The sequence below is a fragment of the Pseudomonas sp. PB103 genome, assembly GCF_009764635.1.
Classification (GTDB): domain Bacteria; phylum Pseudomonadota; class Gammaproteobacteria; order Pseudomonadales; family Pseudomonadaceae; genus Aquipseudomonas.
Map to the genome: position 1 here is coordinate 1 of NZ_RWIL01000102.1, position 54,809 is coordinate 54,809.

At 56.4% G+C, this 54,809-nt stretch carries 63 protein-coding genes, 2 tRNA genes and 5 pseudogenes (1 of these 70 running past the window's edge); 18 read left to right on the forward strand and 52 right to left on the reverse strand.

Annotated elements, in window-relative coordinates; genetic code table 11:
* The 5 genes and pseudogenes from EJA70_RS18390 to gspG form a co-directional block, all read right to left on the reverse strand.
* Positions 1-250, reverse strand: a pseudogene (locus EJA70_RS18390) (type II secretion system protein GspD); the annotation flags it as partial.
* Positions 247-789 carry a type II secretion system protein GspM gene (gene gspM, locus EJA70_RS18395; protein ID WP_158832561.1) on the reverse strand — a complete coding sequence of 181 codons (543 nt, stop codon included), beginning with the start codon at positions 787-789 and terminating at the stop codon, positions 247-249. The pseudogene EJA70_RS18390 and the gene gspM, both read right to left, overlap by 4 nt.
* A complete protein-coding gene (gene gspL, locus EJA70_RS18400; RefSeq protein WP_158832563.1) occupies positions 782-1,960 on the reverse strand; it encodes a type II secretion system protein GspL in 1,179 nt (392 codons plus the stop codon). Before gspL ends, gspM begins: the two co-directional genes overlap by 8 nt.
* Positions 1,957-2,943: a type II secretion system minor pseudopilin GspK gene (gene gspK / locus EJA70_RS18405; protein WP_158832565.1), complete on the reverse strand. Its 987-nt coding sequence runs from the start codon at positions 2,941-2,943 to the stop codon at positions 1,957-1,959. Before gspK ends, gspL begins: the two co-directional genes overlap by 4 nt.
* 8 nt (positions 2,944-2,951) lie before the next feature.
* The gene (gene gspG / locus EJA70_RS18410; protein ID WP_158832567.1) at positions 2,952-3,401 is read right to left on the reverse strand and encodes a type II secretion system major pseudopilin GspG; all 450 of its coding nucleotides are present in this window, start codon (positions 3,399-3,401) and stop codon (positions 2,952-2,954) included.
* A 147-nt stretch (positions 3,402-3,548) separates the two neighbouring features.
* Here gspG and gspI point away from each other — a divergent pair, with 147 nt between their 5' ends.
* On the forward strand, positions 3,549-3,935 hold the full coding sequence (gspI, locus tag EJA70_RS18415) for a type II secretion system minor pseudopilin GspI (protein ID WP_158832569.1): 387 nt from the start codon (positions 3,549-3,551) through the stop codon (positions 3,933-3,935).
* Between the two features lie 6 nt (positions 3,936-3,941).
* Here gspI and EJA70_RS18420 read toward each other — a convergent pair whose 3' ends face one another.
* Complete coding sequence (locus EJA70_RS18420) at positions 3,942-4,373, reverse strand: general secretion pathway protein GspC (protein WP_158832571.1); 432 nt, start codon at positions 4,371-4,373, stop codon at positions 3,942-3,944.
* A 111-nt stretch (positions 4,374-4,484) separates the two neighbouring features.
* On the opposite strand from EJA70_RS18420, the gene gspH reads away from it, so the two are divergent.
* Both gspH and EJA70_RS18430 read left to right on the forward strand, forming a co-directional pair.
* Positions 4,485-4,946: a type II secretion system minor pseudopilin GspH gene (gspH, locus tag EJA70_RS18425; protein ID WP_158832573.1), complete on the forward strand. Its 462-nt coding sequence runs from the start codon at positions 4,485-4,487 to the stop codon at positions 4,944-4,946.
* Positions 4,943-5,554 carry a type II secretion system protein GspJ gene (locus EJA70_RS18430; protein WP_158832575.1) on the forward strand — a complete coding sequence of 204 codons (612 nt, stop codon included), beginning with the start codon at positions 4,943-4,945 and terminating at the stop codon, positions 5,552-5,554. Before gspH ends, EJA70_RS18430 begins: the two co-directional genes overlap by 4 nt.
* Positions 5,555-5,716: 162 nt before the next feature.
* Here EJA70_RS18430 and EJA70_RS18435 read toward each other — a convergent pair whose 3' ends face one another.
* Positions 5,717-6,031, reverse strand: a complete 315-nt coding sequence (locus tag EJA70_RS18435; protein ID WP_158832577.1) for a hypothetical protein — start codon at positions 6,029-6,031, stop codon at positions 5,717-5,719.
* On the opposite strand from EJA70_RS18435, the gene EJA70_RS18440 reads away from it, so the two are divergent.
* The gene (locus EJA70_RS18440) at positions 6,030-6,707 is read left to right on the forward strand and encodes a WbqC family protein (protein ID WP_158832579.1); all 678 of its coding nucleotides are present in this window, start codon (positions 6,030-6,032) and stop codon (positions 6,705-6,707) included. The two genes, EJA70_RS18435 and EJA70_RS18440, sit on opposite strands and share 2 nt — an antisense overlap.
* Before the next feature lie 385 nt (positions 6,708-7,092).
* Entirely contained in the window at positions 7,093-7,413 is a 321-nt protein-coding gene (locus EJA70_RS18445; RefSeq protein ID WP_158832581.1) for a hypothetical protein, read from the forward strand.
* 83 nt (positions 7,414-7,496) lie between these two features.
* On the opposite strand, the gene EJA70_RS18450 is transcribed toward EJA70_RS18445, so the two are convergent.
* The 3 genes and pseudogenes from EJA70_RS18450 to EJA70_RS18460 form a co-directional block, all read right to left on the reverse strand.
* On the reverse strand, positions 7,497-9,434 hold the full coding sequence (locus EJA70_RS18450; protein WP_158832583.1) for an acyltransferase family protein: 1,938 nt from the start codon (positions 9,432-9,434) through the stop codon (positions 7,497-7,499).
* 32 nt (positions 9,435-9,466) lie between these two features.
* A complete protein-coding gene (locus tag EJA70_RS18455) occupies positions 9,467-9,985 on the reverse strand; it encodes a lysis system i-spanin subunit Rz (protein WP_158832689.1) in 519 nt (172 codons plus the stop codon).
* Positions 9,985-10,411 (reverse strand): annotated as a pseudogene (locus EJA70_RS18460) (cell wall hydrolase). The gene EJA70_RS18455 and the pseudogene EJA70_RS18460 overlap by 1 nt, the downstream one beginning before the upstream one ends.
* A gap of 223 nt (positions 10,412-10,634) precedes the next feature.
* Here EJA70_RS18460 and EJA70_RS18465 point away from each other — a divergent pair.
* Positions 10,635-11,591, forward strand: coding sequence for an acyltransferase (locus tag EJA70_RS18465; protein ID WP_158832585.1), 957 nt, complete (start codon positions 10,635-10,637; stop codon positions 11,589-11,591).
* Positions 11,592-11,937: 346 nt separating this feature from the next.
* Positions 11,938-12,078 (forward strand): hypothetical protein, encoded by a 141-nt coding sequence (locus tag EJA70_RS18470; RefSeq protein ID WP_158832587.1) that lies wholly within the window; start codon positions 11,938-11,940, stop codon positions 12,076-12,078.
* A gap of 212 nt (positions 12,079-12,290) precedes the next feature.
* On the opposite strand, the pseudogene EJA70_RS30855 reads toward EJA70_RS18470, so the two are convergent.
* Both EJA70_RS30855 and EJA70_RS31140 read right to left on the reverse strand, forming a co-directional pair.
* Positions 12,291-12,596, reverse strand: a pseudogene (locus tag EJA70_RS30855) (cell wall hydrolase); the annotation flags it as partial.
* Positions 12,579-13,034 (reverse strand): annotated as a pseudogene (locus tag EJA70_RS31140) (phage minor tail protein L); the annotation flags it as partial. The pseudogenes EJA70_RS30855 and EJA70_RS31140, both read right to left, overlap by 18 nt.
* 1 nt (position 13,035) lies before the next feature.
* On the opposite strand from EJA70_RS31140, the pseudogene EJA70_RS18480 reads away from it, so the two are divergent.
* Positions 13,036-14,071, forward strand: a pseudogene (locus EJA70_RS18480) (tyrosine-type recombinase/integrase); the annotation flags it as partial.
* Positions 14,072-14,150: 79 nt separating this feature from the next.
* Here the strand turns inward: EJA70_RS18480 and EJA70_RS18485 are convergent.
* The 9 genes from EJA70_RS18485 to thrS form a co-directional block, all read right to left on the reverse strand.
* Positions 14,151-14,227: transfer RNA gene (locus EJA70_RS18485), tRNA-Pro, on the reverse strand.
* An 87-nt stretch (positions 14,228-14,314) separates the two neighbouring features.
* Entirely contained in the window at positions 14,315-14,671 is a 357-nt protein-coding gene (locus EJA70_RS18490) for a MerR family transcriptional regulator (protein ID WP_003179985.1), read from the reverse strand.
* The gene (ihfA, locus tag EJA70_RS18495; RefSeq protein WP_002553164.1) at positions 14,652-14,954 is read right to left on the reverse strand and encodes an integration host factor subunit alpha; all 303 of its coding nucleotides are present in this window, start codon (positions 14,952-14,954) and stop codon (positions 14,652-14,654) included. The genes EJA70_RS18490 and ihfA overlap by 20 nt, the downstream gene beginning before the upstream one ends.
* A gap of 3 nt (positions 14,955-14,957) precedes the next feature.
* Entirely contained in the window at positions 14,958-17,336 is a 2,379-nt protein-coding gene (gene pheT / locus EJA70_RS18500) for a phenylalanine--tRNA ligase subunit beta (protein ID WP_158832590.1), read from the reverse strand.
* 26 nt (positions 17,337-17,362) lie between these two features.
* Positions 17,363-18,379, reverse strand: a complete 1,017-nt coding sequence (gene pheS, locus EJA70_RS18505) for a phenylalanine--tRNA ligase subunit alpha (protein ID WP_003226365.1) — start codon at positions 18,377-18,379, stop codon at positions 17,363-17,365.
* A gap of 109 nt (positions 18,380-18,488) precedes the next feature.
* Entirely contained in the window at positions 18,489-18,845 is a 357-nt protein-coding gene (gene rplT, locus EJA70_RS18510; RefSeq protein WP_007913489.1) for a 50S ribosomal protein L20, read from the reverse strand.
* Between the two features lie 28 nt (positions 18,846-18,873).
* Complete coding sequence (gene rpmI, locus EJA70_RS18515; protein ID WP_002553160.1) at positions 18,874-19,068, reverse strand: 50S ribosomal protein L35; 195 nt, start codon at positions 19,066-19,068, stop codon at positions 18,874-18,876.
* A 60-nt stretch (positions 19,069-19,128) separates the two neighbouring features.
* On the reverse strand, positions 19,129-19,680 hold the full coding sequence (infC, locus tag EJA70_RS18520) for a translation initiation factor IF-3 (protein ID WP_170947229.1): 552 nt from the start codon (positions 19,678-19,680) through the stop codon (positions 19,129-19,131).
* On the reverse strand, positions 19,680-21,602 hold the full coding sequence (gene thrS / locus EJA70_RS18525; RefSeq protein WP_007913488.1) for a threonine--tRNA ligase: 1,923 nt from the start codon (positions 21,600-21,602) through the stop codon (positions 19,680-19,682). The genes infC and thrS overlap by 1 nt, the downstream gene beginning before the upstream one ends.
* 371 nt (positions 21,603-21,973) lie before the next feature.
* On the opposite strand from thrS, the gene EJA70_RS18530 reads away from it, so the two are divergent.
* Both EJA70_RS18530 and EJA70_RS18535 read left to right on the forward strand, forming a co-directional pair.
* Entirely contained in the window at positions 21,974-22,276 is a 303-nt protein-coding gene (locus tag EJA70_RS18530; protein WP_158832592.1) for a hypothetical protein, read from the forward strand.
* Positions 22,277-22,566: 290 nt separating this feature from the next.
* Positions 22,567-22,779 carry a cold-shock protein gene (locus EJA70_RS18535; RefSeq protein ID WP_003179963.1) on the forward strand — a complete coding sequence of 71 codons (213 nt, stop codon included), beginning with the start codon at positions 22,567-22,569 and terminating at the stop codon, positions 22,777-22,779.
* Positions 22,780-22,851: 72 nt separating this feature from the next.
* Here the strand turns inward: EJA70_RS18535 and EJA70_RS18540 are convergent, their stop codons facing one another.
* Both EJA70_RS18540 and EJA70_RS18545 read right to left on the reverse strand, forming a co-directional pair.
* Positions 22,852-23,169, reverse strand: coding sequence for an I78 family peptidase inhibitor (locus EJA70_RS18540; RefSeq protein ID WP_008083276.1), 318 nt, complete (start codon positions 23,167-23,169; stop codon positions 22,852-22,854).
* A gap of 167 nt (positions 23,170-23,336) precedes the next feature.
* Positions 23,337-23,642, reverse strand: a complete 306-nt coding sequence (locus tag EJA70_RS18545) for a hypothetical protein (RefSeq protein ID WP_007913485.1) — start codon at positions 23,640-23,642, stop codon at positions 23,337-23,339.
* 132 nt (positions 23,643-23,774) lie between these two features.
* On the opposite strand from EJA70_RS18545, the gene EJA70_RS18550 reads away from it, so the two are divergent.
* Entirely contained in the window at positions 23,775-23,981 is a 207-nt protein-coding gene (locus tag EJA70_RS18550; protein WP_008083273.1) for a hypothetical protein, read from the forward strand.
* A 148-nt stretch (positions 23,982-24,129) separates the two neighbouring features.
* On the opposite strand, the gene EJA70_RS18555 is transcribed toward EJA70_RS18550, so the two are convergent.
* The 9 genes from EJA70_RS18555 to EJA70_RS18595 form a co-directional block, all read right to left on the reverse strand.
* Positions 24,130-25,158, reverse strand: coding sequence for a nucleoside hydrolase (locus EJA70_RS18555; protein WP_008083271.1), 1,029 nt, complete (start codon positions 25,156-25,158; stop codon positions 24,130-24,132).
* Positions 25,159-25,189: 31 nt separating this feature from the next.
* Positions 25,190-25,594, reverse strand: a complete 405-nt coding sequence (gene rbsD, locus EJA70_RS18560; RefSeq protein WP_158832594.1) for a D-ribose pyranase — start codon at positions 25,592-25,594, stop codon at positions 25,190-25,192.
* Entirely contained in the window at positions 25,591-26,508 is a 918-nt protein-coding gene (rbsK, locus tag EJA70_RS18565; protein WP_158832596.1) for a ribokinase, read from the reverse strand. Before rbsK ends, rbsD begins: the two co-directional genes overlap by 4 nt.
* A gap of 24 nt (positions 26,509-26,532) precedes the next feature.
* Positions 26,533-27,552: a LacI family DNA-binding transcriptional regulator gene (locus EJA70_RS18570; protein ID WP_158832598.1), complete on the reverse strand. Its 1,020-nt coding sequence runs from the start codon at positions 27,550-27,552 to the stop codon at positions 26,533-26,535.
* A gap of 9 nt (positions 27,553-27,561) precedes the next feature.
* A complete protein-coding gene (locus tag EJA70_RS18575; RefSeq protein ID WP_008083263.1) occupies positions 27,562-28,539 on the reverse strand; it encodes an ABC transporter permease in 978 nt (325 codons plus the stop codon).
* Positions 28,536-30,089, reverse strand: coding sequence for a sugar ABC transporter ATP-binding protein (locus EJA70_RS18580; protein ID WP_158832600.1), 1,554 nt, complete (start codon positions 30,087-30,089; stop codon positions 28,536-28,538). The genes EJA70_RS18575 and EJA70_RS18580 overlap by 4 nt, the downstream gene beginning before the upstream one ends.
* A gap of 56 nt (positions 30,090-30,145) precedes the next feature.
* Complete coding sequence (locus EJA70_RS18585; RefSeq protein WP_007913476.1) at positions 30,146-31,102, reverse strand: sugar ABC transporter substrate-binding protein; 957 nt, start codon at positions 31,100-31,102, stop codon at positions 30,146-30,148.
* Positions 31,103-31,300: 198 nt separating this feature from the next.
* The gene (locus EJA70_RS18590) at positions 31,301-31,753 is read right to left on the reverse strand and encodes a hypothetical protein (RefSeq protein ID WP_158832602.1); all 453 of its coding nucleotides are present in this window, start codon (positions 31,751-31,753) and stop codon (positions 31,301-31,303) included.
* 108 nt (positions 31,754-31,861) lie between these two features.
* Positions 31,862-32,110: a hypothetical protein gene (locus EJA70_RS18595; RefSeq protein ID WP_158832603.1), complete on the reverse strand. Its 249-nt coding sequence runs from the start codon at positions 32,108-32,110 to the stop codon at positions 31,862-31,864.
* On the opposite strand from EJA70_RS18595, the gene EJA70_RS18600 reads away from it, so the two are divergent.
* The 3 genes from EJA70_RS18600 to EJA70_RS18610 all read left to right on the forward strand — a co-directional run bounded on the left by EJA70_RS18600 (position 32,094) and on the right by EJA70_RS18610 (position 34,347).
* The gene (locus EJA70_RS18600) at positions 32,094-33,182 is read left to right on the forward strand and encodes an asparaginase (RefSeq protein ID WP_158832605.1); all 1,089 of its coding nucleotides are present in this window, start codon (positions 32,094-32,096) and stop codon (positions 33,180-33,182) included. The genes EJA70_RS18595 and EJA70_RS18600 overlap by 17 nt on opposite strands.
* Before the next feature lie 198 nt (positions 33,183-33,380).
* Complete coding sequence (locus EJA70_RS18605; protein WP_371924610.1) at positions 33,381-33,650, forward strand: DUF1654 domain-containing protein; 270 nt, start codon at positions 33,381-33,383, stop codon at positions 33,648-33,650.
* A 4-nt stretch (positions 33,651-33,654) separates the two neighbouring features.
* Positions 33,655-34,347, forward strand: coding sequence for an endonuclease (locus EJA70_RS18610; protein ID WP_008083251.1), 693 nt, complete (start codon positions 33,655-33,657; stop codon positions 34,345-34,347).
* 58 nt (positions 34,348-34,405) lie between these two features.
* Here EJA70_RS18610 and EJA70_RS18615 read toward each other — a convergent pair whose 3' ends face one another.
* Positions 34,406-35,317: a siderophore-interacting protein gene (locus tag EJA70_RS18615; protein WP_158832607.1), complete on the reverse strand. Its 912-nt coding sequence runs from the start codon at positions 35,315-35,317 to the stop codon at positions 34,406-34,408.
* Positions 35,318-35,404: 87 nt separating this feature from the next.
* Entirely contained in the window at positions 35,405-35,773 is a 369-nt protein-coding gene (locus EJA70_RS18620) for an SPOR domain-containing protein (protein WP_158832609.1), read from the reverse strand.
* 250 nt (positions 35,774-36,023) lie between these two features.
* Between EJA70_RS18620 and csrA the strand changes: the two genes are divergently transcribed.
* Positions 36,024-36,218, forward strand: coding sequence for a carbon storage regulator CsrA (csrA, locus tag EJA70_RS18625; protein WP_003179932.1), 195 nt, complete (start codon positions 36,024-36,026; stop codon positions 36,216-36,218).
* Between the two features lie 213 nt (positions 36,219-36,431).
* Here csrA and EJA70_RS18630 read toward each other — a convergent pair whose 3' ends face one another.
* Positions 36,432-36,887 (reverse strand): DUF2214 family protein, encoded by a 456-nt coding sequence (locus EJA70_RS18630; RefSeq protein WP_158832611.1) that lies wholly within the window; start codon positions 36,885-36,887, stop codon positions 36,432-36,434.
* Positions 36,888-37,281: 394 nt separating this feature from the next.
* Between EJA70_RS18630 and EJA70_RS18635 the strand changes: the two genes are divergently transcribed.
* Positions 37,282-37,755, forward strand: coding sequence for a hypothetical protein (locus tag EJA70_RS18635; RefSeq protein ID WP_256677702.1), 474 nt, complete (start codon positions 37,282-37,284; stop codon positions 37,753-37,755).
* Entirely contained in the window at positions 37,752-38,087 is a 336-nt protein-coding gene (locus EJA70_RS18640) for a hypothetical protein (RefSeq protein ID WP_256677703.1), read from the forward strand. The genes EJA70_RS18635 and EJA70_RS18640 overlap by 4 nt, the downstream gene beginning before the upstream one ends.
* A gap of 51 nt (positions 38,088-38,138) precedes the next feature.
* On the opposite strand, the gene EJA70_RS18645 is transcribed toward EJA70_RS18640, so the two are convergent.
* Both EJA70_RS18645 and EJA70_RS18650 read right to left on the reverse strand, forming a co-directional pair.
* Positions 38,139-38,615 carry a hypothetical protein gene (locus EJA70_RS18645; protein ID WP_158832613.1) on the reverse strand — a complete coding sequence of 159 codons (477 nt, stop codon included), beginning with the start codon at positions 38,613-38,615 and terminating at the stop codon, positions 38,139-38,141.
* Positions 38,616-38,783: 168 nt separating this feature from the next.
* Positions 38,784-38,879: transfer RNA gene (locus tag EJA70_RS18650), tRNA-Val, on the reverse strand.
* A gap of 199 nt (positions 38,880-39,078) precedes the next feature.
* Between EJA70_RS18650 and EJA70_RS18655 the strand changes: the two genes are divergently transcribed.
* Positions 39,079-39,408 (forward strand): hypothetical protein, encoded by a 330-nt coding sequence (locus EJA70_RS18655; RefSeq protein WP_158832614.1) that lies wholly within the window; start codon positions 39,079-39,081, stop codon positions 39,406-39,408.
* 13 nt (positions 39,409-39,421) lie between these two features.
* Here the strand turns inward: EJA70_RS18655 and EJA70_RS18660 are convergent, their stop codons facing one another.
* The 15 genes from EJA70_RS18660 to EJA70_RS18730 form a co-directional block, all read right to left on the reverse strand.
* Positions 39,422-39,847 (reverse strand): cell wall hydrolase, encoded by a 426-nt coding sequence (locus EJA70_RS18660; RefSeq protein WP_158832616.1) that lies wholly within the window; start codon positions 39,845-39,847, stop codon positions 39,422-39,424.
* A gap of 75 nt (positions 39,848-39,922) precedes the next feature.
* Positions 39,923-40,342 carry a hypothetical protein gene (locus EJA70_RS18665; RefSeq protein ID WP_158832618.1) on the reverse strand — a complete coding sequence of 140 codons (420 nt, stop codon included), beginning with the start codon at positions 40,340-40,342 and terminating at the stop codon, positions 39,923-39,925.
* A 2-nt stretch (positions 40,343-40,344) separates the two neighbouring features.
* A complete protein-coding gene (locus tag EJA70_RS31145; protein WP_256677704.1) occupies positions 40,345-41,574 on the reverse strand; it encodes a hypothetical protein in 1,230 nt (409 codons plus the stop codon).
* A 25-nt stretch (positions 41,575-41,599) separates the two neighbouring features.
* Positions 41,600-42,262: a hypothetical protein gene (locus EJA70_RS18675; protein WP_158832620.1), complete on the reverse strand. Its 663-nt coding sequence runs from the start codon at positions 42,260-42,262 to the stop codon at positions 41,600-41,602.
* Positions 42,263-42,608: 346 nt separating this feature from the next.
* Complete coding sequence (locus EJA70_RS18680; protein WP_158832622.1) at positions 42,609-45,671, reverse strand: DUF1983 domain-containing protein; 3,063 nt, start codon at positions 45,669-45,671, stop codon at positions 42,609-42,611.
* The gene (locus tag EJA70_RS18685) at positions 45,668-46,066 is read right to left on the reverse strand and encodes a hypothetical protein (protein WP_158832624.1); all 399 of its coding nucleotides are present in this window, start codon (positions 46,064-46,066) and stop codon (positions 45,668-45,670) included. The genes EJA70_RS18680 and EJA70_RS18685 overlap by 4 nt, the downstream gene beginning before the upstream one ends.
* Positions 46,067-46,068: 2 nt before the next feature.
* Positions 46,069-46,671 (reverse strand): hypothetical protein, encoded by a 603-nt coding sequence (locus EJA70_RS18690; RefSeq protein ID WP_158832626.1) that lies wholly within the window; start codon positions 46,669-46,671, stop codon positions 46,069-46,071.
* Positions 46,671-47,255 (reverse strand): hypothetical protein, encoded by a 585-nt coding sequence (locus EJA70_RS18695; RefSeq protein ID WP_158832628.1) that lies wholly within the window; start codon positions 47,253-47,255, stop codon positions 46,671-46,673. Before EJA70_RS18695 ends, EJA70_RS18690 begins: the two co-directional genes overlap by 1 nt.
* A gap of 18 nt (positions 47,256-47,273) precedes the next feature.
* Entirely contained in the window at positions 47,274-51,212 is a 3,939-nt protein-coding gene (locus EJA70_RS18700; RefSeq protein ID WP_158832630.1) for a phage tail tape measure protein, read from the reverse strand.
* A gap of 85 nt (positions 51,213-51,297) precedes the next feature.
* Entirely contained in the window at positions 51,298-51,774 is a 477-nt protein-coding gene (locus EJA70_RS18705; protein ID WP_158832632.1) for a hypothetical protein, read from the reverse strand.
* 354 nt (positions 51,775-52,128) lie between these two features.
* The gene (locus EJA70_RS18710) at positions 52,129-52,644 is read right to left on the reverse strand and encodes a hypothetical protein (RefSeq protein WP_158832634.1); all 516 of its coding nucleotides are present in this window, start codon (positions 52,642-52,644) and stop codon (positions 52,129-52,131) included.
* Positions 52,645-52,692: 48 nt separating this feature from the next.
* A complete protein-coding gene (locus EJA70_RS18715) occupies positions 52,693-53,622 on the reverse strand; it encodes a phage tail tube protein (protein ID WP_158832636.1) in 930 nt (309 codons plus the stop codon).
* 105 nt (positions 53,623-53,727) lie between these two features.
* Positions 53,728-54,126: a phage tail terminator-like protein gene (locus EJA70_RS18720; protein ID WP_158832638.1), complete on the reverse strand. Its 399-nt coding sequence runs from the start codon at positions 54,124-54,126 to the stop codon at positions 53,728-53,730.
* Positions 54,123-54,512: an HK97 gp10 family phage protein gene (locus EJA70_RS18725; RefSeq protein WP_158832639.1), complete on the reverse strand. Its 390-nt coding sequence runs from the start codon at positions 54,510-54,512 to the stop codon at positions 54,123-54,125. Before EJA70_RS18725 ends, EJA70_RS18720 begins: the two co-directional genes overlap by 4 nt.
* Before the next feature lies 1 nt (position 54,513).
* Positions 54,514-54,809, reverse strand: the 3' portion of a protein-coding gene (locus EJA70_RS18730) for a glutamate 5-kinase (protein WP_158832642.1). It continues 85 nt past the right edge of the window; only the last 296 of its 381 coding nucleotides appear in the window; the start codon falls outside the window, past its right edge; it ends in the stop codon at positions 54,514-54,516.

Sequence of the window (54,809 nt, forward strand, 5' to 3'; positions counted from 1 at the left end):
CCGCCCCACTGCGCGCACTTTTGGATATGTTGTGCAATTGCTTCGGCGCCGGTCGCGCCTGCGCCTGCGCACGTTCGCGGTCAAGCACCGCGTCGCCGCTGCGCTGGGTGTTGGCCAGCGGCCGACCGAGTTCACTGTCGACCAGCAATGGCGGCTGGTTCTGTGGTGTGGTGGTGTTGCTGCATGCGCTCAGTGCCAACAACAGAAACGGCGCGGCCGTACGTACATAATTGGAACCTGACCACTTCATGAAGCTTCCTTAGCGCCCTGCGCCTGATCCATGCGAACGGTTCCCGACAGAGTGCCTGCCGTATCATCGACCTTGACCTCACTTGCACGCTGCAAACGAGCCTCGACCACTTCCAGTGAAAACTGCACCGGACTGCTCAACAACCAACTGATCGCCGCATCAGCCGCAGCCTCCTCGAACGTCAACTGCCACGCGCCAGCCACGGCCTGCAATCGGTAGTGCCCAGCCAGCCCGCTGGCGTCGAGCGACTGTTGCAACGACTGTTCGAGGCTCTGCCCGGCGGGCGGGCTCGCCACCTCGCGCAACAGCAACTCCAGCGCTGCCGCCTGGGAGCGTAATTTCGGCGTTTCGGTCTGCCAGAAATCGAGCTTTTTCAGCGGCGGCTCGATCAGCAACAACCAGATCAACACGCCGCCCAGTATCAGCGCAGTACTCGCCACCATACGTTTCTCACGCAACGTGAGTGATCGCCAATGCCGCTCAATCTGCTGACGCAATTGCACCCAACGGCCTCGAGACAGCGCCAACCATTCACTCATCGTCGTTATCCATAATGGCGCCGCTGTCAGCAGACTCGGGCTCAACTTGCGCGCTCAACGTCCAGACGTTGTCATCACGCACAGCCGCCAGCCCTGCCTGACTGAGCGCCCCCGTCACCGAGCCCTCGGCGCTTGAGTGCGGCGTATCAGCGGCCAGTTCCACCTGCAAACGGCCTTGATCGAAAGTCAGCCGCTGAACACTGCCCGCCATAAAAGGCATCGCACTGGCAGCGTTTTGCACCAGATAGGAAAAACCATGATCGGCGTCCGTCGCCGCTCCACTCTGACGCGTCGCCAACTGCTGACGCGCCTGTTGCAATGGGTTGAGAATGACCGGCAACTCAGGGAACGCCTGCTTCACTCGCTGACTCATCTGCGCCTTGAGTTGCTGGCCTTGGCTGGCTTCGCGAGCCGCGTAAAGGTTCAGACCGACAACCCATACAGCCACCGCCAAGGCACAGCAAAACACTGTCCGCCCCCCGACCGGCGTGGGCTCTGCGGTTTTTTCGATGCCGCCGTGCAGCCCCCATCCGGGTGCGGCGCCAGCCCAGCGCTGATTCGCAGGTTTGTGCTCAAGCACAGCCGCAGGCATGTCGTCACCGATCCACTGCACGGCACTGCCACCGGCTAAAAGCGCCTGCAGTCGCTCGTCAACCATCGGTTCCACCGAGGCTTGCTCAGTGCTGAGGCGCAGCAACAACTGCCCGTCCAGCACGCACGCGCTGATCTGCCCGGCCAGTGGCACCGGCAACGCATAAGGCGCGGGGTAAAGACCTCGCAGCTTCAGTCGATGCCGTCTCAACAACTCACCCAATCGCTGAAGCTCAGCCTTCGCAAGCCACGCCAGATAAACATCTCCACTGCCCTCTCGAGCGCTGTGGGCGACGTGCATCTGTTCACTGCCACCGAGTATCAGCGCCTGCGCCGCACAGGCCACCGCAGCCGCTATTTTCGTCGCCGACAGCGGTGGCAGTTGCAGGCGAGTGAGCACGCTGTCTGCGGGATGAAGAAAACATTCCACAGCCTGCGCTCGAGATTCCTGCTCCAACAGCGACAACGTACTGACACCGGTCTGAATGACGCGCCCTGCCTGATCCAGGCATGCCCATTCAAACTCTGTGTGCGAGGTCAATTGATGCAGCGGCGGCAAGGCAATTCGCAAGCGACTCATGCACCGAACCTCGACCAGATCACTTTGGGCATGCCGTCCTGTGGGCGATGCAGCAACGCCTCCAGGCTCACACGGCGTTGCTCATCCCGCGCTTGTCCGCGCAGCTGGAACCACTGGCTGCTGATACCGACGTTGAGGCCGTCCACCGTCAGGTGCGGCAAATGCAGGCGATTGACGAAGTCTCCACGGTTGATAAACCACTGACCGTGATCACGCTCGACCACTAATGCCCTGGCCTGTGACAGCGACAGCCCAGGCACCACCGCCGCCAGAACCTCGGCGCTGGCCGTGTTGCCATTGACCCAGGTTCTGGCCGGAACAATGCTCACGTATTGACCCAGCCGAGCCATCGCCTGATCGCTCATACCGTCGAGATCCCGCAACTCTTGAAGACTGCGCAGCATCGGCCGGGTCGCAGGCAACGGCCTGCGACTGGCGTTCGGCGAAGTCAATCGACCACTGTCAAAACCGATTTGGGCAGTGCTTTGCCCGACGTCTGGCGAACTCATGACTCGCGGGTACGCGGCAATGACTCGTTCACTGATGCGCTGACTGAGGCCGGCGTCGATGCCAATCATTTCGCAGAGCCTTTCGAAGCTGCGCACCTGACCGAGATCAACCCGTTCGTTGCTGATCAAGTTGCGCAGATTGAACTTGCCTTGTTGGTCTTCCAGACGCCCTTCAAAAGCACCATTCGGCGAGTTCACCAGGTTGCTCTTAAGAGGTTGCGCCCATGGCTGATCGAGCCGGGTCAGGCTGTCTTGCAGGCGGGCATCGTTCAGCAATTGCCGACCCACTTCCAGGCCAGCCAACAGCACCGCGCCACCCTGCACGCGAGACTGTTCAGATTCAAGGGAACGGGTGAAAACGCTCTGTCGGGTGAGCATGCCACCGGCAATCACTGCCACCACGGCGGCGATCAGCAAGGCGCTGATAATTGCCATGCCACGCTGTTTCGTCGCTGTCGACGAAGTCGATTTCATCGCGACGCTTAGAGCTGCCAGGAACCGATATCGGCATTGACGCCGTCGCCGTCTGGCTGCCCGTCCGCACCGAGGGAGAAGATGTCGACTTCGCCGTTCGCGCCAGGATTCAAATAGTTGTAAGGACGACCCCAAGGGTCATTGGGCAAGCGCTCCAGATAAGAACGCCAGTTGCTGTTTTTAGCGTCAGCCGGACGCTCCACCAACACCTTGAGCCCTTGGTTGAGGCTTGGGTAAATGCCGTGGTCGAGGCGGTAGAGCTTGAGTGCCTGCATCAGGCCGGCGATGTCTTGTCTGGCCGCCGTCGCCCTGGCTTGATCAGGGCGATCAAGCACTTTGGGCACGACCATCGCGGCGAGAATGCCGAGGATGACCACCACCACCATGATCTCGATCAGGGTGAAACCCGCCTGGCCGAGTCGGCCCGCGGACTGAGATTTGACGCGCGCGAAATCCATTTCAACCTTCCTTGGCTTGATTACAATTCGGCGCGCAGTGTAACAAAAGCCAGTCATCGTACAACACTCATTAACGCCGTGTTTTTTCTGCACATCGGTCGAGAATCGGGTGCTATTCTGCCGACCTGATTCACCCCAGAGCCGGCTATGGAAGCGATGCGCAAGGAGCGAGGTTTTACCCTGATCGAGGTGTTGGTGGCGTTGGCGATCATCGCCGTGGCCATGTCCGCGGCGGTACGCGTTGCCGGTCTGATGACTCAAAGTAATGGTTTGTTGCGTGATCGCTCGATCGCTTTACTGGCCGCGCAAAGCCGACTCGCCGAACTGCGTCTGGAAGGACGCTTTCCTTCCGGACTGAGAACGTTCGAGTGCGATCAAGGACGTTTGCAACTGCGCTGCGAGCAATCCATCACAGCGCGCAGTGATGGCCGACTGGTGCGCGTCAAGGTGTTGGTAACCGATCGCGAGCGTGAAGCGCCGCCCTTGGCGCAACTGGAAACACTGCTCAGCCAACCGCTTGAACAGCGTCAATGACGTGGCTCAGGGGCGAGTCAATCGAGGCAGTGACGGGATGTCGGGCAACGTGCTGACCTTTAATCGACGCTGCTGCGCACCTTGCTCAATCACCACAGCATCTTTTTCAATAGCCACCACACGCATGTCCTGGGTCAGACGATCACCCACCAGAAAACTGCGTGCAGGCCCATCGTTGAGTGTGAGGATCGCTACCGCACCCTGCACTCCCGCCATCAGCCCGGAGACCTTGATCTCCACGGGGGCAGACTGGTTGGAAAACCACTGTAAGGCAGCAGTGTCGGCGCGTGCAGCCAAGACCTGCGGCTCCACCTCCGGGACGTGGGACTGTGCCGACGTCAACAACAACGATGACCAGAACAGCCCCCCTGCCACTGCTGCGACCAGCGCTGCCGACTGCAGCAGTTGTGCTGCCGATAAACGAAAAGTAAATGCCAAGACCCAACCTCCCTGTTGTCTTGCAGCGCAGTCTACAGGACAACCGGCGGTTTTTTATCCGGGCTGATCATTCGAATCCAGGACGGATTCACGACGAAGGAACGTTGCAGCATGACCAAGGACAGACAAAAGGGTTTCACCCTCATCGAGTTGATGGTGGTGCTGATCATCATCGGCATCGCCAGTGCCGCCGTCAGCCTGAGCATCAAGCCCGACCCGGCGCAACAGTTGCGCAAGGACGCCAATCGCTTGATCCAATTGCTGCAAATCGCCCAGGCCGAAGCGCTGGCAGACGGGCGCCCGATCACGTGGCTGACGGATAAGAAAGGCTTTCACTTTAGTCGTCGTGATGAACAGGGCGTGGGCCGCGATCACTTTCTGGCCGACCCGCAACTGCATCCGCGCAGGTGGGAAACACCTTCGCTGACCATACGAGTCACGCCTCAACGGCCGGTCGTGCTGCAAGCCGAATGGTTTGACTCTCCCTTGCAACTGCAACTCTCGGACGGTCAGCACACACTCATCGTGCAACGCACGGCGGCGGGCAAAATACATTTGGCAAACCGGCCATGAGTGCCCGTCAAGACGGTTTCACGCTGATCGAAGTCATGGTCGCGATCATGCTGATGGCCATCGTCAGCCTGATCGCCTGGCGCGGTCTGGACAGCGTGACTCGCGCCGACAGTCACTTGCAGGCCAGCACCGAGCAAACCGAAGCGCTATTGCGCACATTGCACCAACTGGAACGCGATGTGGCGTTGCGCGCCAGCATCGAACTGCGCGAGCCGAACCTGACCAACAACGACGATGACCCACCTCAAGGTCCCGCCGCGATCAGCGTGCGCAGCACGGATAACCAGAGTTTTCGTCTCGACGTGATCCGCAGCGCCGCAGACCCGCAGGACGGTTTACAGCGCGTGCGCTGGTGGCTGAAAAATCAAACCCTGTACCGCGCCGCTGCTCCAGCCCGCAATCGATATCCCCTGCCCGCCCCCAAAGAAGCCGTGGCCGTTCTCGACAGCATCAGCGACCTGCAAGTGCGCGTCTGGGAGGCAGACATGGGCTGGCGCCAACTCAGTGGTAACCGCAAAGAAAACCCACAAGGTCTGGAGATTCGCCTGACCCGAGAGACGCCGCAGGGCGAGGAGCATTATCGGCAAGTAATGGGGCCACTGGACTAAGGGGAAGAATGAAACGCCTTCCCCCTTCAAGCATCGAAACAGCTGCGCACATTGGCCTTGGTCAAGCCGGGCTTTCAGTTGACTGGCCAGCCCCTCAAAGCGGTTCGGAGATCAGAGCCTGCTGGCTGGCCTTTGCCGTGGTCAGGTATACAAGCGATCAGTTCAGACCCCGAAAAGGTTGCCCTGTGATTGCGACCAGTCATCTGCCAGACCGCGTTTGAGCGTGCGCACGCGGTCTTTGAAATCGACCGCGCATAAAGGTTTGATCAGTCTACCGAGCGCCCAAGGCAGCGCTGAGACGCTCAGGCCATCGAAGCCAGGTTTACCTTTGAGGTCCAGCGTAAGCCTGGCGTAACACGTGAAGCCGGCCGAAGCCATCTCACTGTCACGCACGCGGTTGATTTCGTTGAATAGGTGACTGGATAGTGATCTGGTAGCATTCTGAAAATTATTGATCGTTAGAAGTGAATCAAGCATGAAGCGAGTGGCAATCCTCCAATCGAACTACATACCCTGGAAGGGTTATTTCGACATGATTGCAGCCGTTGATGAATTCATCATTTACGATGACATGCAATACACGAAAAATGACTGGCGAAACAGAAACCAGATAAAAACTCCGCAAGGCGTTAAATGGCTGACCGTCCCCGCCGGCTCCAACCTGAACAGAAGAATCAGAGACGTTGAGCTCGACCCAAGGTGGCAGATCAAGCACTGGAGCAGCATCGAAGCCAACTATGCCAAGGCAGAATATTTCGGCGAAATTGCTCAACTGCTCAAACCACTGTATCTGGAGCGACAATTCACAACCCTTTCAGAACTCAATAGAACGCTGATTGAAACGATCTGCACCTACCTCGAGATAACCACCACAATAAAAAACTCTTGGGACTATTCACTCTGCGAAGGCAAAACGGAAAGAATCGTTGATCTTTGCCGGCAAGCGGGGGCGACAGAATACGTTTCCGGCCCTGCGGCTGAAAACTACCTAGAGGAAGTTATGTTCGCCGAATCCGGAATCAAACTGACGTGGTTTGATTACTCTGGATACCGTGAATACCCGCAACTGTGGGGCGAGTTCACGCATGGCGTGAGTATTCTGGATGTGCTGTTCAACTGCGGAAAAACCTCCAGAGATTTTCTGAGGTACTAGCGCCAACCGCAGGTTAGTTTTGCGCGGGTTTTGCGCAGACACAAAAAAGCCGATCTGGCTGATCGGCTTAACTGTCTGATTTTACTAAGGAATTATGGTCGGGACGGAGTGATTCGAACACTCGACCCCTAGCACCCCATGCTTGAAAATGGGATGAAACCACAGTATTTGTTGAGTCTTCTATTGGCGCTCGCCGTAAACGGTGCCGCACTGACCTTCACTAACATTTACGAATCCCCGAAAAAGTCCCCACGCCTTTCTGGCGCCATCCACGGCGTTCTGCCGAATCCCACCAATCCAAAATCCTACAGCTCGTCGCCTCACCCTCGCTCACCGGTTGCGCCTCGATTACTGTATATCCAAACAGTATCAACAAGGCGCATCCGTGGATCCCCTCTATATAGAAGACACCGACGATTGGCTCGGCTGCCCGACGCCGCTCGAAACCTGCCGGCATCAGCTCAGCATGTGCGAGAACGAAATTCAGGAACTGACAACTCAACTGCGTCAGGAGCGTGAAAGGATATTCAAGCTGGTCGAGATGCATTCCGAAGCGGTTCTTCAGAGGGATGAGGCTATGTCGACCCTACGTGAAAAGGCAGCGGAAACTGCCAAAATTCGCAGGCAGATGTGCGACCTTCGCACATCTGCGAACGCATACAAGAAGGAAATTGAAACTCTTCGCAAAATGCTCAAGAGCTTTTAAAAACAACACAATTCTCGAGTAGGCATTTGATGCGCTAGCTTGCAAACGCGCCTCTGCGCGTCGGCATGCATGACCAGGCAACGTCAAAAAAGAAAACTGTATTTTTCCTTGAGACTTTCCCCAAAGCGTTTAGACCCAGCCAAGGTAAAATGCCCATAATCAAAGTACAGATATTCACCGTTCTCAGACAAAATATCGCATTTGCGCTCTTTCCCGCATTGCACATCGAGAGCGCTGACATAATACACGTTTTTAAAATCCTCCGAATTGAAGAACCCCTTTAACTCTTCATCATACTCAAACTTATCCGAAATCTCATATTTCCGAGCAAAGTCATTGATGCTCGCCGCCGTAACGTGACGCTCTAACTGGGCCTCTTTCGAAATTTTAGGAACGGTATCTGAGAAGACCATCTTCGGACCGATAACGTAGATTGGAGCAGAACTAATGCCACGAATTTTAGTGATCATGTCCTTTAAGCCTGCAAAGCTTTTACCATCCCAGTTGTCGTGCAAGTAGATTGCATCTGCAACGCGCAATTCTGGAGAATCAAGAACCCGAACAAAAGCTTTCCTGCACTCTTCTGGCTTATTCTCTAAAACAGAGTAGTCATGAGAAAAATTAAAACAAAAGAAAGGTGTATCTATCAGTTTTAGCTGACCCTTAAAATTGTTTTCCGTAAGGGCGTAAGAAAAATCATAAGCATGGGAGTTACCAACTAGTACAACCTTTTTAAGATCGCTTGAGCTATTAAATTTTGTAGATAGAGTCGGAATCCCGCTCCAATATCTATTGAGTTCAGCAGCCAACTGGTCCTGTGTAAGCATGGCAAATGGAAAACGCGAAGGTATACCATCCTTCACGTAAACAACAATTGGAGCGAATACGACCAGCAAGCCCGCAATAATCATAACAGCCGCTGTCTTTTGCCCCAATGGGTCGTTATTGTGGCGAAATTTTTGCTCCACAAATCGCCAGCTCAAATAACCCAGAACAATTGATGCAACAACCAACCCAATCGAGATTTCTACCGTTATTTCTATCCTAGAATAATGCAGAAAACTGATAAGCGGCCAATGCCACAGATAAAGGGAATAGGATATAAGACCGACAAAAACAAACGGGCGGCTTTCTAGAACCCAAGATATCAAGCTTTTACCAAACACTCTCGCGATGATAATTAGCCCGGCTCCAGCGCACGGAACGAGAGCATTTAGCCCCGGAAACCCGGATGCTTTATCAAGTAAAAGAGCCGGTACAAGAACCATTGCCAAACCCAAGATAGATATGGCATTAGCTTTGACACTTAATTTGTCCGCTGGTGTCTTTTTTGCTAGCCAAAAGGCCAGTATTGCACCGACCAGAAGCTCTCCCGCTCGTGAGGGCAGTAAGAAATATGCGCTTGACCATTCATGCTGAACCCCAAATTCAGCGAACACGAATGAGAAAACGAGTAATGCTGAAACCAAAACCAGACGCGGGCCGATACCTTGCTGCTTTAATATAAGAAAAAGCGCAAGCGGCCAAATAAAATAAAATTGCTCCTCCACTGATAGAGACCAAATATGTAACAGAGGCATTTCTTCTGAGCTGGAAGAAAAATAACCGCCGGAGTTTTTCCAAAAAAAGATATTTGATGCAAAGAAAATAGCACTCAAGGTGCTTTGTGACAAGAAACTGTAATCGCTCGGCAGAAATAGATAGTAGCCCGCAACCATCACACACAACAACACAACGTATAGAGCTGGTAGTATTCTTCGAGCACGGCGAAGATAGAAGTCAGCAAATGAAAATGTCCCTTTATTAATCTGACCTAAAATAATTCCAGTAATCAAATAACCTGAAATTACAAAGAAGACATCCACACCAACAAACCCGCCAGAAAACAGACTAAAACCTACATGATTCAGCACCACAAGCATTACGGCTATAGCCCTTAGCCCATCGATGTCCGCTCGATAGCTCAAATTTTTTTTATGCATGCAAGCCCTTTTTACTAGAAAAATGATATCGGCGCGCATTCTACAAACTTATGTATGTGACTCGATACAGTTTATCTACCATTTGTGAATTTTGTGATCGCCCTGACATACTCTTGGCAGGCCTCCAGTGCGATCAGTCCTCGTTCACCGGTGTCGGTGATGGCGATAATTCTTTGAGCATGCGCCGGGTCAAGTCGGGCGCGTACGGCTGCATGATCCAAGCCGCCGGCGCCGGGGGCGGCAGACACTGAACAGCCACCGGCTGAGTCCGCGTCGAGGAGGACTGACAGCCGGACATCAGCAGTGGCAAGGCGATCGCGCAGGCGAGCCTGATCGTTTTGTGCATTGGCCATTTTCTCAAAGTGAGTTTTCTCGCTCGCCACCAGCTTTTGCTCGAGCGCCAGGCGCTTGTCCTGCTCCGCTTGTTGCGCGGCGGCGCCGACCATGGCCAGTTTATTGAGAGTTTCGGCGCTCAGCCGGGCCTGATCAGCGAACTGCTTGTCGTAGCGCCAACCCTGGAACTGCCAGGCGCTGCCCGCGCCGATCAGTACCAGCGCCAGCGCGCCTATCAGGCGCCACGGCACGGTAATCACGGCACATCCTTGAAGAAGACGTGCCCGCCAAGCTTCAGCGTCTGCTTTGCCTTCGCTGCCCACGCCGGCGGCGTCTTCATGCTGAGCGCGTAGTAGTGCGTCGCGCCGGCGGTTGGATCAGGCACCTTGCCGTCAATCACCTGGTCGGCTGCAATCCGCGCCTTTACCAGTTCGCGAAACGGGATTTGCTTCGCGCCGATCAGGTAGGAGAAGTTCGGATCGCTCTTCTTCCAGCAGCTGAACTGGTACGGCTTCTGGCACACACTGGCGTATCCCTCCCCCACCACGAATTGGTCTTGCCATCGAAAACACCCTGTTACGGATCGTCCAGGCCACAGCCACCTGCCCAGCTGTTGATTCACCACGGGCTTCACCCCACAGCGTGCGAGCGAGGATGTCGCAATCTTCATCGTTTTGGATCATCAAGTTCTCCGGGCGAAAAAAAACCGCCGGACTGGCGGTTGTTGATGTGCAAAAAATCATGTGAAGTACTTTCATTTGCAACCAATTTAAGTGGTGGAGTAGTCCCGTTTCAGGTAGCATGCCGGCGTTTTGATACCGCGTGTAACATTTTTTATACATATCCATCTAGACGCTGCAGCCCATCATGCAGCGAAGCTTATGGATCAAACTGGCATGGAATGGCATGACTAAAACGGAATCGTCCCCTTCGGAATACTTTCCTAATTTTGATATCTTACGGTTACTTCTAGCTCTAGAGGTGGTTGTCGCGCATCTATATTTATTCTCAACCCCCAACACCGCTTGGAATGCTTGGGTTATGGCGGTACCGTCATTTCTTGCCATCAGCGGCGTGGTCGTGTTGAAAAGTTACAGCGAGAAAGTCTCACTAAAGGATTTTGCAAAAAGGCGAGCACTTAGAATACTACCAGCTCTAAGCGCATCTGTTTTATTGATATTTATTTTGTTTGATTCGCAAGTAGCTTTAAATGCTATAACCACTTGGCTTTCAGGCGGTATTTACATACCTGAAAAAGGCTACACTAACCAAGCACTATGGTCGCTCGCATGGGAGGAACTTGCGTATCTAATTTTAGCTGGGCTATGGGCCGTGGGCGCATACCAAAAACCTCGCTTTATATGGCTTGCCCTCGTTGCATCTGCTGTTACCGTCTATGTTTTTTCAGCTTCTAGATTTGACCCCTTAACGATTACACTCGCTATGCTAGCCCAAGCATTCTTTGCGGGAAATCTGGCGTTTATATACAGAAAAAAACTTCATGTTTTCGGGCGCTTCGCACCTTGGGCATTCCTCGCATTTACTATCTTGGCACCGCATCTTCCAGTACGCCAGTTGCTTCAAGCAATGGCGATAGTTTGGGTAGGCATTGCGGGATTCAGGATAATAGGCTTTCGCACACCTGACATCAGTTACGGTGTATATATTTATCATGTTCCAATTTTATTGTTCATCACTGAGAAGTGCCAAATCACGGATATTCAGAGTGCAAGTTGGATACTGATGTCTGTACTCATACCCACTTGCCTAGCGAGCTGGTATTTCATTGAACGGCCTTGCATTCGTTACAAGCGCAGAAAAAAAATCAACGAAGCAAACGCAGTAGCTCAGCCATTCGCTTAGGATGTGAGCGGTTCAGTTAAGCTGAAGTTACTCTAGCCAAGGAAGGCTTAATTTAATCTCCGCGTATCGCAAGGCTAGCCTGTAGCACAGCTTGAATCTTTTCTTATGGCGCGCCCATCATTTTGATAGTGTGCCGCGTCCACGGGGCGGCCAGCCATCGCTAAACTGACGATTACCACTCGCCCGCTATAGATACACTTCGCAATTGCTTACTGAATTGCGAGGCGAGTCTGTTCGCCCGAATGACCGGTATCCGCATGCTAATGCGGCTCTTGGAAAATTTATCGAGCAGAATCTACATCGATGAGGCTTTCCACGGGACAGACAGATCTTCTGGTCAGATTCAATGGCTCGTCTGGGCAATGAATGGTGCGACCTGCAAGCTCCCAGCGATCTGGTGCAGGATCAAGCCCAAAGGAAAAAACGCCGCCTTTCATGCCTGGATTTGGAAGGATCTGCCAAAAAAATCGATGATTGGCAGGTCTGATCGGTGGATCTGGCGTGGATTCAGCCCGGTTTACGCACGGGCGACAGTGGTCTCGTAGTTGTAGGGTTCACTGTCAAACAAGTGAGCAGGCTGGCCAGCTCAGTAGATTTGCCAACATCGCCCATCAGGCCGACGTCTTGTTTCAGGAAAATCAACGCCTGCTCAGGGAGCGGCGCGATAGCGAGGAAAAATGATCGCCCTTACGGGACATCCTAGAAGAAGATGTGGTGCCCAAGCTTCAAGGTGTGCTTGGCCTTCGCCGACCACGCCGGCGCCTAGATGCTGGTGGCGTAATAGTGCGTGGCGCCACCGGCTGGGTCTGCGACCTTGCCGTCGATCACCTGGTCAGCAGCGATCCGGCATTGAGCCAGTTCGCGGAAAGGGATCTGCCTCACGCCAATCAGGAATTTGTAGTTTGGGTCGGTCTTGTTCCAGCAGCTGAACTGGTAGGGTTTCTGGCACACGCCAGCATATCCCTCTCCCCACCACGACTTAACTTTGCCGTCGAACACTCGGTTCGGCCCGCGGTACCCGCCGGTGAGACACCAGTGGCACAGGGTCGTGGCCTGTCGGCCGATGGATTCATTGCCGACGTCGCCCGGGCTGGCCAACTCCTAACTGACCGTCTCCCCTTCCTCGTTTGTCTTCTGGTCGATGTACCAGACTTCAATCGTCTCTTGGGTCGGATCGGCCGTCGGATTGCCGGCGGGAAAATTCGCCGCGTCGAGGTAAGTGCCGAGCGTGTGGCGCATCGTCAGCTTGAACTCGAGCAGATCGGCGAACGCCAAGCAGAGCGCAGTGATGCGTCCATTGACGTTGCCAACCGATAACGTCGGGCGCACAGCCGTGCCGTCGCCGTTCGCCTCGATGCCGTCGATCTGCATTGGCTAGGCGCTGTATTCATTGCCCTGCCAGTAAATCGCTTTCGCCGGCAATTGATCGGCATTAGCACCGGCGGAGCTTCGGCAGCAAAAGGTATACGGCGTACGCCGAACCAGAACATGGGAAGAAGCAGCAACAAAGTTTCTGATTGAGAGCAAGGATCAGCCATCAATCAAACTGACAGCGCACCACTTGAAGCACTTGCACCCTTATCTCAAAGACCTGCCGTTGACGCATATCGATGACCAGACACTTGAGCCGTTCATTAAGGATCGTTTGAAGGGAATGGTGTTGCCTTGCGGGAAACAGTTGAAGCCGGTAGCGCCGCGCACGATCAATATTTCAATCGAGCGGGTGATTCGGGTTCTTTCGCTTTGCGCAAGGAAGTGGCGGGATGAGGAGCGCAGGCCCTGGCTTGATTCGGTGCCAATGCTGGCCAAGCTGGACTTGAAGAAAAAGGTTCGCGAACCCTACCCAATGACATGGGAAGAGCAGTCGATCCTTTTTGGAGAGTTGCCGGCGCACCTGCAGACGATGGCCCTGTTCAAAGTGAACACGGGTTGTCGCGAGCAAGAGGTCTGCAAGTTGAGGTGGCGACTGGGAGATTTCGGTGCCGGAGCTTGGCACCAGCGTGTTCCTGATTCCGTCAGACTTCGGCGGCCGTAACGAGCGGTCAGGGGTAAAAAACGGTGACGAGCGATTGGTGGTGCTCAACTCCGTAGCGAAGTCGATCATCGACAAACAGCGAGGCCTGAGCAAGGAATGGGTTTTTTCTTACAACGGCAACGCAATGCATCGGATGAACGACTCGGCTTGGAAGAAGGCGCGAGTGAGAGCCGCGAAACTCTGGCAGGAGGAAAACCTTCGCCTCGCTCACCCTGGCTATCTGTCGATCAGGATTCACGATTTGAAGCACACGTTTGGCCGTCGCCTTCGAGCGGCGGGAGTAACCGAAGAAGACCGAAAGGCTCTTTTGGGTCACAAGAACGGCAGCATCACTAGTCACTATTCGGCCGCTGAGCTCGGGCATCTGATTGAAGCTGCGAACATGGCATCAGCAACCGATTCGCGTGGGCCGGTGCTGACAATCTTGAAGAGGAGGCAGGCGTGAGAAATGGAGAAGTCACGCAAATGTCACGCGCTTGAAAAAGGCCAATGCTGTGAACATTGGCCTAAGTCATTGAATTATATGGTCGGGACGGAGTGATTCGAACACTCGACCCCTAGCACCCCATGCTAGTGCGCTACCGGACTGCGCTACGCCCCGACTGATTTACAACCGCCCTTCACCTCGAAGAGCGCTCAAGAATATAGCGCAAGCTTTTGAAAACTGGAAGTATTCAAAAGCAGCTTTTTATTTCTTGAGAACCACCAGCACATCTTCCAACTCGGCAATCATCTGCCGAATCATCTGCTTGTACTGAGTAGTGTCGTCTTTGGCCTCATCGCCGGACAGGCGCAAGCGTGCGCCGCCGATGGTGAAACCTTGATCGTAAAGGAGCGCGCGGATCTGCCGGATCATCAGCACATCCTGGCGCTGATAATACCGGCGGTTTCCGCGGCGTTTGACGGGGTTGAGTTGAGGAAACTCCTGCTCCCAGTAGCGAAGCACGTGTGGCTTTACGGCACACAGCTCGCTGACTTCACCAATGGTGAAGTAGCGTTTGCCCGGGATGACGGGTAGTTCGTCGTTATGACTTGGTTCCAGCATAAGCCTCAACTCGGGCCTTCAACTTCTGCCCTGGACGAAAGGTGACCACACGGCGAGCCGTGATCGGGATTTCTTCCCCCGTTTTCGGGTTGCGGCCAGGCCGCTGGCGTTTGTCCCGAAGGTCGAAATTGCCGAAACCGGACAATTTGACCTGCTCGTTGTCTTCAAGAGCGTGCCTGATTTCCTCGAAAAACAGTTCGACCAATTCCTTGGCTTCCCGCTTGTTCAGGCCCAGCTCTTCATACAGACGTTCCGCCATCTCAGCTTTCGTCAAAGCCCCCATACGTCACTTCCTTAACGTGGCGTTCAACCTTTGTTCGAGCGAGGTGAGGATATTTTGCGTCGTCGAATTCACCTCATCGTCATTAAGAGTGCGCGATGGATGCTGCCAGGTCAAGCCAACTGCAAGGCTTTTTCTATCAGGATCAATGCCTTTACCCTGATATACGTCAAACAGCCTGAGATCTGTGAGCCATTCGCCTGCATTTTCACGGATTACGTCCAGTACTGCCGACGCGGCGACGTCTTTGTGCGCAATCAGTGCAAGGTCACGACGCACTTCAGGAAAGCGCGACAACTCATGGAATTTCGGCATTTTACCGAGCGCCACTTCAGCCAGAACCAGTTCGAAAACGAAGACCGGACGATCCAGACCCAGAGCTTTCGACAGTTCAGGGTGAATGGCACCGATGAAACCGACTTCCCGCCCTTCTCGCTCGATGCGCGCGGTTTGACCCGGGTGCAGCGCCGGGTGTTTGCCCGGAGCGAAAGTGAACGAATCCAGCGCACCGGCGAAGCCCAGCACCGCTTCCACGTCAGCTTTGACGTCGAAGAAGTCGACGGTGTCGCGACCTTGCGCCCAGCCTTCCGGCAGACGGCTACCGCAAACCACACCGGACAGCATCGGCTCTTGCTTCAGGCCTTCCAGCTGACCAACAAAGCGCAGACCGCTCTCGAACAGACGCACGCGATCTTGCTGACGGTTGAGGTTGTGCTGCAGCGCTTTGACCAGACCTGGCCACAACGAAGAGCGCATTGCCGCCATGTCATTGGAGATCGGATTGGCCAGCAACAACGGCTCGACGCCCGGGTTGAACAGTTCGAACTGACGCGGATCGATGAAGCTGTAAGTGATCGCTTCCTGATAACCACGCGCCACCAGCAGACGGCGCAGTTCCGGCAGATCGCTACGCGCTTCAGCTTTGGCTTGCGGCGCCAGACGCGCTTGCGGGTAACGCACCGGCAGACGGTTGTAACCGTACAGACGAGCCAGTTCTTCGATCAGATCGACTTCCAGGCTGATGTCGAAGCGATGGCTTGGCACTTCTACTCGCCACTGGCCTTCACCATCGGCAGTAATGCCAAGACCCAAACCGCTGAGCAGACGCTCGACCTGTGCCGAATCCATTTCCATGCCCAGCATCTGAGCGATGCGCTGGGAACGCAGAGTGATCGGCGCGATTGATGGCAGGTGCTGTTCGCTGACGGTCTCGATGATCGGGCCAGCTTCACCGCCAGTGATTTCCAGCAGCAGGCCAGTGGCGCGCTCCATGGCTTCACGGGCCAGTTGCCAGTCAACGCCACGCTCGTAGCGGTGCGACGCATCGGTGTGCAGGCCGTAGGAACGAGCCTTGCCAGCGACAGCGATCTGGTCGAAGAATGCGGATTCCAGGAATACGTCGCGAGTGGTCGCGGACACACCGCTGTGCTCGCCACCCATCACACCGGCAATCGCCAGAGCGCGAGTGTGGTCGGCGATGACCAGCGTATCGCTACGCAGGCTGACTTCCTGACCGTCGAGCAATACCAGCTTCTCGCCCTCTTCCGCCATGCGTACACGGATGCCGCCATTGATTTCGGCGAGATCGAAAGCGTGCAGTGGCTGACCCAGTTCGAGCATCACGTAGTTGGTGATGTCGACGGCAGCATCGATGCTGCGCACGTCGGCGCGACGCAGGCGCTCAACCATCCACAGCGGGGTTGGCTTGGACAGATCAACGTTACGGATCACACGACCCAGGTAACGTGGGCATGCAGCAGGGGCCAGTACTTCTACCGAACGCACTTCGTCGTGCACGGCAGGAATGGCCATGACCACCGGACGGGTAACCGGTGCGTCGTACAGCGCGCCGACTTCACGGGCCAGGCCGGCCAGGGACAGGCAGTCGCCACGGTTCGGGGTCAGGTCGACCTCGATGCTGGCGTCTTCAAGATCCAGATACACACGGAAATCTTCGCCCACCGGCGCATCGGCCGGCAGCTCCATCAGGCCGTCATTGCCTTCACCGACTTGCAGCTCGGCTTGCGAGCACAGCATGCCGTTGGACTCGACGCCACGCAGCTTGGCTTTCTTGATTTTGAAGTCGCCCGGCAGCTCGGCACCGATCATGGCGAACGGAATCTTCAGGCCCGGACGCACGTTTGGCGCACCGCACACGACCTGGAAGGTTTCCGCGCCATTGCTCACCTGGCAAACGCGCAACTTGTCGGCATCCGGGTGTTGCTCGGTGCTCAGCACCTCGCCCACGACCACGCCGCTGAAAACACCGGCGGCCGGCGTAACGCTATCGACCTCAAGACCGGCCATCGACAGACGAGCAACCAGCTCATCGCGATCTACCTGCGGGCTAACCCAGCCACGCAGCCATTGTTCACTGAATTTCATCCTGCTCTCCTAAGAATTCGTTACGACTAGCGAAATTGCGCGAGGAACCGCAAGTCGTTGTCGAAGAACAGACGCAAGTCGTTCACGCCGTAACGGAGCATGGCCAGACGCTCGACGCCCATGCCAAAGGCAAAGCCGGAGAACTCTTCCGGATCGATGCCGGACATGCGCAGCACGTTCGGGTGAACCATGCCGCAGCCCATCACTTCCAGCCAGCCAGTCTGCTTGCAGACGCGGCAGCCTTTACCGCTGCACATCACGCATTCCATATCGACTTCGGCGGATGGCTCGGTGAACGGGAAGTACGAAGGACGGAAACGTACGGCCAGTTCTTTCTCGAAGAACACCCGCAGGAATTCTTCGATGGTGCCTTTGAGATCGGCAAAATTGATGTCGCGATCAACCAGCAGGCCTTCGACCTGGTGGAACATCGGCGAGTGGGTGATATCGGAGTCGCTGCGATACACACGGCCTGGGCAGACGATGCGGATCGGCGGCTGCTTCGATTCCATGGTGCGGACCTGTACCGGCGAGGTATGGGTGCGCAGCAGCATGTTGGCATTGAAATAGAAAGTGTCATGCATCGACCGGGCCGGGTGATGGCCTGGGATGTTGAGCGCTTCAAAGTTGTGATAGTCGTCTTCAACCTCAGGGCCCTCGGCAATGCCGTAGCCGATGCGAGTGAAGAACTGTTCAACACGTTCCAGAGTACGGGTCACCGGATGCAGACCACCGGAGGTCTGACCACGGCCCGGCAACGTTACGTCAATGGATTCGGCGGACAGTTTGGCAGCCAGTTCGGCTTCTTCAAACAGGGCCATGCGCGCATTGAGAACGCCTGTAACACGCTCCTTGGCAACGTTGATCAGGGCGCCGACTTGCGGACGCTCTTCTGCCGGCAAATTCCCCAGGGTCTTCATCACCTGAGTCAATTCACCCTTTTTGCCAAGGTATTGAACCCGGATTTGCTCCAGGGCATTGATATCTTCAGCGCTTTGCACAGCCTCTAGTGCTTGAGAGACCAGCGCATCCAGGTTTTCCATGTACAGACTCCAGATACAAAATAGGGGAAGAGCTTGAAGGCTCTTCCCCTATTTAAGACGTTTACCACCTGGCCCCACGGAAGTGAGGCCGGGTGATTGTCGGGGGTACTTAAGCCAAGGTGGCTTTAGCTTTCTCGACAATCGCAGCAAACACCGCTTTTTCGTTCACTGCCAGATCAGCCAGAACCTTACGGTCGATCTCGATGGACGCTTTTTTCAGGCCAGCGATGAAACGGCTGTAGGACAGACCGTTAACACGAGCACCAGCGTTGATACGAGCGATCCACAGAGCGCGGAACTGACGTTTTTTCTGACGACGGTCACGGTAGGCGTATTGGCCTGCCTTGATTACCGCTTGCTTGGCAACACGGAATACGCGCGAACGTGCACCGTAGTAGCCTTTAGCAAGTTTCAGAATTTTTTTGTGACGCTTACGGGCAATGACGCCACGCTTTACACGAGCCATGAGTTACTTCCTCTATTCTTGACTAAAATTAACGAAGGCGCAGCATGCGCTCGACTTTTGCCACGTCAGACGGATGCAGCAAGCTGCTACCGCGCAGTTGACGCTTACGCTTGGTCGACATTTTAGTCAGGATGTGGCTCTTGAAAGCGTGCTTGTGCTTGATACCGTTAGCAGTTTTCAGAAACCGCTTAGCAGCACCACTTTTGGTTTTCATTTTTGGCATGTTCGGATACTCCGCATTCAGTTGATAAACATAATCAGAAGGCCTGCCGTGCCCTGTTGATTACTTCTTCTTTTTCGGGGCGATGACCATGATCAGTTGGCGTCCTTCCATCTTAGGATGCTGTTCGACCGAACCGTACTCGAGCAGGTCAGCTTCAACCCGCTTGAGGAGTTCCATCCCCAGCTCCTGGTGGGCCATCTCACGGCCGCGGAATCGCAAGGATACCTTGGCCCTGTCCCCATCACTCAGGAAACGTACCAGGTTGCGCAGTTTTACCTGGTAATCCCCTTCCTCCGTCCCTGGACGAAACTTGATTTCTTTAACCTGAATCTGCTTCTGGTTTTTCTTGGCCGCGGCAACCTGCTTCTTCTTCTCGAAGATCGATTTGCCGTAGTCCATCAGTTTGCAAACAGGGGGTACTGCATCGGCGGAAATTTCCACCAAATCCAGTTTGGCCTCTTCAGCCTTAAGAAGCGCGTCTTCAATTGACACAATCCCAAGCTGTTCACCTTCAGCCCCAATTAACCGAACCTCGCGTGCCGAGATATTCTCGTTGATCGGGGCTTTCGGTGCAGCTCGTTTATCTTGTCTCATTTCACGCTTAATAATAATTACTCCGAATCTGGGCGACCACGCCGGGAAACCGCTTGCGCGAGAAACTCAGCGAACTGGGCGACGGGCATCGAGCCCAGGTCAGCACCTTCACGAGTACGCACAGCGACAGTCTGCATCTCGACTTCCTTATCTCCGATTACCAAGAGATAGGGAACCTTGAGCAAAGTATGCTCGCGGATTTTAAAGCCGATCTTTTCATTTCTCAAGTCGGACTTGGCACGAAATCCGCTTTCGTTGAGAGTTTTTTCAACTTCTGCAACAAAATCTGCCTGTTTATCAGTGATATTCATGATCACCGCCTGGGTCGGCGCGAGCCACGCAGGGAATGCACCTTCATAGTGCTCGATCAAAATACCGACGAAACGTTCGAAGGAACCGAGGATCGCGCGGTGCAACATCACAGGGTGTTTGCGGCTGTTGTCTTCGGAGACGTATTCAGCGCCCAAACGGACAGGCAGGTTAAAATCGAGCTGCAAGGTACCACATTGCCAGACGCGACCGAGGCAATCTTTTAGCGAGAACTCGATCTTCGGACCGTAGAACGCACCCTCACCCGGCTGCAGATCGTACGGCAGACCCGCAGAATCAAGGGCTGCAGCCAGTGCAGCTTCAGCGCGATCCCACAACTCGTCAGAACCGACGCGTTTTTCCGGACGAGTGGACAGTTTCATTTCGACGTCGGTGAAGCCGAAGTCGCGATAAACGTCCATGGTCAGCTTGATGAACGCGGCGGATTCAGCCTGCATCTGCTCTTCGGTGCAGAAGATGTGAGCGTCGTCCTGAGTGAACGCACGTACACGCATGATGCCGTGCAGCGCACCCGACGGCTCGTTACGGTGGCAGGCACCGAATTCGGCCAGACGCATCGGCAACTCGCGGTAGCTTTTCAGGCCCTGGTTGAACACCTGCACGTGGCATGGGCAGTTCATCGGCTTGATGGCGTAGTCGCGGTTTTCCGACTGCGTGGTGAACATGTTGTCGGCGTAGTTGGCCCAGTGCCCGGATTTCTCCCACAGACTGCGGTCAACGACTTGAGGGGTCTTGATCTCAAGGTAGCCGTTGTCGCGCTGGATCTTGCGCATGTACTGCTCGAGTACCTGGTACAGAGTCCAGCCGTTCGGGTGCCAGAACACCATGCCCGGGGATTCTTCCTGGGTATGGAACAGGCCCAGACGCTTGCCGATCTTGCGGTGATCGCGCTTTTCAGCTTCTTCGATGCGCTGGATGTAAGCCGCCAGCTGCTTCTTGTCTGCCCAGGCGGTGCCGTAAACGCGCTGCAACTGCTCGTTTTTGGCGTCGCCGCGCCAGTAGGCACCGGACAGCTTGGTCAACTTGAAGGATTTCAGGAAACGCGTGTTCGGCACGTGCGGGCCGCGGCACATGTCGACGTATTCTTCGTGATAGTACAGACCCATGGCCTGTTCATTCGGCATGTCCTCGACCAGGCGCAGTTTGTAGTCTTCGCCACGGGCCTTGAACACTTCAATCACTTCGGCGCGCGGAGTGACTTTCTTGATCACGTCGTAATCTTTCTCGATCAACTGCTGCATACGCTGTTCGATGGCAGCCATGTCGTCCGGGGTGAAAGGACGTTCGAAGGCGATGTCGTAATAGAAGCCTTCGTCGATGACCGGACCGATGACCATTTTCGCGGTCGGGTACAGCTGTTTGACCGCATGACCCACCAGGTGAGCGCAAGAGTGGCGAATGATCTCCAGCCCCTCTTCATCCTTTGGCGTGATGATTTGCAGGGTCGCGTCGCTGCTGATGATGTCGCTGGCGTCGACCAGTTGACCATTGACCTTGCCGGCCAGGGTGGCTTTGGCCAAGCCAGCACCAATGGATGCGGCGACCTCGGCTACGGAAACCGGGTGATCGAATGAACGTTGACTGCCGTCGGGAAGAGTAATAGTTGGCATGGCGCCTCCTCTCCTAGTGGTGACCCCTACCAAAGGTCACGTGGGTTGGGATGAGCCAGTACAAGATCCGATCCAGGCCATTCAATGACGAACGCCTGCCTTACAGCGGCAGGAGCCTTGCGGCCAACCGGAAAATCGAACCAGAGTGACTGGGATTCAAATCGAAGTATTCGCACGCTAACCGCTGCCGGGGCTGAAGGCCATCCGGCGCCTGAGAACGCTTGAGCCCGGCATGCTAGCACAGATGAGCGGTCACTTATGCCTCTGTTTGATCAGAAGGCAAATCGTCCGTTTTTATGCCAGAGTGCTGAACTTGATCGGCCTTCAAGCCCTCAGATAACAAGACATTGACCCACAAGGAGCATCCTCGCATGCGTCTGAATACCCTGTTCGCCGTAGTCGCCCCCATTGTTCTGCTGCTGCCGCTGAGCGCCCACGCCGATTGGCCGAAGGGTGAACGCGAGAAGTACATGGCGCAGTGCACCCAGGCGGCGACCCCACAGATTGGCGCTGCGGCGGCCAAATCTCATTGCGCCTGTGGCGCTGACGCCATCAAATCCTATCCAGCGAGCGACATTCAGGCACTGATGGACAATAAGGCCACCCCTGAACTGCAGCAGGAAGCGCTGGGCCAAATCGCCAAATGCAAGGCCAACACCCCGGCGAAAAAGTGATCAAAAAAGCGTTCTGAATCGGCTCAGCGCCCCTGAAAAGGGCTGAATTTGCGTCTTTTCAGACGATTTATGCAGGTTTTACAGGTTTTTTTATCGTCTTTACGTTCCGCTGAAAGCCTTGTAAACCGGGGCTTTCAGCCGATAAAGGCAGTAAAGAAAACACGACTGATTGGCAAACAGCACGTCCGGGGGGCTACCAAAGCGAACATTTCGACTATGATACTCCGGTGTGCCCAGTTGGCCTGAGCAGCACAGTACTACTGAAAATATATGTTTCTTGGAGATACACCATGTCTAATCGCCAAACCGGCACCGTTAAATGGTTCAACGATGAAAAAGGCTTCGGCTTCATCACTCCTCAAGGTGGCGGTGACGACCTGTTCGTACACTTCAAAGCTATCGAATCCGACGGTTTCAAAAGCCTGAAAGAAGGCCAGACCGTCTCCTTCGTGGCTGAGAAAGGCCAAAAGGGTATGCAAGCTGCACAGGTTCGCCCAGAGTAATTTCTCGGCGCACTAAAAAAACCCCGTCCATGTGACGGGGTTTTTTATGCCTGCAACAAACGCGCCCTGCAGTCAGCCGCAGTTGACGCGATTGATCACCAGATTGTTGTCGGTGTTCAGGTTCAGGCGATCAGAACGGTATTCCAGCGTGATCATATCGGTCGGCTTGAGGAACCGTGCATTCTGCGCCCCCGCCTTGGCCCGCGCCTGCTCCAGCAGTTCTGGCGAAGCTTTCTTGCCGATGGCGAATTGCGCCGCCGATGCTTCACAACGGCTGTGACCGGCTTCGGTCGCCACCGGATCCTTTGCCGACTCGCTGGAGGTCGTACTGCAACCGGCCAACATGGCAACGGCCATAAGTGCACCCAGTGTCGCGAACTTCAAAGGCATGAAGCCTCCTTGTTTTCAAAAGTTAAGCTGAGATCGTGCGACCGCCATTCCGGCGTTTGGTTTCACGGCAAATGCCATCACCCTGCCCCACTATCGGAAAAACGCCGAGTGTGCCTGAGCGATACCCGGCTCTTCATCAATCAATCGTGACTGAATATTAACGGTGCTCAGTAGACGTCGATGTAGTCGTACGGCGGATTCGGCCAATTGTCCTTTAGCGCATTGAAAATCTGCATCACCCACACCTCATCGCTGGCCGCGACATTGCCCACATAACCGGAGCCCTTGGCCCAGGTTTCGAGTCGGAACAGCAGGCCGTCGATATCCTGACCACCGGTCACGCCTGAGGAAATGTAAGCAATACCGCCCTTCGTCACACGCAATTGAGTGTGTTCGTCGTCACTGGCCGAGGCGAGCAGTTGGCGCACGGCATCAAGCGTGAGGCCGTCAGGGGTATTCAAATCGATCTGCACAGCACGATCCTTGGAAAGCCGTAAAAGACCAAGTGTCGCATAGCACTCCGCTCATGCCTAAGTCGCAGTGCCAAATGCCCGACAAAATGGTTAACTCGACGCACAGACTTCGCGACTTCTCGAGCGTACCTCATGACCACCATCAGCATCGACGCCGACATTAAAGCCAAGTGGGCAGACGGACACAGCTCCTATAGTCCGGGGACTACGGAAGAACTGGCACTGATCGGGATCGATCTATTGGTCAAAGAGCTGGGCACGGAAGCGGCCCAGCAATTCATCAAGCAGATTTTCGAGCGTTACCCGACTGAAAAAGTCGAACACGTGGAAAAGGCATGAAGGTTTGCAGGATCGAAAGTTCGGGGTGTCTGTGCGGGCCTCTTCGCGAGCAAGCTCGGCTCTTACAGGGTCGCGTTAATTTGTAGGAGCCGAGCTTGCTCGCGAAGGCGGCCTTCCTGGCGACGCACCTTCTGCGAGTGCGAATGCTTTATTTCAAACGCTTCAGACGCTCGGTGAGCAAGTCAAAGAAGCCCTGAGCATCGCCATTTTCCACCCAGAACGCATTCTTCGGCGCCTTCAGGCCGTCATACCAGTCAACAATGGTCTGACCGAAAGTCGGCCCTTCACGGCTATCAACCACGACATTCACCGAACGACCGGTGAACAGCTCAGGCTTGAGCAGGTAGGCGACAACGGTAGCGTCATGCACCGGACCACCCGGAATACCGTAGTGCTCCATATCGCCCTTGATGTACTCGTTGAGAATGTCGCCGACAATTTTGCTCGCATTGTTGTTCAGCGCGGCGATCTGCTTCAGGCGCGCGTCACTGGTGAGAATCTTGTGGGTCACGTCCAGCGGCAGATAGGTCAGTTTCACGCCACTCTTGAGCACCACTTCGGCCGCTTGCGGGTCAGCAAACAGGTTGAATTCGGCAACCGGGGTGATATTGCCGCCATTGAAGTGCGCGCCACCCATGACCACCACTTCCTTGATGCCCTGAACAATTTCCGGCTCTTGGATCAGCGCCAGCGCCAGGTTGGTCTGCGGACCGAGCATGGCGATGGTGATGCTGTGCGGCTTGGCTGTTTTCAGGGTATCGATCAAGTAATTGACCGCATTGCCTTCAGCCAGGCCTTTTTTCGGCTCGTGCACGGCGACACCCGACAGGCCTTCCTTGCCATGGATGTTTTCGGCGTAGATCGGCGTGCGCATCAGCGGCTTCGGCGCTCCGGCGTAAACCGGTACGTCTTCGCGCCCTGCCCACTCGCGGGCCAGGCGGGCGTTACGCGATGTCTTGTCCAGACGCACGTTGCCGGCCACGGTAGTCAACGCGCGAATATTCAGCTCGTCCGGCGAGGCCAGGGCGAACAGCAAGGCGACGACATCGTCAGCGCCTGGATCGGTGTCGATGATCAGATCGATTTTTTCCGCCGCGTGAGCGCCGGTTGCAGAGATAACGGACAAGAGCAGCAGACTCCGGAGCAGTTGGTGCAGTTTCAGAGCATAGCGTTGCATGGCGCATTCCTTGTGCTGGTGAAATCAAAAATTAAAAGGTGACCCCGGCGACCAGCACGATGTTGCAGTACGGCTGGCATTCGCCGGTACGAACAATCGCTCGCGCCTGTCGGCTGAGAACCTTGAATTGCTCGTGACTGAGCAGATCGCGACGCCCCAAGGCGCCCTCTTCATTCAACGCGTCCAGCGTATTCAGCGCCGTTGGTTGCTTGTCGAAGATCTCTTTGGCCAGTGCATGACTTTCCACCTGCATCTCGCTGAGCACGACGGTCAAGGTGCTGACGAAATCCGGCACGCCGTGGGTCAGCGCCAGATCAATCAGCTCGACACCTGGCGGCACCGGCAGCCCGGCGTCACCGATGACCACCATGTCGCCATGGCCCAGGGAGGCAATCAGCCGCGACAACGCGACGTTGAGCAGAGGAGTTTTTTTCATGCGGGTTTAAAGGCCTGTACGTCAGATAGGGTTGGAATGGACGGCTGCGCGCCGGCGCAAGTGACCGACAGTGCCGCAGCGATCTGCCCGTAGCGAATCGCCTCGGCTTCGGATTTGCCAGCGGCCAGTGCAGCGGCGAAACCACCGACGAAGGTGTCCCCCGCCGCTGTAGTGTCGACGGCCTTCACTTTCGGCGCCGGGAAATGCTCGAAACCCTGACCGTTGGCAAACAAAGAGCCTTGAGCACCGAGGGTAATGATGACTTTGCCCGCGCCCATGGCGATCAGGTGACTGGCCGCGTTTTCAGCGGATTTCAGCGAATCCACCGGCAACCCGCTCAACGCGCTCGCCTCGCTTTCGTTGGGGATCAGATAATCGATCGCGGCAAACCAGTCGGCGGGCAGTGGACGGCTGGCCGGCGCCGGGTTGAGGATCACGGTTTTGCCAAGCGCACGCGCACGCTTCAATGCATGACCCACGGTCGCGTCGGGAATTTCCAGCTGGCAGATGACGACGTCAGCCGCTTGCAACACGGCATCAAAACGGTCGATCACTGCCGGTGTCATGGCGCCATTGGCCCCAGCGACAATGACAATCGCGTTCTGGCTGTTGTCATCGACCACGATCAGCGCCACGCCACTGGAATCCTCGACAATGCTCACCGCCTGGCAATCAATCCGCTCAGCCAGCAAGGCGTCGCGCAATTGCACGCCGTAGTCGTCATTGCCGACGCAACCGACCATCGCCACTTGCGCCCCCAGTCGCGCAGCGGCGACGGCCTGATTGGCACCCTTGCCGCCGGACACCGTGGCAAAGGAATGACCGATCAGCGTTTCACCGCCTACAGGGAGGCGTGGCGCCCGGGTCACCAGATCCATGTTCAGGCTGCCTATTACCACTACATTTGCTGGCATACATCATTACTCGTCAATTCGGTTTCAGCGGTATTCGGTGAACACGCCGGACAGCGGCGCGGTCGATTCGCGCAGGACAATACTCGGGGTCACGATGCGTTGATCGGTGCCCAGATTCGGGGTGGCAATCCTTCGCAACAATACTTCAGCCGCCATTTCGCCCAGTTGCAGGATCGACTGGCCGACGGTGGTCAGCGCCGGGTACACGTAGCGGCTCATCTGGATATCGTCGAAGCCGATTACCGACAACTCGCTCGGTACGCGCACGTTGCGCTCAGCCGCCGCACGCAGCACGCCGATACCGATCATGTCGTTACCGGCAAAGATCGCGCTGGGCGGGTTGTCTTCGAGCAGGATCGCTGCCGCGTTGTAACCGCCGGTGCTGGTGAAATCACTTTCCAGCATGCGCGCCTGGCGCACTTCGATACCAGCCTCTTTCAGCGCCCGGCAATAACCGGCCTGACGCATCTGCGCCACGCTGGTACTCGCCGGGCCGCCGATGGTGGCGATGTCGCGATGCCCCAATTCCAACAGGTGGCGAGTCGCCAGGTAGGCACCGTACTCGTGGTCGATGCGCACCAGATCGGCATCGACGCCGTCCAGGCTTCGGTCGACGATGACCATTGGCGTTTTAACACCCGCCAGCCCTTGCGCCAGACCACTGTCACCGCCGGCGGAGGCAACAATCAAACCGTCGATGCGTTTTTCCAGCAGCACACGTAAATAGCTGCGCTGCTTTTCCGGGTTGTCGTCGGAGTTGCAGAGGATCACGCAATAGCCGTTACGCTCACAGTAATCCTCGATGCCCCGCGCCAACTCGGCGAAGTACGGGTTCAGACTGTTGGGCACCAGCAGGCCGATGGTCGCGGTGGTCTTGGCTTTGAGTGAGCGCGCCACCGCACTCGGCACATAGTCGAGGCTCTTGATCGCCGCCTCGACTTTCAGCCGCACTTGCTGGCTGACCGGCCGGGTGTTGTTCACCACGTGGGACACGGTCGTGTAGGAAATCCCCGCGAGCGCCGCCACATCCTTGATCGTTGCCATATCGGTTTCCTAGCCCCGTCGACTGGCGCGCTGACTGCGATAAGTATCGAGCACCACGGCGATGACGATCACCGCACCGGTGATGATGCGCTTGGTCGGCTCAGTCGCACCGATTTGCGCCAGACCGGCCGCCAGTACGGAAATGATCAACACGCCAAAGAAGGTGCTGATCACCGAACCGCGCCCGCCCATCAGGCTGGTGCCGCCGATGACCACGGCCGCGATCACTTGCAGTTCCAGACCGGAGCCGGCATTCGGATCCGCTGCTTCCAGACGGGAAATCTGGAACAGCGCCGCGATACCGGCAAGCAACCCCATCAGGCTGAACACCAGAATCTTGTAGGGCTTCGGATTGATCCCAGCCAGCCGCACGGCCTCTTCGTTGGTGCCGATGCCGATCAAGTAGCGACCGAACACGGTGCGGGTCAGAACCGCCTGAGCAATGATGATGACCAGGAAGGCAATGATGAACGACGGCGAGATACCGAACGCGATGGGGTTCGACAGCCAGGCAAACGAGTCGCCGATGTAGGCAGTGCGCGACCCGGTCATCTGATAGGCCAGGCCACGGGCCATTTCCAGCACGCCGAGAGAGACGATAAACGATGGAATCCGCCACGCGACAGTGATCGACCCGGTGACTGTGCCGGCCAGTGCCGCCACCGCCATGCCGAGCAACGCCGAGGGCAACACGCCCCAGCCCCAGCCGAGAATCGCCACACTGACCGTAGATGCCGCCAGCGCCAATACCGAACCGACCGAAAGGTCGATGCCGCCGATGATCAATACGAACGTCATGCCGACCGCCAGCACCATCAAATCGGGGATCTGGTTGGCCAGGGTGCTGAAGGTGTTATAGGACAGAAAGTGGCTGCTCAAGACCGAGAACAGCGCAATCATCGCCAGCAAGGCCCCGGCCAGGCCGAGATAAGTGCCCAGGCCGTAGAAATTGCCACTACGTTTGCCGGCAGGAGATGCAGTTTTCATGGGAGATCCCTAGGCGCCGCTTCGTTGAGCAACGCATCACGTTTTTGGTAGCCGGCGAACGCGGCGGCAAGCAAATCATCCTGAGTCCAGCTGTCGCGTTCGAACGTGTCGATCAGACGCCCGGCCGACAACACGCCGATGCGGTCGCAGATCAGCATCAGTTCGCGCAGGTCACTGGACACCACCACCAGCGCTTTGCCCTGGCGCGTCAATTCGCCGAGCAAGGCATAAATGTCGAACTTGGCGCCGACGTCGATGCCACGGGTGGGCTCATCGAACAGCAGTACCGAACAATCACGCTCCAGCCAGCGGCCGATCACCACCTTCTGCTGGTTACCACCGGACAACTCTGAAACAAGCTGTGTCGGGCTCGAACTGCGGATGCGCATGGCGTCGATCTGACGCTTGGCAAGGGCGATTTCATCGCCGTTATTGACGACACCGCCGCTGGAAATTTCCGGCATGTTGCCCAGCGCAATGTTCGCGCTGATCGACTGACTGAGCAGCAAACCTTCGCCCTTGCGGTCTTCAGTGATCAGCGCGATGCCATTGCGCACCGCATCGACCGGCGAGCGCACACTGACCACTTTCGCTGGCGAACCGAGGGCGATGGTGCCGCTGTCGGCGGTGTCTGCACCGAAGATCAAGCGCAACAACTCTGTGCGCCCTGCCCCGATCAGTCCGGAAATCCCGAAAATCTCGCCGGCACGCACTTCGAAGGAAACATCGCGAACCTTGTCGGAGCGAGTCAGGCCTTTGACCGTCAACGCTGGGGCGCCAATATTGCGCGCGCCCATATCAATGTGCTCGCCCAGTTCGCGGCCCACCATCAAGGTGACCAATTGCTCACTGTTGTAGTTGGCCATTGGCTCGACGCAGACCAGATGACCGTCACGCAGCACGGCAATGCGCTGCGCCACGCGGGCCAGCTCTTCGAGACGGTGGGAAATGTAGATGATCGAAACGCCGCGCGCCTGCAAGCGGGTGATTTGCTCAAAGAGCATTTCGACTTCGCGCGCGGTGAGCATCGCGGTTGGCTCATCGAGAATCAGCACATGGCAATCGCCGATCAGGTTGCGGGCGATTTCAACCATCTGCTGATGGCCGATACCCAATTCGCCGACCAGTGTGTCCGGATCGATTGCGTCGAGGCCGACTTGCGCCATGGCTTCGATGGCAGCTTTGCGCAGTTGCTTGCGGCTGATCCAGCCACCGTTGCTCGGCAGGTTGTCGAGAAACAGGTTCTCCGCCACCGACAGGGTCGGCAACAGATTGAGTTCTTGCATGACCATGCGCACGCCGAGGTCTTCGGCCTGGGTACGGCTGCCCGGGCGATAATCCTTGCCCTGAAACTGCATCTGGCCGCTGGTCGGGGTGACCAGTCCGCCAATGATTTTCGACAAGGTGCTTTTACCGGCGCCATTCTCGCCGGTCAGCGCCAGTACTTCACCGCGCATCAGCGTCAACTCGATGCCGGTCAGCACCGGTTGCGCATAGGTCTTACCGATACCGCTGACCGAGAGGACAGCGTTCGGGGCGGAAACTGACATAAAAACTCTCCATGCGCTCGCCCGGACGGACGAGCGCCGTTGTGTCGCCAGAAGACTTACTGGGTGACCAGCTCGACCGGTGTTTCGATCACGCCGTTGGCGCCGCTGTCGACTTTCTCGCCCTTGATGATTTTCAGCGCGGTTTCGATGCCGAATACGGCTTGCTTGGCAGCGAACTGGTCAGCAGTGGCCAACACACGGCCGTCTTTCAACATTGGCTTGATCGCATTGATGTTGTCGTAACCGACGACCTTCACCTGACCAGCCTTGCCGGCGGCTCGTACGGCGGAAACGGCACCGACGGCCATGCTGTCGTTACCGGCCAGCAGCGCTTTGACGTCCGGGTATTCGCTGAGGATCGACGCAGCAACCTTGTTGCCCTTGTCGATTTCCCAGTCACCGGACTGCAGGGAAACGATCTTGATCTGCGCGGCGTCCATCGCATCTTTGAAGCCCGCGGTGCGCTGCTGCGCGTTGGTCGTCGTCGAAACGCCTTCAATGATGCCGACTTCGTCACCGGCCTTGAGCTGCTTGGCCAAATATTCACCGACCAGACGCGCGCCTTTACGGTTGTCCGGGCCTACGAAAGGCACGCTGATGTTTTTGCTTTTGACGATGGCCGGATCGAGCTGGTTGTCGATGTTGATCACGGTGATGCCGGCGTCGACGGCTTTCTTGATCACCGGCACCATGGCCTTGGAATCAGAAGGCGCGATCACCAGAGCGTTGACCTTGGCCAGAATCATCTGCTCGACGATACGGGTCTGGCCAGCGGTGTCGGTTTCATCCTTGATGCCGTTGGAGATCAGGTCGAAATCGGCGGAGTGTTCTTTCTGGTAGGCCTTGGCGCCGTCTTCCATGGTCAGGAAGAATTCGTTGGCCAGGGATTTCATGACCAGCGCGACTTTGGGTTTTTCAGCAGATTCGGCGAACGCCGAGGAGACAGGTAGTGCGGCGGCTGTGGCAGCCAGCATAGCGACAGCAAGAAGGCGTCCAGCGAATGGCAGCTTCATGGGTTCACTCCGATCTTATGATTATTGTGAGCAACGCTTGCGCTGGCGTAAGCTACTTTGGCTTGTTCAACGGAATACTCCACCGAGAAAGCCGCGCAAACGTTTGCGTAGACCAGACTATGCGAATCCCGCCGACATTTGTCAACATTCAGAAATAGTATTTATTACGGGGGCGAATCGCATGATTCGCCCCGGCGATCAGGCTGTTGTGCTGACCAGGCCACCGCTGCTACTGCTGGCGTCCTTGGCCAATTCCTTGATCAGATTCCCGGAGACCTCCGAGAGCGCACCGTTGGTTTGCGCGATCTGCCCCTGAATGGACATGACAGCGGCTGCCTTGGCGTCTGCGGTTGGATAGTTGGCGGCCTGCGCGGCAGCCAGTTGCTGCTGTTGTTCCTGTAACTGCTTTTGCAGTTCCTGCATGCGTTTGAGCAGCATCTTTACCGCAATGCTCTGGTTGCCGCCGCTCTCGGCCTTGCTGTCTTCCTGCGCAGGAGCACCGGTTCTGACCTTGGTGGAATCGCCGCCTTCCTTGCCCGTCAACGGGGTGGAAGTTTGGGCAGTGGCTTCGTTCAGGGCATCAATCGTGGCAGTGGATTTACCACCGATGGTGATGGCGCTGGCATTGGGAAAACCGACCGACAGTGACATGTTAACTCCTCAAAAATAAACATTCCTTGAACACGCATCGGCCTGCACGCGGGTTTCTTTAGCCAAGAGCGGGAAACAGCCGCCACGATCATCGGTTGTACCTTTCGGTCAGCCGAACACGCACACCGCCGATGTTCGGAAACCCGGATGAGCGCTTCGCGCCAACGATTCCACCATCAACAAAATCTTGATGCAAATCATCAGGTTAAACATTTTTCTCAAGCACAGTACGTCTGGTACAGATCCTGCTCCCTCCCCTGCACCCCGGACATCCAGATCGGTTTGGGGTGTATCTAGATGAACCTGCACCAGCACCGTCTCACTACTAGAGAGAAAAATAATGAAATCTGCTTTCAACACCTTGGTTCCGGGCGCTTTGGCCCTCCTCCTGCTCCTGCCTACCGCCCTTCAGGCAAAAGAAGTCGAAACCCAGACCAAACTCGCCAATGTCGTGGTACTTGCCACCGGCGGCACCATCGCCGGCGCAGGCGCCAGCGCTGCCAACAGTGCGACCTATCAAGCGGCCAAGATCGGCGTCGAGCAACTGATCGCCGGCATTCCCGAGCTGAGCAAACTGGCAAATGTGCGTGGCGAACAAGTCATGCAGATCGCTTCCGAAAGCATCACCAACGACAACCTGCTGCAACTGGGACGTCGCGTCGCCGAACTGGCTGACAGCAAAGACGTCGACGGCATCGTCATCACCCACGGCACCGACACCCTCGAAGAAACCGCGTACTTCCTCAACCTGGTGGAAAAAACCGACAAGCCGATCATCGTTGTCGGCTCGATGCGCCCGGGCACCGCGATGTCCGCCGACGGCATGCTCAACCTGTACAACGCCGTGGCCGTCGCCAGCAGCAAAGAAGCTCACGGCAAAGGCGTACTGGTGACCATGAACGACGAGATCCAGTCGGGTCGCGATGTCAGCAAAATGATCAACATCAAGACCGAAGCGTTCAAAAGCGCCTGGGGCCCACTGGGCATGGTGGTTGAAGGCAAATCCTACTGGTTCCGCTTGCCTGCCAAGCGCCACACCATGGATTCGGAATTCGACATCAAGAACATCAAGAGCCTGCCTGACGTAGAGATCGCCTATTCCTACGGCAACGTCAGCGACACTGCCTACAAAGCACTGGCCCAATCCGGCGCCAAGGCAATCATCCATGCCGGTACTGGCAACGGCTCGGTGTCATCGCGCGTAGTGCCAACCCTGCAAGCACTGCGCAAGGACGGCGTGCAAATCATTCGCTCGTCCCACGTCAATGCCGGCGGTTTCGTTCTACGTAACGCCGAACAGCCTGACGACAAGTATGACTGGGTTGTCGCGCACGACTTGAACCCACAGAAAGCCCGCATCCTGGCCATGGTCGCGCTGACCAAAACCAATGACAGCAAAGAGCTGCAGCGGATGTTCTGGGAATACTGATTGACCTTCGCCCGATCTTTTCCTGATCGGGCACTCTTCACGCCACTCGTTTACCGGGCGAGTGGTGTGTCGCCCACATCCCTCATGCATTTTTCCTACAAAAAACACGACGCGCCTTACACCAAATTCGGAAAACCGCTGTCAGAGGATTTTCTTGAATTTTAAGCAGTTGCGAAAATGCTTACAGTTAAATACTGTATGCACGTACAGCTTAATAAGGATAACCTCGTGGCCACCTCCCCTGATGCTCCTGACGCTTTCGAACGCATGGGTCTGCGCGTTCAAAAAATCATCAACTCCCCTACCGCACAAAAAGCCAAAGCGGCGCTGATCTTCCGTCTGCCGGACGAGCCGATGGATGAGTGGGAGCGCCTGCTCGAGGAAATCGACGAGAACGACAACGTTACCCTTGCCTACCGCGACGACGGTGGCGTGCAGATTTTTTGGGTTGTGCCGAAGGAAGATTGATTCAATGAGTGTCCGCTGTTTTGCTTTGCTGTTGTTATCGTTCATCGCTTTTGGCGCCCAAGCTGGGGCGCCACGCACTTTTTCTGAAGCCAAGAAGGTTGCGTGGAAGCTCTATGCACCGCAGTCCACCGAGTTTTATTGCGGGTGCAAATACACTGGCAACAAGGTCGATCTGAAGGCGTGTGGTTACGTCCCGCGCAAGAATGCCAAGCGCGCGTCGCGCATCGAGTGGGAACACATTGTGCCGGCCTGGCAATTTGGCCATCAGCGCCAATGCTGGCAAGAAGGTGGGCGCAAGAACTGCACGCGTTACGACCCGACCTATCAAAAAGCCGAAGCCGATCTGCATAACCTGGTGCCAAGCATTGGCGAGGTCAATGGCGACCGCAGCAACTTCAGCTACGGCTGGCTGCCAGTGCAATCCGGGCAGTACGGTTCATGCTTGACCCAGGTCGATTTCAAGGCGAAGAAGGTCATGCCTCGCCCGTCGATTCGCGGCATGATTGCCCGCACCTATTTCTACATGAGCAAGCAATATGGCTTGCGCCTGTCGAAACAGGATCGGCAATTGTATGAAGCCTGGGACAAGACTTACCCGGTGCAGGATTGGGAGCGCCAGCGCAATCAGAGCGTAGCGTGCGTGATGGGACGCGGTAACGAATTTGTCGGCCCGGTGAATCTGAAAACCTGCGGCTGAACAGACGCGTAAAAACAAAAGGCCCCGAGTGTGATGCTCGGGGCCTTTTCGTTTGTGACTAGCTGCCGGCCTTGTTGTAGCGCCAATAGCCCATCAGGTTAAGCGACTCGCGCGGGATGCCGCATTCCTTGATCAGGTACCGGCGCAAACTCATCACCGCTGCCGACTCACCAGCGATCCAGCCGTAAAATCCTTCAGGGGCGGTATCGGCAATTTCCCAGAGAATGTCTTTGTCGATATCGACATCGGCCAACTCAATTGCACGCCCCGCTGGCGATACATGGACGGGCAAGGTCGCCTCACGCACGGCTTCCACTATCAGTGTTCCGGCGGCCGTTTCATTTGCCTGATCGCGAATCAACCACTGCACCGACAACCCCGGCCAGTCCGGCACGGCAAGCATGTCCTGAGCGCTGTCCACCTCGAAAAAGGCCTGCACCTGCGGCGGCTCGGCAAGCGCCGCCAACTCATCAAGAATGCCCATGGCCGCTGGCAGCGCCGTGGCGTCGGCAACCAACAGTAATTGTTTGAGAGTGTGCGGTGGCTTCCATTCGAATCCGCCGGCTTCCTGCGCTGAAAAATGCTGGTCAGGGGCAAGAATCTGCATCGAATCGCCTGGCTGCGCACGCAATGCCCAACGTGAAGCCGGACCGGTTTCACCGTGCAGGACAAAATCGATATCAACTTCACCCTGTTCGGCGCGCAGATGACGGATGGTGTAGGTGCGCATCGCGGGACGTCGATCGGCCAGCATCGACTTGAATCGAGCGTACCAGCCCTCTTCCTGGGCGAGACTTGATTGCGAACCATCAGCGGCCGGAAAAAACAGCTTCACCCGCTGATCCGGTGCCCAAGTGGCCATTTCATTGACAGGTGAACCGGCGAGAGTGATCCGCATCATGTGCGGGCTCAGCCGGGTTTTACGGTGCAGGACAACATCGAACAATTTGTACGGATTGGCGGAGGCCATGGGGAGCTCCTTGTGGAAATCATCAGCGATTCCAATAGGAACGAATCGCGTTTGATTGCCTTTAGGCAGCTCCGCCGAACGGACCGCTTACGGGGTGAGTGGATGCTCGACCAGCACCGATTCAACGTTCTGCTTTTTCGCCTTCACCAAGGCTGCGTCCACTTGCACCTTTCGTGCTTCAGCTTCGGCCTGGGAGTTGAACGGGCCAATCAGAATGCGCGTTTTGCCACTGCTGTCCTTGATGACTGTGGGCACGAAAGCATGCTCGATCAGCCAGCCGCTCAAATCGCTGACCGCTTGAGGCGTTTCACCGCGCACCTCAAGATCCCACTGCGGAGCAGAGACCACCGCAGGCGCTGCTGTCACTGCCGTTTTCGGCTTCGGCACGTCTACACTCTTGCCTTCACCACAACCGGCCAAAACCAGTGCCGCGACTACCCAGACCAATTTGCGCACAACGCTTTCCTCGAAATTCTCAAAGCGGCGATCTTAACATTCAAAAATACTTCGCGAGCCCCGCAAAATGGGCACAAAACAACGAGATTGATGATTGCAGCCTCTGTATAGTTACGCCCTGGGAATTAATGCCGCATCTGCGCGTCAGAAAGAGGCACCCAAACCGTGAGACTTCGCACTAATCTATACGTACCACCGACCTCTGCACTGTCTGAATCAGGTGCCCTACAAAGCAATCAAGGAGAAGACCATGCTGATACTCACCCGCAAAGTCGGTGAAAGCATAAATATTGGTGATGACATTACGATCACCATCCTCGGCGTAAGCGGCCAACAAGTCCGCATCGGCATCAACGCTCCAAAGAACGTTGCCGTGCACCGAGAAGAAATTTATCAGCGCATTCAGGCTGGCCTGACCGCACCGGACAAGCCACAAACGCCCTGAGCCACATTGCAGTCAGTAGCCAGTTCGTTTACCTGCGTGTAATGACTGGCTAAAGATTCACGCGCCGTATTGCCATCCGCTTCCCAATCCCCTTGGGCACGGCGCCTGACACATAAGCCCCGTCACCCCCCCCTCCTGTTGCCGGCGATACTACCCGCCATTATTGAGTCTGGCTGTCGGACATTTCCGATAGGACTCAGCGAATTTGCCCTCCTAGCCAAATGTCACGCCACGCGCCATCCCAGTCGCTGCAACCACGATCAGCACCAACAACAGCGCTTCAACATGACTGATTCGCGCAAACAACTTTGCCCGAGAGGTATCGAACGCCGTGCCCCGCGCTGAGGCAATGCGCCATTTGATCAACGTGATCATCGGTGCGAGCTCGACCAATAGAACCAGCACGAACAGCGTCATCTTCAGGTGGAACAGCGGCTGGTGGAGGTAATAGTCAGCGCCCTTTTCATAACCGCCGAAGGCACGCATTCCACCGGTGATCAGCAAAATCACGGCAGAAATACCCCATAGGTTATCGGCGATCAGTACGCGACCGGCGTCCGCCGTCCCAGCCGCCAGGCGACTGAATGCGCTACCTCGAGTGAGCACCGCCCAGAACCCCAGGGCAAACGCCAGTAGATGAATAGCAGCAAGCGACCAGTGAACCAGCATCGACACACTCCTGCGCAAAGAGTTGAAAATCGGCCAGTCAGTAGTAGTTGAAAAAGTATGGTCTTGCCCGTGCGCAATTGTCAGGACGACGGTAGAAATGCCAAATCGCAGGCAAAAAAAATCCCAAGCAGCTGATGGAAGCTTGGGATTTAAAAATGCATAAACCGTGGTGGTGAACGCGGGGCGAATGTTACTGAATCAATCGACGTGTAACAACTTATTTTTGATAACCGGTCGGTTAATAATCATCGTAAGTCATTCAATATCCACACTTTTAAAAAGGACGCTGGCGACAAACGGTCAAAAATCAACCGATCTGACAGTGTGAGAGTTGTTGACCACCGCTTCCGCGCAGGAGGATTATTCGCGCGCAAATTTACACGGACGTTAAACATTGAAAACTTCTTCGCCTATGGACAGGACGCCCTCGCCCTTCATTCGTCGTGGAGGCCTGCGCAATCCACGCAAGCCGCGCCAGAACCCCACAAGCGTTGATGGCCGCGAAAAAATGAAACGCCAAACCCTGCTCATCAGCTTCTTGTGTTGCATCAGCCTCTTCGCCAACGCGACCGATGTCCCTATCAAGGAAGGCATGTCGTTTATAGGTGCGAGAAAAGCGCTGCTGCAAAGTGGCTGGCAACCTAACAAAACCTATTCCGGCGAATACGGTGTCGAAAACATCCTCATGAGAAAAGGCTTTGTTGAAGTTGAATCCTGCTCCATGGGCGTTCAGTACTGCATCTTCAACTACACCAAAAACAACACCTGCCTGGGGGTAGGCACCGTCGGGGAAGAGACCAAGGACATGAGAATTTATTCGTGGAACTTTGAATGCCCTGACGTAGAACAGGAAAACCTTGAAAAGTGAGATGCCTCCCCGGCGCTTGCATCCTGCTTTGTTTCTCCAGCGCGCTTGCCTGCGCAACCGACATCCCGATTAAAAAAGGCATGCCGTTTCTATCCGCGCGAAAAGCATTGATCAAACACGGCTGGCAGCCAAGCGCGCCAAAAGCGATGCAGCCCGTTGGCACTGCCGTAGAACTGGAAAGAATCGGCATTGTAGAAATCGAGCGATGCACCCAAGGCGTGCAATATTGCGAATTCCATTACCAAAAAAACAGCGAATGCCTGGGCATCACGACGACAGGCGAAGAGGTTGAGGACCTGGTCGTTGATGCCTGGGACTTCAAGTGTCCGTAGCCCGCCCTGCACACCCGCGCTCAGGGGACACAGGATGTATAGCGAGCACTTTTACAGTGTGGCTTGCCCATCTTTTGAGGCGATATCGATCACTTGCTCCGGGGACAGCACCTGCGAATAACTGACATCTTCGAAGTATTCCTCTGGCCAGAAAATCAAATCCGATATCCGCTCATTCGGAATGTTGATTTCCAGCATGCTCAGCCAGAACTCAACGTCATGATCGGCGCCATCGCCCTCCATGACCCTGCGAGCCAGTTCGATCAACTCTTGCCTGGTGATGTCTGCCACGCGCTGCTCGTAAGGCGTGGCCAGGATCTTGCGAACCCACGTATCGTGATCTTGACCACCATAAATGCCCTGGAAGTCGATGAACTCAAGTTCGGTCATGGCCTCACGATTGAATTGCGCCAACTGACTCAGCGTCTGCTCGGGGTGCCCGCAATCAATCTCTTGTGCCAGCTTGGTCAGTCGGGCAACCCGGGATTCATCCAGCACAGGCGGCATTAACTCGCTGCGAAGTTCCATTTCATCTCTCCATTCACTTGCTGTGCCTTGACGCTCTGCAGAGTTGAAAATGCTCTAACAGAAACATCAGGTGGGATGTTTTGCAAAAGTTTTGCAAATCGCAGACAACAAAAAAGGGCCCACCTTTCGGTGAGCCCTTCTAGACCGCCCAGCAGAGCGGATTTTGTTTGGTAGGCGCGATTGGACTCGAACCAACGACCCCCACCATGTCAAGGTGACCTCAGGACTCACGTAACCTCATGATACCAAAGGAAAAACCTACCTACAAAGCATGCTGAAATATCGCGATTACACCCTATAAGAATCAACAACTTACAGCTGTATTTTCCTACAGTGGTCTATTCTCCTCCGGCATCCTGCCGACCGAACACCAATCCAAAACCATACAGCTCGTCGCCTCACCCTCGCTCAGCGGACGCGCCTCGATTACTGTATATCCAAACAGTATCAGCAAGGCGCGCACTTGGATCCCCTCTATATAGAAGACACCGACGATTGGCTCGGCTGCCCAACCCCACTCGAAACCTGCCGGCATCAGCTCCGGATGTACGAGAACGAATTCGAAGCGCTCACCATTAACCTGGAGCGAGCGCTGCAAAATATTCAGGGTTTGGTTCGAGATAATGATGCGCTCACGCAGGAGAGGGATTCTCTCAGAGCAAAGCTTCAGAGCGCCGAGTCGGACTTACTGAGCGAAAAGCGCAGATTTGCAGACGTTGCTCACCAGAGAGACTATCTGCACCAGGAAAATCAGCGCCTGCTCAGGGATCGCCGTAATGACGAGGAAGAGTGAGGCGAATGCAGGCTCAGGGCACGTCCTTGAAAAAGATGTGTCCGCCCAGCCTCAGCGTCTGCTTTGCCTTCGCTGCCCACGCGGGCGGCGCCTTCATGCTGAGCGCGTAGTAGTGCGTCGCGCCGCCAGTTGGATCAGGCACCTTGCCATCAATCACCTGGTCGGCAGCGATACGCGCCTGCGCCAGCTCACGGAAAGGGATCTGCTTCACGCCGATCAGGAACTGATAGTTCGGATCGGTCTTGTTCCAGCAGCTGAACTGCCATGGCTTTTGGCAGACGCCTGCATAGCCCTCTCCCCACCACGAATTCGTCTTACCGTCGAATACCCGGTTACGGATCGTCCAGGCCACGGCCACCTGCCCGGCCGTTGATTCGCCACGGGCTTCACCCCACAGCGTGCGCGCGAGGACGTCTCGGTCTTTTTCAGTTGCAGCCATCACTTTTTCTCCAGGCAAAAAAATACCCGCTCAGTGGCGGGTGCGATCGTGGTTCTTGCGGTGCTTCAGTCCGGCTTACGCCCGGGCGACAGTCGTCTCGTCGTTGTAAGGTTCTGGCTGCTCCGGCCATGTTGGCGCTGTTGGCCAGATAGGCTGGCCGGTGACGCGACCGAGGAAAACGCGGTACTTCTTCCACTCGGCCAGCATCACAGCCCGTAGCGGCTTTTCCTCCACCTCTTCGGGTAGAGCGTAATCGCCAGCAATGGCATCGTTGATTGCGTCGATTCGACCTTGCAGCGCGGTGACCTGCGCTGTTGCCTGGCGTGTGCGGGCGTTCAAGTCAGCCGTCGTCTCCCGCAGCAGATCTTGCGCAGCGATGGCGTCGATCAATGACTGGGGGATTTCCTCGACAAGGCTTTCACCCTGAGCCAACTCCGCCTCGGTGAAGTCGGAGCCCACAGCGCGCCAGCCGTAATCGGTAATTGCGTAAGGCATGTTTACCTCTCAAATCGATAGCCGGACACGCGCACCCGGAACAGGCCGCTGCCCGGGGTCGCATCGAGCGCGTAAGTGAATCGTTGGCTTGCATCCAGCACCAAATCCGCCGAGCCGCTCGAACCCACGGTAATCGCCAGTAAGTAGTTGGTCGCATTGGGTGTGAAATTGACCTCAGAGTTGGCGATAAACGCGTTGCCGACGTTGGTGGTCAACAGGTAGTTCGCCTTCGCTTCTTTAGACGTAACCGGCACGATCGAGCTGCAATCGACAGAGGTGAACGCGGTAGCCGCCCCCGCAACCACGAGGAAAGGCGCAAGGTTCAACGATTCCAAATAGAAAATCGTGTTGTTCTGCAAATGCGTGATCTTGTGCAGTTGCCCCGAAGCGTTGGTGGCTATCGATCCAAGGTATCGCCTCGAACTATCACCAGTTTTCGCCCGAGCCCTGCCGAAGTAAGGCACGGCCGGCGCAGCAATGACAGCCTCGATCGCAGCCGTTCCGGCGTTGTCATACAGGTAGATGTGATACCAGGTGCTTGCAACGAGAGTCAGCCCCGACAGTGTAAGAGTCGTCGAAACCTGCACCACCTTTCCAGCACCAACGCCTGCACCAGGCACATACGCCGCCCCGATCCCGACAGATAGAGAACTTGCGTTGTTCCAGGTCAGAATGAGTCCATCAATGAAGCCGGCCGAAACCCCGCCCTGTACGCTCGACAACGGCTTGGTAAGGCCGGTGAGTTCGGTGATATCTGAATTCGTCCCACGCTTCGCCGCCAGCAAGGTCGTGCGCGCAGCCGAATCACTGGGAGCAATGATCAGCCCTTTGGCGAAGTCAGAAAGGCCGAGAGCCGTCAGGGCATCGCCTGATGTTGTGCTGCCCGTACCACCTTTGCTGATCGGCAAAATTTCATAGTTGCCGGTCGTGCCGAGCGCCGCCAGCTTTTGGCCCCACTGATTGACCAAAGAGCGCAGCGCATCGGCCGAGTCCTTGACATAGCCCTGCATCGGCGCCACCGCGTAACTGCCGGCACCGTTTGTGGCGCCCTGATAGTTCGGTAAGATCGACATGGCCGTGTCGCTGGCAATGTTCGTCACCTCGTACCAACCACCATCAGGACCACGGAATGCGTCGCCGACCCGGCTGTTGGCAATGAACGCCGTGCCGATACCGATGACCGCGTTGGAATTTTGGACGACAGAAACCGTCCCGGATTTGTACCAGGGCATTAAGGATCTCCAGAAGGTTCAAGGTTCAGGCCAGCAATTTGGCGCAGAGGAAAGGCCGGTGACCCTGGTCAGTCCAAGCCGTAAAGGCCAGGCTGTACATCATGATGCGGCCGCCGGCGTAATCGACCCCAAGAGCGCAACCGCCCCCTGTACCATCGTTATGGCAATTCATCGCAAAAGGGTTCAGTGATATGTATTCGCCGACACCAAGCGTCTTATTTATCCCCCAGATGTAACGGCGTCCAACGGTAAGCTGCTCCATGCCGAGATACGCCCAGTTTCCCGCGGCGAAAGTCACCACAACCGCTGGCGCGCCACTGTCGTAAACGAGAGCCCCACCACCATCCCAAAGACGCATCCCGTAAGTTGCGGTACCCATCGAAGCCCAGGCGGCCACGAAATACAGCCCGCTCAGGGTGGCATCTACTACGGACGCGCGCATGGAAAACCCAGTCCAGTTACCCGGACCACCTGTAAACCAGACCGAAATAGGCACCTGAATAACGCCTGTCTGGTTAGGCCGGATGAAAACCATTGGTGGATCGGCACTTGTAACAGCGCGGGAAAACGTCCCTGAGGCAACACTGCTCCCGGAATAGGAGCCTTTTGTCAGAACACATAGTCTCGGGGCGTCCGCATCGATCTGGACAAATGCATTGTCGTTGATGCTCTGAAAGCCGTAGCTCATGTTGAGTACCTGATTGCATATCCCTTCGCTACGACCCTGGTGCCGGTTGTCGATCCAGTCGCGGACGGATTTCTAAACCGCACGACAACCTGCCCCAGCGCCGTGGTTACGTACGGGTAAGATTTGGAGTTCCCGAGCCCATCTGTTTCGGATGACTGCACGTCTTGCGCTCTCGTCGGAATGATCATGAACACGCAGTTCGCAGGGTTGAAGCCCGGGATGTTCAGTGTGTAGCTGGGTGTGGCTCCACTGAAGTCGATCACGCCCTGCCAAAGCACCTGGTAGGTAAAGCTGTTGGTGTCCATGGAAAGGTTGCCGTTCTCATCCCAGACTCTCGCTCCATAAGTCATGCGTCGAGATCTCCCAGTTGCACACGCTTGACCCCGTTTTGGTCGAACACCTTGATGGCGCGGTTGGTCATTGTTAGGCGACCACCACCAGGCGCGGGGCCGTTGAATTCAAGATTGCCGAGTTTGTCCAGGCGCCACCCCATCACGCCCGAGACGTAGTTGTCGGACTGGATAAACGCGCCAATTTTTGCGTTGACGATCGAGCCATCCTTAACCAGAAGGGTATTGATGAATACCTGCCCACCTTCCACTGCAAATGGAATGGCGATGGCGCCTCCAGCAATCGTGTTAACAACGGCAAACCGATCCGCACTGACAAGGAATTGACTTTGCAATCCGGAACCGGTGTTCTCGATCCCGAGGCCGATGCCGGCAGCGACGTACTGCCCGTTTGCCGTGACCTGCATCTTCACCGACCACATTGTGGTCAGCTTGCCGTTGGTGTCTGCAAACGCTGTCGAAGTCTGCTGGATCGCCGCCGAGTTATTGCCAACGGAAACATTCAGTTGTTCGACCTTCGTCGCCGTCGCGGCATTGTTGGTAACGACTACTTGAGTCAGATCGGTAACATTGGCGGCTACTTGCGTGATGCCATCGGTGTTGGAGGTTATCTTCGCGTCGTAGGTTTTCAGCTCTTTGGCTGTTGCCTCGCGCTCCGAAGCGCTCACCTTAGACTCGGTCGCAATGCTTGAAGTACTGTTCCAGCCTTGCAGCGCATCAACGAGATCACCCTCCCCGCCGTCGTCACGGGAGGAAGCGCGCAGAGCTTCGAACGCCGTCGCTGTCGCAGTTACTTCGCCATCCAGCTCGGTAATGGCTGTGGTGTTGGTGGCAACCTGCTGAGCCAGGCCATTTGCGGATTCGATGGACTGCCCGACGTCAATCCAATACGCAAGATTGGGAGGAGGCGTATCGACCGGAACCTCAAGCTTGGCCTGATAGATGCGGCCACCTTCAACCACCATCTGGTCCTTCGGATAGACCTGATCGTGCTTGTAGGCAGTAAGGCCATCCAGTTGATCGATTTGATCCTGAAGACCAGGGATCTTATCGATCTCGTCCAGAATGTCCTGTCCGAGTTCGGTACGACCAACTTTGCCAGCCATCGCCGCGAGATAGGCAGACACGTCGTTTGAGGTCTGGGCCGGCACATAGAGGAACGAGCTCTTCCCGTAAGCGTTCGATGACCTGATGAAGTAGTAATAATTCGTCCAGAACCCCAGGCCTGTGTGGGTAAAGGTCAGGCCTTGCCCCAAATATTCCGCATCCGCAGAAGTGGCCGTCGGCGATGTGCTGAAGAAGTACTCGTAGGTCCCACCGTTGAGACCGTTTTGCGAGTTGCTCGGGATCAATACGATGTTGTCGATCGAGGACTGCACCACGCAGCTTTCTGGAATGGGCGGGCCGTTGATGCTGACGGTGATCGTCGCCTCGCCGGAGCGCGCCATTGGACCCACTGCCGCCACACTCATCGTGTAGTTGCCGGATGGCAGACCGTTTATAGCGATCTCTGTCGACGTTGCCGGCACGTTGTGTGACTGAATGGCGGTAGAGCCCTGGCGAACAATGACGATGTATTCCTTCACGATGCCCGTAGGAGGCAACCAAGACAGAACGCCTTGCGTAACCTCGGCGGTGGTGTCCTGCGTCCACGTCAGCGAGCTCGGCGTGCCGAGTCCACCAGCCGGGAGATTGATGAAGCCAATCGGGTTGTACGGCTGGCCCACGGCATCATCGAAGATTGCCGCTTCGTACTGCTTCACCTGCACGGTGCAGCCTTCGCTATCGCCCATGGACCAATCAGAGACGATGAACTCACCCAAGATGTTCAGCGATGGCAGATTCACCCGCACGACGCGCCCAGGGCGGCAGTTGTAACCAGCAAAGTTCATTGGAATGCTGATCGCTCCGCCAGCGCGTCTACGGCGCAACTCCATGTTAGCCAAGCGCTGGGCCTGGTACGGATCGGTGACGTAGGAATAGGTCAGCGTCTCTGCTGCCTCACCGCCGTCCTCGACAATCCACTGCGCGACACTGACCTCGGGGTAGTCGGTTTCTGTCCACGACTGCAAAGGATCAATGAACGTGCCACGGACGGTGTTGATTGCCGAGTCGTTGGTGGGCTCAGTGCTGCCGATGACCGTGCCGATCACCATGTCCTCGGTGATCTCGAAGTCATAAGGGCCGTAGTACGCGCCGGCCTGAAGCATCCAGCGCCCACCTACACGAATCAGATGTCCGCCGCAGGCCGCTTCCAGCTTCTGCAGAACGCCTGTGCGCTGCTCGTCCGCACCAATCACGCAACCAGATCGATAGCGCTGACTGGTAGAGCCGTCAGCATTGGTCAGGGCCTCGTCGCACACGTTGGCCGCACTGGCGAACGTTTCGAAGACGATTTCGTCGTCAGGAACACCGCAGCGTGCGCGCAAGAACCAGAGCAGGTGCAGAGCGGTATTTCCGCTGTAAACGGCGGTGCCGGTGCGCGGGTCGTAGATGTCGTTTCGACCGCGCACCACAAAACGGGTGTCCGGTATGCCCGACGGAAACTTTTCGGCACTGTACTGCAGCGAAACCCGAACAAAGGAAAGCCCGCGACCGATCTGGCTATCTTTCCAGTCCGGGCAGTTGGCCTTCAGGAAAGCGTTCACCTGAGTGGGATTGACCACCAGTTCATACGTCGCCTGCGCGCCGTAGCTACCGATCTCCTCTTCGCCAAGATAGATGTTTTCCAGCGCGGCAATTGGCCCCTCGGACAACACATACACCAAGTGCAGCCATTCGCCCTCTCCCTGCGCGCCTGCCTGTTCCTGCGCCCAGACCAGCACCCCACCGGTGGATACGCGGCCAAGAATGAAGCGAACCGGCGCCTTTGAAGACCGCACGGTCTGCGCCGAAGGTTCGTTGTCACGCAATGGTGACTTGGTGTTGAGTTTCTCCTGCTGCTCCGATGCATAAAAGGCCAGCGCGGCACCGGCGACCGCGCCCCACGGGCCGCCCTGGGCAAAACCAACAACAGCACCAACTACTACCGAGGCAAGTTTTCTGACGCCGCCACTCATTCAACCCTCCAAGCGGCCAGTGGCGCGCATTCGACACGGGCAGCGCCGCTGTCGGTTGTTGCCCAATAATCGCCAGCCCAAAAGATGGCCATGCTTCGCCCGCCAGGCGCGTCGTACAGCACCACGTCGCCGCGCTGAATGAATGTCAGTGGAACCCTTGAAAAGTGGGCATCCCACGCAGCCTCAAGGCTTCCGTGCTGTTTTTTCAGCTGCCGCTTGGCGCCGGCCTCGGTTTTGTATTTACCGCGATAGTTCTCGGCCGGATCGACACCACACACCGCCTCTGTGCAGTCAGCAGCAAACAGGCAGCAGTCAAATTCTCCCCATGAAAAAGGCCGCTCTTGGGCGGCCTTGATCACGTCGTTTAGACGGGTTGTCCAGTCTCTGTAGCGCATGGCTAACTTCCATAAGTGAATGTCGGCGCGTCCTTCGTCGAGCCCCAGTAAATGGGCCACTCAGACATCTGGGCGATCGCGTAGAAAAACCGGTCGCCGCCATGACGCGCGCGATGGTTTTCGTCAGTGAAGCGTTCGGTGCCGGTGCGACTCCATTCCGCCATACGGTCAACGACAGGGACGGTGATGCTGTTCCCGTCCTCCCCATTGCCAGCGAATGAAAACTTGGCGGCATCCATGCGGCCGGAAAACAGAATGTCAGCCGCGTAGTTGCCGGCCTCGTCGAACACGATGAACAAAACTTTCGCCAGCCGACCGCGACAGCCACGCACGTTGGTCTCGGACAGGATGTAGGCATCCAAGCCGCTGAGAGTCAGTTCGACCGACATGGGGGAGCCGGAGTTATCGCTTTCCTGTGATTGGCTCACCTGGCCAAAGTTACCCACGCCCAGGTACGTGATGCCATCGACGACCAGATCACCGGTGCCGGTATGCGCGAAGACCATGCCGTCGACGAAGTCGAGCTGAACGGCGTAGACCGGCATGAATCGGCCCGTGGCGATGATGTTCACGACGCTCTGGCTGAACGGAAATGCTGAGGGCATCAGAACGCCTCCCTGAATTGGTAACTACCGTTCGCGATCACCGGTTTAATGGACATCGCCCACGTATCAGTGGTCATGCGCATTTCCGAGTAGGGGTTGAGGTACTCAACAGCGGTGCCCGCCGTGAGCGTCTTGCGGATACGCTTGTTGAGCGACACCGTCACCCTGCCCTGTGCGTTCGCCGATGCGGGATCAGTGACCTCGAACATTTCACCGGCGATGGTGATGTAGTCACCGGCGCTGAAAGCAGCGGCGTTCGCTGCTGCGCCACCAATGACCATCGACCGCGATTGTGCGTTGCCGGTGACCACGGAAAGCGCTCCAATATTGTTGGTACGCCGGCGGGTGAATGCCGGAAGGTTGAATGTGCCCATCATGCCGTCAAGCTTCCCGAGGAATGAGGACAGCTGTCGCTCCTGCTCTCTGGTCAGCAAAGCGAAGGTCAAGGTGCACTGCCAATAGGCGCCCGGGTAGCCGACGATCTGCTGGGCGTTCGAGAGCGTCGAAGTGAATGCCCTGCTGTTGTTAACGATGCCCCACGTCATTTCAGACGGGCGCAGCGAAGCCGGCCACGTTAGAGCCATGTGATACTCCTTAAAGGCTTAGCGCCGCGCTATCAGCTGGCGGATGGTTCCGTTCATTTTCAGGTCGCGCACGACCATCTCGTAGCCACCCTTTGCTCCCTGCATCGCAGCCTCCTTGACCATGTTGATCGTTGCTTCGTCGGGGGAACCTTGAAAGCTAAAGTTTTGCTCAATGACAACGCCGGAGGCTAATGTGGAGGATCCTGATGCTGCGCCGGAATCCTTGGAGCTCGATGCCATCCCTACAAATCCGCCGTCTGCGTAGCCTTTGCTTGATGCGTTCATGCGCTCAAGGAATTCACGGGTGCCAGGCTGCGAAACCACTTCCTTGCGGACCACGAACTCGCCACCATGAACTACTCCTTTAGGCTCGTACCTTCCGCCATCTCCAGTGTATCCACCGTCGGAGAAGCCGAACTTCGAGGTATACCCCGCCGCCGATGCGCCGAGGCTCGATGAAGTTGCAGCAGATGAACCAGCGGCGAAGCCGCTACTCGCTGCCGACGAAGCGCCAGCCCCGGCGAAACCGCTAAACAGCGTACTGAAGATGCCCACCGCCGCCTGGCGCACCTGGATGCGGATCAGATCAGCAATGATGCCGTCAGCCAGATCCTTGAACGACAGCTTCCCGGTTTTCACGAAATTTACGATCGAGTCCTCCATGTTGCTGAAGGCATTGGTGAATAGCGATTTACTTTGTCCGGCCACGTCAGCAGCTTGCTCGGCATAGTTCTGGAACGCCGACCTTGCACCGTTCGACCAGTCCGCCTGAGCCTCATCCACTTTGGCCCAGCCATTCACCATGATTGCGACCTGCTGGGGGAATAGCTCCTCTGTGATATTGATCTGGTCCTGCAGATCCTTGCGCTGCTGGTCAGTTGAAGCCCTGGCAAGCTTGGTGCGCAGATCGAGGATTCGGTCATTGTGCTCGCTCTCCAGCTTCAGTCGTTCCGAGTCTCTTTGTGCCTCCTCGGAACCCTGCCCGATAGCAGCGGCTGCCTGGTTGGCAGCTTCCTGTTGAGTTTGGAGCTGCTTCTGAATCTGCAATCGATACTGTTCGGCCTGACTCAGCTCGCCACTTTTTTCAATAACTGCGGCGTAATCCTTTGATGCCTGGCCCAGGGCAACACCATACTGCTCCTGCGTGATCTTCCCCTTCGAAAGAGCAAGCTGCAGCTTCTCCTGTGCCTCGGTCAGGTCTCGAACAGCCTGCGCTGCCGGATCTGCCTTTTTGTAGAGAGCATCGAAGGCGCTCATTGCGGCGTTCAGCTCACCTTTTTCGCTCGGACCCTTGGGGGTTTTTGTTGGCTTATTTGGTGTGGTGCCAGCAATAACTTGTGCTGCGGCCTCGTCTGCCAACTGCTGAGGAGTTTTCCGCGGGGTGGCCGGTGCGGCTGGAGCGGTACCGCCATTTGTCAGCAGCCCGTAACCACTGAGCCCTTGCTTTTGCTGATCAATCAGCAGCAGATTGCGACCCGCAGCCAGGTTTACCGACTTGTCGATTATCCGTTGCATTGCGCTGACTTGACGGGTCGCGCTCTCTTCAGCCGCTTTTGCCGTATCGTCTAGAGCCTTCTTCTGTGCGGAAGCCGCGTCCTCAACGGCCTGCATCGCGGTGTAGCTCGCCACCAGAAGAGCCTTAAGGCGCTCCTGTTCGACCTTGTTGTTCTCCCTGACCGCGTCCTGGTACTTGTTGAGCAGGTCGGTCTGCGCTGCGATGGCTTTGGCTTGTGCTTGCTGCGCGGGGTTGGCCCCCATCTTTATGGCGGTGTATGCCGCCTCAGCCGCTGCGTTTGCGCCAACCAAGTCGCGGGTTTTGGTCAGTTGGGCGATGTACTTGTCCCACGTTTGGGCGCTGGCGCCATTGGCCTTACTGGTCGCGTCTTGCGATGCCGCCAGCTTGCCATTATTAGCTGAAACGTCCTGAGTGAGTTTGTTGACAGATTGCAGGCGCTCGGCATAGCCAGCCGCCGATTGAATATTGGTGTCATAGCCGGCCGCAATCCCTTCCAGAGAGGACTTGAATCCGCCCGACAGGCCTTGCGTCGATTGCAGCCAAACAGTGACATCGTCCAGGGTTTTCTGTCCGGACTTCACCTGAGCAATCATGCTCGACAGAGTTTCGAGGTCAGACGCTCGCGCCGAACCAACGGAGGTGATTGAGTTCTCAGCGATATTCGCGTACTTGCTGGCAGCGGCCGAAGCCTCATCCAATGCAGCCTGCTGTGCCTCTGCCCACTTCGAGGCCTGGTTGCGCTGCTGCGCGGCGGTCAGGCTGTCGAACTTCTTGACCGTTTCGTCAATCGTAAGATTTTGATCAATCAGCGACTGCGTGCCAGTGTCCGCGGAGTTGCTGAAATAGATGTAGGCAGCGGCAGCGGCGGACAAGCCGATTGTTACCAGCCCGAGAGGGCCGCCAATGGCCGCCATGGTTGCGCCGCGAACTGCCGCGCCCCGCGATTCTGCGGCATTGAGTGCGTTCTGTGCGGCAGCTTGCGCGCCCAGGATTGCCGCGCCTTCAGTCCGCGCTGCATTGAGCGCAACGGTTTGCTGACCGACGACTGCACCGGTCGCCAGCTCAGCTTGTCGTGCAGCAGCAAGGCGGGCCTCGGCGGCTGTGAGCTGCGAGGTAATTGCCGCCTCTGCAGTACGGATTTCGGCAAGCCTGGTGTGCGAAGCCGCTAGGCCCGTGTTGTTGATCTGCGCCTTCTGGCGCTGAATTTCAAGGTTTCGGTCTGCAACAAGCTGAGCAGATACAGCCTTCAGCTGCTTAAGGCTGGCCAGCTCTGTTTGGGCTGTCGCCATTGCTTCACTACGGGCGTATATGGCCCGAGCCAGGCTAGCCTCAGTTGAAGCCACGACCACGCTTTGTATGGCTACAGCCTCGGCAGCGGCGGCAACTTCGGCTTGGCGGGACGCGATGATCTGCTGATTGGCTGCGACGGTATCGGCGAGACGAGCCTTGGCCGCCATCGCTAGAGAGGTGACGAGGCCGATCCCTACCTTTGTAGCGTAGGCACCAGTAATCGCCATAAGCGCATCGGCGTTGGTAACAACCGCTTTCAGGCCGTCACCGCCGACTGCCACAACGTTACCCAGGCCGGTAGCAATTGTCTGAATACCGTTGATAACCTCAGGCTTTGCCAACGAGTTTGCCAGTTCATCGACGGAGCTGATCAGCGGGTTAATGTCGATCTGACCGACAGCAGCAAGGAAGTTGTTTTTCAGCGCCGTCGATGCCTGCTCGAACTTGCGCGGCATTCGATCAAGCTCTGAGTTCAGAGTTGTCAGTGACTTGAGTAGCGCGTTGGTGACTACTTCGGCAGTGATTTTGCCGTCAGCAGCCATCTGACGAATCTGGCCGTTGGTAACGCCCAGATATTCGGCCAGCGCGCGTGTGATGCGAGGCCCCTGCTCCATAACTGAGTTCAATTCCTCGCCGCGAAGCGTGCCAGAGGCCAGGCCTTGGGACAGCTGAATCGCAGCGTTGGATGCCTCCTGCATGGTTGCGCCGGAGATTACGAAGGCTTTGTTGATGGCGTCTGTCACACCAAGCAATTGCTCGGTGGTATAGCCGGCGCCACGGGTGGCATTCGCCAGCCGGGTATACAGCGAGACGGTAGACTCGAGCGAACTGCCGGTGTTGTTCGCCATCGTCAGCAGCTTTTGGAATGAATCGCTCGCTACCGAAGTCGAAGAACTGACGAGCGCCAGAGAGCCCTGCATGGACTTGAAGGCGTCGGTCAGTCGGATGATCTCGCTGACCACTCGACCGGCACCGAGGGCCGCGAACGCCACGCCAGCCGCCCGAGCCGCCGAGCCAGCTCCAGACATGGAGTTGGCAGCTTGATCACCAACCACAACAAGGTTGTTCAGGGTAATACGAAGCTGTTCACCATTCCGCTGAGCCTGCCGCGAATCGATGATGATATCCAGGCGGCTGGACTGCTGGGTCATGGCTTTTCTCCGGGCGTAAAAAAACCCGCTCATGGCGGGCATTAACTCAACATGGGGGAGTGAGCGCGTCACTCACTATGAGAATTTAGTGTACCGAGTACATTGAATCCAAAGCCCTCGGCTTCTTCACGCGAGCGAACAACTCGTCAAGCTTACTCGCGTCAAAAGCATTTTTTCCAACAGTAACGGCATAAAGGAATATGTCGGGCAGAGCGCCTTCAATGTAGGTGCAAGAAGCCATCTCTCGCACCTTCCCAGACCCTCCATTTGCTGTGTAATCGATATCTACAAAAACATACTCAGGAAGTTTAGTGCTATTCACCAACTGGTCAGTATGCCTAGTAACGACTTCTGGAGTATTTCCACCATATTTCTTGGATATCGCCGCGTAGGTCTCCGAGAGCTTCATTTCGGACCTGCTCACCTTTAGTCCGTTTATTACCATTGATGAGGGGTCTACCAGCGAATCCTTGGCGATATCGGTGCATATCGACTCTATTTTAGATTCACCTGTGCAGCCCGAGACGAGGGCTGTAGTGGCTAGAACGATAAATAACCGCACGATATCCTCACTTTGGAATAACTGTTGATGACGGCAATCTACCATCATTCTCAGTAAGCCCCAAAACTCCGCATGTGCCCTTCCAAGGGCTACCCTACCCATTCTCCCTCGGCTTGTTGCTCTCCGCCCACCTGCCGCGAAAATCATCGTCAAGGGCGAATATCACAGCATCAAACTCTTCGCGGGAATATCGCTCACCGTAGGCTGCCAGGTAATCACTCAGATCCCGAACAGAGAGAGGTGCCGGTACACCGTTCATACCAACGTACTGCCGTCCCCGACTGATGACGTAGTAGGCGCCCAGCATATCGGTGGTTGCACCGTCCAGCTCTGGCGGCTCAGGGACAGCAACCCTCAGTTTTTCGCGGACTTCTCTTTTACGTTCGTTTTCCGGGCCCGCCCACTCGGCTGCCCAGCGGTAGGCGGCAAGGGCTTTTCCACTGTTTCGGCCACCTGTTCTTTGTGACGCAGGGCAATGTCGTTGGCAGCGTTCAGGGTGAGGAAGTAAACCTCCGGCATCTGCTCCATCAGAACTACCCCGCGAGCAGGGGTATATGGCGCCGGGGTTTTTGGATCTTCCGCCTCTGCAACACCTTCCCAGTCGAGGATCAGGTGCTTGCATGCCAACTCAACGAAAAGAATGTCTGGGTCTGGAATTTCTACCGAGGAATTCTTGAGGATATCGAACTCTTCAGTGCCCACGCCCATCTGGCGCGAAGCGAGTTCAAGGTGACGCTGAATTTGGCGGAAGTCACTGGTGTAACCAGGGCGAGCTGACGATCCGATCTGCAGGCGAAGGCCTGGAGCTGGCTCAATCCAGCGCGTCGACACCACATCAAGCGGGTCTTTTCTTTTCAAAATAAAGGTCATTCGGTGCCCCTATGCCGAGACCTTTGCAGGTCCCGGCACGATGAATGGTTAAGGCGTGACAGCCGGTACGCGAGTGATCGTTGGCGGGATGCGACGGGCTGAAACGGCCAGCTCCACCTCGATGATGTCGGTCGCACCGCCGTCCGGCCAACTGCCGACCGCTTCCATTTCTGGCAGCGTCACCGTGTAGGCGCCATCCGCGTTTTCCAGCGTGAAGCTCATGGCTACCGATTCGCCGGTGCGCTGCTTGCGATACAGGGCGTATGACGCGGCAGACCAAGCCACAGTGACACTGCCGGACGCACTAAAGGTTGTAGGGATGATGTTGCCGGCGAAGGCGTCACCCGACCCCAAGCAGCGCTGGGTCTGGACTGCGTTGTCGAAGGTCAGCGACATAGCGCTGATGCAAGTTCCGTTTTCGGCCGAAGCGGCCACGCCGTCCAGGGTCAGGGCGGTGAAGTTTTTGAAGTTGAATCGCGGACCATCTGGCTCGGGGGTTGGAGTGGCGAAGAAGTTCGTACCATCGGCCTTGTCTGCCCAGTCGATCGCCGAGAACGTGGTGTCAATGGTGACATCGTTGTCGGTGCCGAACGTGAAGGCCATCGAGGCGACTTGCGCACCACGAGCTACCGAGGCAATCGTCACATCGCTTGCGTAGGAGGCGATCGAGTAGCTGATGCGCTGATTGCCCATGGTCAAGGAGTCAGCCGTCCAGCGCGAGCCGAAGCACGATTCTAGGAAGTCGTCGACTGCGCCGCCGTAGCGCCACTTCATACCGATCGCGCCGGCGACATCAACCGTGGTCGGTGTGGTGCCCTGACTCATTCGAGTCGAGCCAATTTCATTATTTTCTGCGGTGTTCTGGGTTGGGCCGATACCGAAAGAGGTGCGAATCAGCTCTTTCCAGCCAGTCGCGGGCGTCACGCCCTGGGTTACTTCTTCAACATAGGCCGTGGCGACCTTTGCTCCTGACGACATGGGTATGTCTCCTTTCTGCGGGCGTAAAAAAACCCGCTCATGGCGGGGTTGGCTGGATAGATCGGCTTGCTGGTTTTGGAGCGCAGGCCACCCAATCGGCAGCGATCAGCTCGCTCGATAGGGAACTTGGATGTTTACCTGATACCAGCCAAGACCATCATCGCCCACGGTGTTGGTCGATACAGCGAAACAATCGAAACCGTCTTGGCTGAAGAATTGGAAGTGCTGGACCAGAGTGTCAGCCGCTTTGGTGATTGCGAGCGTACCAGTGTAAGTCTTGACGAATAGCTGAATGATGATGATGCCGGTTCTGCGAACACATGGCGTCAGGCCGATCTCAGGCGCGCTGGACAGACCAGGCACATCGGCCAGCCTAGCCCATATCGCCTTACCGGCAGGGTCAAACGGCTTTGGCGGGTTTGGATAATCAACGTTGGCCGCCGGGATGCCAGTCCATTGCGTCATACGCGTGATGACGATGTTTCGGATCTGCTCGAAGGTCATCTGCTATACGCCTGTGAGACGCCGTTGAAGGACGTTCCGTAGATTCCCGCCGGCGCCTGCTTCGAGTAGCCATCTTCGAGTTTCGCGGCATACGGCAAATTATTTTGGATGAAGACTTGCGTGTACGGCTCAAGCCCGGTCATCGCAGCAAGCCCGCGGGTGATCGTCCCACCACCAGAGGGATCGAGGCTTTCTGTAGCTGCATAGACCGGCGCCCCCACCGTCACAATGTTGTTTCCTCGGAATCGACCGGTGTCCACCGGTGACCGCAAGACAATCTCGTTTAGCATGGCCATTGCGATGACGCGCACTCGCTTCGATAAATCCTGCTCGACCACGCCAGCGAACAAACTCGGCGGCGTGCTCCACCCTCTGCTCTTGGCCATTTCACTTCCTCATCTGGATCTCGTAATGAGCAACGGCAGGATCCACGCCCGGGTTCACGATGGTGTAAACCGCAGGCTCGCCCGTTAGCAAATCGGTGGTCGCGACCTTATGGCCGATGGCAGGCTTGTCGGTGGTTTCGTTCGCGAGACAGATCAGCATCACGTCACCGACCTTGATGTTCACGTTGTCGATGCGCCGGCTGTCGTAATTGTCCAGAACGCCGCGCCCGGTGTAGGTCACAGGCTGGGCGGTCGTCTCTTCGGTCACCGGGTCATATACGCCGGGTTCCAAGTACT

Bases quoted from the DNA above. Each gene is read 5' to 3' on its own strand.
- EJA70_RS18555 (WP_008083271.1), bottom strand. From the start codon at position 25,158: ATGCAACGCTATGCTCTGAAACTGCACCAACTGCTCCGGAGTCTGCTG.
- EJA70_RS18610 (WP_008083251.1), top strand. From the start codon at position 33,655: ATGAGTGTCCGCTGTTTTGCTTTGCTGTTGTTATCGTTCATCGCTTTT.
- gspI (WP_158832569.1), top strand. From the start codon at position 3,549: ATGGAAGCGATGCGCAAGGAGCGAGGTTTTACCCTGATCGAGGTGTTG.
- rbsK (WP_158832596.1), bottom strand. From the start codon at position 26,508: ATGCCAGCAAATGTAGTGGTAATAGGCAGCCTGAACATGGATCTGGTG.
- csrA (WP_003179932.1), top strand. From the start codon at position 36,024: ATGCTGATACTCACCCGCAAAGTCGGTGAAAGCATAAATATTGGTGAT.
- EJA70_RS18575 (WP_008083263.1), bottom strand. From the start codon at position 28,539: ATGAAAACTGCATCTCCTGCCGGCAAACGTAGTGGCAATTTCTACGGC.
- gspK (WP_158832565.1), bottom strand. From the start codon at position 2,943: ATGAAATCGACTTCGTCGACAGCGACGAAACAGCGTGGCATGGCAATT.
- EJA70_RS18570 (WP_158832598.1), bottom strand. From the start codon at position 27,552: ATGGCAACGATCAAGGATGTGGCGGCGCTCGCGGGGATTTCCTACACG.
- EJA70_RS18540 (WP_008083276.1), bottom strand. From the start codon at position 23,169: ATGCCTTTGAAGTTCGCGACACTGGGTGCACTTATGGCCGTTGCCATG.
- rbsD (WP_158832594.1), bottom strand. From the start codon at position 25,594: ATGAAAAAAACTCCTCTGCTCAACGTCGCGTTGTCGCGGCTGATTGCC.
- EJA70_RS18590 (WP_158832602.1), bottom strand. From the start codon at position 31,753: ATGTCACTGTCGGTCGGTTTTCCCAATGCCAGCGCCATCACCATCGGT.
- EJA70_RS18430 (WP_158832575.1), top strand. From the start codon at position 4,943: ATGAGTGCCCGTCAAGACGGTTTCACGCTGATCGAAGTCATGGTCGCG.
- EJA70_RS18715 (WP_158832636.1), bottom strand. From the start codon at position 53,622: ATGTCGTCAGGAGCAAAGGTCGCCACGGCCTATGTTGAAGAAGTAACC.
- EJA70_RS18440 (WP_158832579.1), top strand. From the start codon at position 6,030: ATGAAGCGAGTGGCAATCCTCCAATCGAACTACATACCCTGGAAGGGT.
- gspH (WP_158832573.1), top strand. From the start codon at position 4,485: ATGACCAAGGACAGACAAAAGGGTTTCACCCTCATCGAGTTGATGGTG.
- EJA70_RS18675 (WP_158832620.1), bottom strand. From the start codon at position 42,262: ATGAGCTACGGCTTTCAGAGCATCAACGACAATGCATTTGTCCAGATC.
- pheT (WP_158832590.1), bottom strand. From the start codon at position 17,336: ATGAAATTCAGTGAACAATGGCTGCGTGGCTGGGTTAGCCCGCAGGTA.
- EJA70_RS18600 (WP_158832605.1), top strand. From the start codon at position 32,094: ATGAAATCTGCTTTCAACACCTTGGTTCCGGGCGCTTTGGCCCTCCTC.
- rpmI (WP_002553160.1), bottom strand. From the start codon at position 19,068: ATGCCAAAAATGAAAACCAAAAGTGGTGCTGCTAAGCGGTTTCTGAAA.
- gspL (WP_158832563.1), bottom strand. From the start codon at position 1,960: ATGAGTCGCTTGCGAATTGCCTTGCCGCCGCTGCATCAATTGACCTCG.
- EJA70_RS18605 (WP_371924610.1), top strand. From the start codon at position 33,381: ATGCACGTACAGCTTAATAAGGATAACCTCGTGGCCACCTCCCCTGAT.
- EJA70_RS18615 (WP_158832607.1), bottom strand. From the start codon at position 35,317: ATGGCCTCCGCCAATCCGTACAAATTGTTCGATGTTGTCCTGCACCGT.
- EJA70_RS18530 (WP_158832592.1), top strand. From the start codon at position 21,974: ATGCGTCTGAATACCCTGTTCGCCGTAGTCGCCCCCATTGTTCTGCTG.
- EJA70_RS18580 (WP_158832600.1), bottom strand. From the start codon at position 30,089: ATGTCAGTTTCCGCCCCGAACGCTGTCCTCTCGGTCAGCGGTATCGGT.
- gspM (WP_158832561.1), bottom strand. From the start codon at position 789: ATGAGTGAATGGTTGGCGCTGTCTCGAGGCCGTTGGGTGCAATTGCGT.
- EJA70_RS18550 (WP_008083273.1), top strand. From the start codon at position 23,775: ATGACCACCATCAGCATCGACGCCGACATTAAAGCCAAGTGGGCAGAC.
- EJA70_RS18725 (WP_158832639.1), bottom strand. From the start codon at position 54,512: ATGGCCAAGAGCAGAGGGTGGAGCACGCCGCCGAGTTTGTTCGCTGGC.
- EJA70_RS18690 (WP_158832626.1), bottom strand. From the start codon at position 46,671: ATGCCCTCAGCATTTCCGTTCAGCCAGAGCGTCGTGAACATCATCGCC.
- EJA70_RS18665 (WP_158832618.1), bottom strand. From the start codon at position 40,342: ATGCCTTACGCAATTACCGATTACGGCTGGCGCGCTGTGGGCTCCGAC.
- EJA70_RS18645 (WP_158832613.1), bottom strand. From the start codon at position 38,615: ATGGAACTTCGCAGCGAGTTAATGCCGCCTGTGCTGGATGAATCCCGG.
- EJA70_RS18685 (WP_158832624.1), bottom strand. From the start codon at position 46,066: ATGCGCTACAGAGACTGGACAACCCGTCTAAACGACGTGATCAAGGCC.
- rplT (WP_007913489.1), bottom strand. From the start codon at position 18,845: ATGGCTCGTGTAAAGCGTGGCGTCATTGCCCGTAAGCGTCACAAAAAA.
- ihfA (WP_002553164.1), bottom strand. From the start codon at position 14,954: ATGGGGGCTTTGACGAAAGCTGAGATGGCGGAACGTCTGTATGAAGAG.
- EJA70_RS18720 (WP_158832638.1), bottom strand. From the start codon at position 54,126: ATGACCTTCGAGCAGATCCGAAACATCGTCATCACGCGTATGACGCAA.
- EJA70_RS31145 (WP_256677704.1), bottom strand. From the start codon at position 41,574: ATGCCCTGGTACAAATCCGGGACGGTTTCTGTCGTCCAAAATTCCAAC.
- EJA70_RS18585 (WP_007913476.1), bottom strand. From the start codon at position 31,102: ATGAAGCTGCCATTCGCTGGACGCCTTCTTGCTGTCGCTATGCTGGCT.
- gspG (WP_158832567.1), bottom strand. From the start codon at position 3,401: ATGGATTTCGCGCGCGTCAAATCTCAGTCCGCGGGCCGACTCGGCCAG.
- EJA70_RS18660 (WP_158832616.1), bottom strand. From the start codon at position 39,847: ATGGCTGCAACTGAAAAAGACCGAGACGTCCTCGCGCGCACGCTGTGG.
- pheS (WP_003226365.1), bottom strand. From the start codon at position 18,379: ATGGAAAACCTGGATGCGCTGGTCTCTCAAGCACTAGAGGCTGTGCAA.
- EJA70_RS18630 (WP_158832611.1), bottom strand. From the start codon at position 36,887: ATGCTGGTTCACTGGTCGCTTGCTGCTATTCATCTACTGGCGTTTGCC.
- thrS (WP_007913488.1), bottom strand. From the start codon at position 21,602: ATGCCAACTATTACTCTTCCCGACGGCAGTCAACGTTCATTCGATCAC.
- EJA70_RS18435 (WP_158832577.1), bottom strand. From the start codon at position 6,031: ATGCTTGATTCACTTCTAACGATCAATAATTTTCAGAATGCTACCAGA.
- EJA70_RS18535 (WP_003179963.1), top strand. From the start codon at position 22,567: ATGTCTAATCGCCAAACCGGCACCGTTAAATGGTTCAACGATGAAAAA.
- EJA70_RS18695 (WP_158832628.1), bottom strand. From the start codon at position 47,255: ATGGCTCTAACGTGGCCGGCTTCGCTGCGCCCGTCTGAAATGACGTGG.
- EJA70_RS18490 (WP_003179985.1), bottom strand. From the start codon at position 14,671: ATGCTGGAACCAAGTCATAACGACGAACTACCCGTCATCCCGGGCAAA.
- EJA70_RS18700 (WP_158832630.1), bottom strand. From the start codon at position 51,212: ATGACCCAGCAGTCCAGCCGCCTGGATATCATCATCGATTCGCGGCAG.
- EJA70_RS18710 (WP_158832634.1), bottom strand. From the start codon at position 52,644: ATGACCTTTATTTTGAAAAGAAAAGACCCGCTTGATGTGGTGTCGACG.
- EJA70_RS18450 (WP_158832583.1), bottom strand. From the start codon at position 9,434: ATGCGCGCCGATATCATTTTTCTAGTAAAAAGGGCTTGCATGCATAAA.
- EJA70_RS18680 (WP_158832622.1), bottom strand. From the start codon at position 45,671: ATGAGTGGCGGCGTCAGAAAACTTGCCTCGGTAGTAGTTGGTGCTGTT.
- EJA70_RS18465 (WP_158832585.1), top strand. From the start codon at position 10,635: ATGACTAAAACGGAATCGTCCCCTTCGGAATACTTTCCTAATTTTGAT.
- EJA70_RS18470 (WP_158832587.1), top strand. From the start codon at position 11,938: ATGGCTCGTCTGGGCAATGAATGGTGCGACCTGCAAGCTCCCAGCGAT.